Here is a 56,982-nt window from a genome sequence, read left to right as displayed (position 1 = left end):
GGGAGGGGCCGCTGACATGTCCGCAGCCGCCGCGTTTCCGCAGGTGACAGCGGTCGACCAGGCCGTGAACGTGCTCGATGCCGGCTCCCTGCTGGCCGCGTTCGGTGCGCTGGGCGTCGCCGTCGTGCTGTTCGCCGAGACCGGGCTGCTGATCGGCTTCTTCCTGCCCGGCGACTCCCTGCTGTTCACCGCCGGACTGCTGTGCGCCCCGGGCACCGGCGGCGCCGTCCACCTCGTGCTGCCCCAGGTCCTCACGGCTGCCGCCGTCGGTACGCTCGCCGGCTCCCAGACCGGCTACTGGATCGGCCGGCGCGGTGGCCGCGCCCTGCTGGCCCGCAGCCGCGCCCGCCGGCTGCACGAGGGCGCCGCCCGCGCCGAGGAGTTCCTCGCACGCTACGGCCACGGCAAGGCCATCGTCCTCGCCCGCTTCGTCCCCGTCGTCCGCACCGTGCTGAATCCGCTGGCCGGCGCCCTGGACGTGCCCGCCCGTACCTTCGCCCTCTGGCAGATCGCCGGCGGGCTGCTCTGGACGCTCGGCCTCACCCTCGCCGGATACGCCCTGGGCGCATCGGTACCGAATGTCGACCGCTATCTGCTGCCGATGGTCGCCCTGGTGGTGCTGGTATCGCTGGCCCCGCTCGCCGTCGAACTGCTCCGCTCCCGCAGACGCCCGCAAACGGCCCCCGGCCGCCCGACACCGCCCCCCGACGTCTGAAGCACCTCCCGGAGCACCGCGCCACAGAGCACCGCACCGCAGAGCGCCGAGCCGTCAAGGAGAGCCCCGTGACCCACCTCGCCTTCGGGGGAGCCTCGATCGACGGCGGCCCGTACACCCGGATCGTCTACCTCGCCCAGCACGCCCCGCACACCCTGAACACCCTCCTCTCCTACCGGGCCGACCACGGCCTCGCGCTCTTCGCCGCCCCCATGCTGATCGGCTGGTGGCGTGCCGGGAGCGGCGCCTCCGGTGCCATGGTGCCGGCGCCGGCCACCCCTCTCGTCGTGGTCGCCGCCTTCCTCGTCAACGACCTCGTCAAGATCCTCTTCGACGAACAGCGGCCCTGCCGGACAGCCCCCGCCCTCGACCGGATCCGCGCCACCCGGCCGTGCCCCCTGGCGGCCGCGCGGTGACGGCGCCGGGACGGGAACCGGGACGGGATCGGAAACCGGGACGGGATCGGAAACCGGGACGGGGGAGGGAACCCGAACCGGAACGGGCACCGGAACCAGGCCCGGGCCCGCAGCGGCCGGACCCGGACCCGGAGCCGGCCCCGAGCCCCGACCCGCACCCCGAGCCCACCCCCTGGCGCCGTCCCGCCCCCGCCCCACTCCTGACCTTCGCCGCGGTCTGCGCCGCGCTCTTCACCGCCGTGGCCCTCACCGTGTCCCTGCGCCACGGAGCACCACTCGCCCCCGAACAAGCCGCCCTCCACTGGTCCACGGCTCACCACGGCGAGCCGCAGCGCTCCCTGGCCCGCGCGCTGACCGCCACCGGCAGTGGGCCGGTTCCCTATCTGCTGGCGGTGCTCGCCGGCCTGCTGGCCGGCCGCGGTGCGGTGGGCCGGCTGCGCGCGGTGATCTGCGCCGCAGCCGTCCTCGCCGTCGGCCAGGCGATCCGTTACGGCCTGATGGAACTGCTCGCCCGCCCCCGCCCGCCGGCCGAGGACTGGGCCGCGCACGCCTCCGGCTACGCGTTGCCCTCCGGCCACGCCACCACCTCGGCGCTCGCGGCCGGAATCCTGGCCTGGGGCATCGCCCGGCGCGCCCGCCCCGCCGTGGCCCGCACCTGGTGCGTGGTACTGGCCCTCTGGGCTGCCGGAGTCGGCCTCACCCGCGTCTATCTGGGCGTCCACTGGCCGGGCGATGTCCTGGCCGGCTGGCTGCTGGCGGCCACCCTGCTCGCTCTCGCACTGCTCCTGGAGCCCTTCGCCTGCCCCGCCGGACCAGCCCGGCCCCGATCGGCGAAGGCGCCTCATGGCGCACATTCCCATGAATAGCTGACGATCGGACCAGGTCTTCCCCAAGGCGGCATGGACGTGTCCCACGCCGAGCAGCACTGTCCTGGGCGCCGGGACGACCGAACCGATTCCGCCACGGCGCACGCGCACAGCACGAACCACCGCAGCACCAGGGGGCTCACGATGCACCAGCCACTCGACGCTTCGCCGCCGCGCCGGTCAGCCGACCGGACCGCCGCGGCCGGCACCCCGCCCAGCCGCTGCCCGGCCGCCGCCGCCAAGGACCCCACCCCGTGCGAGGGCTCCCGTGACGCCGCCACCATCGTCGACCGCCAGGGCAGAGAGGTCGCCGGCTGCGTCCACCACTGCGCCCGCCTGCTGGCCGGCCTCGAAGGCGCCCGGGTCCACCCCTTCGTCCCCACCAGCCAGGCCCTGGACATCTACTCCCGAGCCCGCGAACTCCCGCCCTTCGCCTGGGAGATCGGCCGATAGCCGGACGGACGACCCGGCGGACGACCGGCCCGCCGACCAGGAAAGGGACCGGAAAAGGGAGAGGCCCTGACAGCGCCGGAAGAAACGAACGCGCTGGTCAGGGCCTCCAGGGTCGTCAATCAGCACTCGATGATGTTGACCGCGAGGCCGCCGCGTGCGGTCTCCTTGTACTTGACGCTCATGTCGGCGCCGGTGTCCTTCATGGTCTTGATGACCTTGTCGAGGGAGACGTGGTGGCGGCCGTCGCCGCGCAGGGCCATGCGGGCGGCGGTGACGGCCTTGACGGCGGCCATGCCGTTGCGCTCGATGCACGGGATCTGGACGAGGCCGCCGACGGGGTCGCAGGTCAGGCCCAGGTTGTGCTCCATGCCGATCTCGGCGGCGTTCTCGACCTGCTCGGGGGAGCCGCCCAGGACCTCGGCGAGGCCGCCGGCGGCCATCGAGCAGGCGGAGCCGACCTCGCCCTGGCAGCCGACCTCGGCGCCGGAGATGGAGGCGTTCTCCTTGAAGAGCATGCCGATCGCACTGGCGGCCAGCAGGAAGCGGACCACACCGTCCTCGTCGGCGCCGGGCACGAAGTTGAGGTAGTAGTGCAGGACCGCGGGGATGATGCCGGCGGCGCCGTTGGTGGGGGCGGTCACCACCCGGCCGCCGGCCGCGTTCTCCTCGTTGACGGCCATCGCGTAGAGGGTGGTCCACTCCATCGCGCGGGCGGCCGCGTCGCCCTCGGAACGCAGGGCGCGGGCGGCATTGGCGGCCCGCCTGCGCACCTTGAGCCCACCGGGCAGGATCCCCTCACGGGACATGCCACGGGTGACGCACGCCTGCATGACCTGCCAGATCTCCAGCAGCCCGGCCCGGATCTCCTCCTCGGTGCGCCAGGCCTTCTCGTTCTCCAGCATCAGGGCGGAGATGGACAGGCCGGTGTCCTGGGACAGCCGCAGCAGTTCGTCGCCGGTGCGGAAGGGGTACTTCAGCACGGTGTCGTCGGGCACGATCGGGTTTTCGCCGGCGACCGCGTCCTCGTCGACGACGAAACCGCCGCCGACCGAGTAGTAGGTCTTCTCCAGCAGGGGTGCGCCCGCGGCGTCGTACGCGCACAGCGTCATGCCGTTGGCGTGGTAGGGCAGGGCCCGGCGCCGGTGCAGGATCAGCTCGGCCGACTCGTCGAAGTCGATCTCGTGCGCGGCGCCTATCTCCGCGCCCATCAGCCGCAGCCGCTTGGTCTCCCGGATGCGCTCGACCTCGGCGTCGGCGGACTCGACGTCGACGGTGCGGGGGGAGTGGCCTTCCAGGCCGAGGAGGACGGCCTTGGGGGTGCCGTGGCCGTGGCCGGTGGCGCCCAGCGAGCCGAACAGCTCGGCGCGCACGGTGGCCGTCTGGGCGAGCAGACCGTCCTTCTTGAGGCGTCCCGCGAACATCCGGGCGGCGCGCATCGGGCCGACGGTGTGGGAACTGGAGGGGCCGATGCCGATGGAGAAGAGGTCGAAGACGGAGATGGCCACGGGGGCGGACTCCCTTGTCTGCTCGTGGTGGACGGTGGAGCGATGGAGCGGTCTGGCGATGGAGCAATGGGGCAGAGGGGACGTTTCTGCGCCGCTGGTCGAGGGTAACGCGGACCCGGGGCGGTGCCGCAGGACGGGACATGTCGGACTCCCGTCGCCGGGGGCAACGGTCGGTGGCGTCGTGGAAACGCAGCTCGGGGGATGCCGGGCGGGGCACGGGCCGCGGCCCGCCGGGCAGGCTGTCCGGCTCTGGTGTTGTGGGCACGGGCCCGGCCGCGATCCCGCGGCCCGTGGAAGGCTGCTGCCCTTTGCCGCCGCGGTCATGCATGCGCGGAAGCGCGGGAGGGCACCGGGGGGCGGGGAAGAGGAGGAGCGGGTGTACGGGCCGTGGGCCCGGGACGGTCCGCCCCGGGTCCACCGCCCGGGCACCCGCTGCCCGCCGGCCGACGGGCAGCGGGCTCAGCGCAGCCGACGCGTCACAGGGACGGGTACAGCGGGAACTTCTCCGCGAGCGCGGTGACGCGGGCCTTGAGGGCTTCGGCGTCGTAGGCGGGCTTGAGGGCTTCGGCGATGATGTCGGCGACCTCGCGGAAGTCGTCGGCCTGGAAGCCGCGGGTGGCCAGCGCCGGGGTGCCGATGCGCAGGCCGGAGGTGACCATCGGGGGCCGCGGGTCGTTGGGGATCGCGTTGCGGTTGACGGTGATACCGACCTCGTGGAGGCGGTCCTCGGCCTGCTGGCCGTCGAGCTCGCTGTCGCGCAGATCGACGAGGACGAGGTGGACGTCGGTGCCGCCGGACAGGACGGAGACGCCGTGCTGCTTGACGTCGTCCTGGACCAGGCGCTCGGCGAGGATCCGGGCGCCGTCGAGGGTGCGCTGCTGGCGCTCCTTGAAGTCGTCGGAGGCGGCGACCTTGAAGGAGACGGCCTTGGCGGCGATGACGTGCTCCAGGGGCCCGCCCTGCTGGCCGGGGAAGACCGCGGAGTTGATCTTCTTGGCCAGCTCCTGGGTGGAGAGGATCACACCGCCGCGGGGGCCACCGAGGGTCTTGTGGGTGGTGGTGGTCACGACGTGGGCGTGCGGCACCGGGTTGGGGTGCAGACCGGCGGCGACCAGGCCGGCGAAGTGCGCCATGTCGACCATGAGGTAGGCGCCGATCTCGTCGGCGATGCGCCGGAACGCGGCGAAGTCGAGCTGGCGCGGGTAGGCGGACCAGCCGGCGACGATCAGCTTGGGGCGGTGCTCCTTGGCCAGGCGCTCGACCTCTTCCATGTCGACGAGGTTGGTCTTCTCGTCGACGTGGTAGGGCACCACGTTGTAGAGCTTGCCGCTGAAGTTGATCTTCATGCCGTGGGTCAGGTGCCCGCCGTGGGCGAGGTTGAGGCCCAGGATGGTGTCGCCCGGCTTGATGAGGGCGAACATGGCGGCGGCGTTGGCCTGGGCGCCGGAGTGCGGCTGGACGTTCGCGGCCTCGGCGCCGAAGAGGGCCTTGATGCGGTCGATGGCGATCTGCTCGACGACATCGACGTGCTCGCAGCCGCCGTAGTAGCGGCGGCCGGGGTAGCCCTCGGCGTACTTGTTGGTGAGGACCGAGCCCTGGGCCTCCATGACGGCGACGGGGGCGAAGTTCTCCGACGCGATCATTTCGAGGGTGGACTGCTGGCGGTGGAGTTCGGCGTCGACGGCGGCGGCGACATCGGGGTCGAGCTCGTGGAGGGAGCTGTTCAGAAGCGACATGAGTCTTCCTGGGGGAGTCAGGGGCGCGAGGGGGTCCCCCGGACGGAACCCGGGGGAGCTTCCGCGGGGGCGGTGGCGGAGGGGAGCCGGCGGCTCAGCTCTGGATGAAGGCGGCGTACTCGTCGGCCGAGAGCAGTTCGCCCGGCTCGCCGCTGATCTTCACCTTGAACAGCCAACCACCCTCGAACGGGGCGGTGTTCACCAGCGAGGGGTCGTTGACGACATCCTCGTTGATCTCGGTGATCTCACCGTCGACGGGCGAGTAGAGATCGCTGACCGACTTGGTCGACTCCAGCTCGCCGCAGGTCTCGCCCGCCGCGACCGTGGCACCGACCTCGGGGAGCTGCACGTAGACGACGTCGCCGAGCGCGTTGGCCGCGTGCTCGGTGATGCCGACCGTCGAGACGCCTTCCTCGGCGCCCGACAGCCACTCGTGCTCCTTGCTGTAGCGCAGCTGCTGGGGGTTGCTCATGGCTCGATTCTCCTGTACGCGAGGGTGTGGTCGTGAAGGGGGTCGCCCCTGGGGACGCCGAGGGGGAGGGGCTTGCACAGTGAAACGCACGGGTGCGCACCGCTGCCGGGTCCGCCGCGGGTGAGCTACTGCTTCTGCCGCTTGTAGAACGGCAGAGCGGTGACCTCGTACGGCTCATGGCTTCCACGGATGTCCACGCACACACCCTCGGTGCCCGGTGTGGCGTAGGCGGCGTCGACGTAGGCGATGGCGACCGGCTTGCCGAGGGTGGGGGAGGGGGCCCCGGAGGTGACCTCACCGATGACCGTGCCGTCGGCCGTGACGACCGGGTAGCCGGCGCGCGGGACCCGGCGGCCCGTGGCGATCAGGCCGACCAGCTTGCGCGGCGGGTTCGTCCCGGCGCGCTCGGCGGCCTCCGCCAGCGCGGTACGGCCGACGAAGTCGCCGTTGTTGGTCGTCTTCTCGAACTTCACGACCCGGCCCAGGCCCGCGTCGAACGGGGTGGTCGCGCTCGTCAGCTCGTGCCCGTACAGCGGCATGCCCGCTTCCAGACGCAGGGTGTCCCGGCAGGACAGGCCGCAGGGCACCAGACCGGCGTCCTTGCCGGCCTCGGTCAGCGCCTCCCAGAGGGCGACCGCGTCGGCCGGCCGGACGAACAGCTCGAAGCCGTCCTCGCCGGTGTAGCCGGTACGGGCGATCAGCGCCTCGACGCCGGCGACGGTGCCGGGCAGGCCCGCGTAGTACTTCAGGCCGTCCAGGTCGGCGTCGGTGACCTTCTTGAGGATGCCGGGCGACTTTGGGCCCTGCACCGCGAGCAGCGCGTAGGCGTCCCGGTCGTCGCGGATCGCGGCGTCGAAGCCGCCCGCCCGCGCGGTCAGCGCGTCCAGCACCACCTGGGCGTTGGAGGCGTTGGCGACGACCATGTACTCCTGGTCGGCCAGGCGGTAGACGATCAGGTCGTCGAGGATGCCGCCCCCGGCCTCGCAGATCATGGTGTAGCGGGCGCGGCCGGTCTTGACGCCCCCGATGTTGCCGACCAGCGCATAGTCGAGGAGGTCGGCGGCCTGCGGGCCGGTGACGGTGATCTCGCCCATGTGGGAGAGGTCGAACAGGCCGGCGCGGGTACGGACGGCGACGTGTTCGTCACGCTCGCTGCTGTAGCGCAGCGGCATGTCCCAGCCGGCGAAGTCGGTCATGGTGGCGCCGAGCGCGCGATGGGTGGCGTCCAGCGCGGTACGGCGGGGGGCATCAGTCATGGTTCTGGGCTCCCAGGCAGGGGTGACAAGACGTTCTCCCCATCTGTCATCGGAACCTGAGAGGTTCACCGGGATCCCGCGAACGGACCCGGTTTGCACCTTGGGTGGAGCCGCCCCGTGGTCCGGGCTGCGGCTCGCTTTTCAGATCTGCCTCGCCTGCGCGGTATAGGGGCCTGAGAGATTCAAGGGAGGACTTGCTCCTTCGGCGCCCCGCCATGGCGGCCGGGGACTCTCCCGCGCGGGTTCAAGCGGCCGGTATGGAATTGGCGGTGCACGGGTGAGACGAGATGTGCACGTGGCGGCCACATCATTGCACGGGATCGCCCGATAGAGGAGCCCCCACCGTGGCCCCGTCCATGACGTGGGCAGATCGGACAATAGCCTTGATGGGCATTACCTTTTCTTGACACTCTGCGGGTAGGGGACGGACTCGAACCGGAGCAGAACCGGACGGGGAGGACATCGCGTGCACAGTGAAGCGGCATCCGGAGCCACTTCAGGCGTCGTGCCTCCGGCCGCCGCGCCCGGGGTCACTGCGCCCGGGGTGCCGCCCGCCGCCGGGCCCCGGGCCGACCGGGCGCCGCGGCCCGTCGTCCGGCCGGGGCGTGGTGCCGAAATCGTGGACCTGAGGGGCCGCGGACGGGCGAGGGGCGCCGCCGAGCTGCGCTTCCCGGCCGGTGACCTGGTGGTGGTCTCCGGTCTGCCGGGCAGCGGCAAGAGCACCCTGATGCACCGGGTCGTACCGCCGCTGGACGCCCACGGCGCCGTGGTGCACCGCATCGACTCGCAGGACGCCCGCGAGCGCTGGGAACACGGCAGGCTGCGCCGGCTGCCGTACGCCCTCTACCGTCCGCTGGTCCGGGCCGCCCACTACCTGACGCTGGGCCGTGCGCTGCGCTCGGGGGAGAGCGTGGTGGTGCACGACTGCGGCACCCTGGCGTGGGTGCGTGGCTGGCTCGCGCGCTCGGCGGTGCGCGGCGGCCGCGGGCTGCATCTGGTGCTGCTCGATGTGCCGCCCGAGGTGGCACTGTCCGGCCAGGAGTCGCGGGGGCGCGGGGTGTCGGGGTACGCCTTCGCGCGGCACCGCGGGGCGGTGGGCCGGCTGGTCGGCGCGGCGGAGTCGGCCCGGCTGCCGAAGGGCTGCGACTCGGCCGTCCTGCTCGACCGCCGGGCGGCGAGCGCCCTGGAGACGGTCAGCTTCTGCTGACAGCCGCGACCGGGTGCGCGGCCTCCGTGCCCCGAGGGTCCCTCCGCACGCCTTCTCGTCTAGGGTCTTTGGCCAGATGGCGCGGTTTGGAACGGGTGGATACACATGACATTGCCGGAGCAGGGGATACCGCAGCTGGCGTGGCCGGCGAACGAGCTCGAAGAGGTGCTGGCCGCGTCGGTCGGGCACCCGGGCGCCGGGGGCCGGATCGTCGAGGTGCTGGGCCGCAGCAGGGTCTGGGTGCCGCTGCCCAACGGCGGCGGACCGGAGAGCGCGGGTCCCGGTACCCGCGGCCTCGATCTGCCGACCGTCGAGCTCGACGGCGCGGCCTATGTCCCGGTCTACAGCTCCGAGCAGGAGTTCTTGCGAGTGGTCGGCTCGCACATGCCCTTCACCGTCGCCCCGGCCCGGGAGTTCGCCCGCGGGCTGCCCCCGCACATCGGCATCGCGGTCAACCCGGACGGTGCGGTCGGCGTCCCGCTGCCGCCTCCCGCGGTGGCCGAATTGTGCCGGGAGGGGCGTCAGGGGCCGGACGGTCTGCCCAGCGGCGGCCGGGTGCGGCTCTTCGAGCCGGACTGGCAGGACGAACCGGTGGACTTCCTGGCCGCCGCCGGACTGGAGTTCTCCGGCGCCCGGATTGTCCTGACTGCCCGGCGTGCCCTGGCAAGTGTCGAGGGCGACACGCCCGCGCTGTTCGTCGGTGTACAGATCGCCGCCGACCCCGCGGCACTGCACGACGGCACCGCCCGCGAAGCGGTACTGTCAGCCCTCGGACGTGCGCTCGGTGCCGTACCGGTGCCCTGGCCCGTACAGCTCGTCATGCTCGACCTCGCCCAGGGTGACCCGGTCGCCGACTGGATGCTGGAGCGTGTGCGGCCCTTCTACTCTCGGGACCACTCGTAAGCTGGACGGATGACGGGCGGGCGCACCCATGACGTGCCCTGCGGACAGAAGGGACGGACCACGTGAGCGCGGGTGCGCATCAGGGGCCGGCGGCGGCCGGAGCGCTGGAGCAGCTGCTCCAGCAGGTCTCGCCCGGCCGTTACGACGCCTATGAGGCGCTGCTGCACGCGCTCGCCGCGGGCCAGGTCTGGATGCTGCTGTGGCACGGCCGGGCCGGTTCGCCCGATGCGCAGTACGGAAACATGGAGGTCGACGGTCTCGGCTATGCGCCGTGTGTGACCTCGGCGCCCGAACTCGCCGCCTCCGGCTGGAACCGTGACCACGAGGTCGTCACCGGCCTGGAGATCGCCGCCGCGCTCTTCCCCGACCGCTGGGGTCTGTGGCTGAATCCGCACGCCCCCGGCGGGGGCATCGGCATCCCGTGGCTGGATCTGCGCCGCATCGCCGGTGGTCTGGACCGGCTGCCGGCCGGTCCGTTGCGGATCTCGGAACCGGTCATCGACATCCCGCAGTTCTACGCGCTGCTCGCCCAGAACGCGCACCGGACGCCCGCCGTACGGTCGCTGCGCCGGGCCTGGGTGCAGCCGGCGCTCGGCGCCCCCTATCTGGCGATCGGTCTGGATCTGTACGACACCGGCCAACAAGCGGTGGATTCGGTGCGGTTGATGATCCAGCAGTCGATCGGCGCGGTGCCGGACGGCCTGCCGGTCTCCACCGTCGCGATGAACGACGAGTTCGACCCGGTCGGCATGTGGATGCGGGCCTCCACGCGCCCCTTCTTCGACCGTGACGGCTACGCCCAGCCGCCGGGTCAGCCGGCCCCCGCGCCGTCGTACGGCTACGGCTACCCGCGCCCTTACTGACAGCCCGTCTCTGGTGTCCCGGGCGTACCGTCCGGGCGCCGGTTCTGTGGCGAATTCTCCTTGTATGCCCCGCGGTTGAGGACCGCTCCCGCGGGCGATCGTCCCGCTCAGCCCGAACTGTTGTCCGTATAACGGAAAGCGGTGAAGGACATCACAGTTGCGCATCCTTTCCCTGTCAGGACTGGTGACTGATCGAGAAAGGGATGAAGACTCCGGAAACAACGGACCTCGGTCCTTTGTACGAGCGTCATCCCACGGCGTCGCGTGAGCCCGAGAACTTCCATCGTGCGAACTTCCGCGATGTCCGCAGGACTTGCTGCACCGGAATTGCTGCACCGAACTTGCACCAGTGATGAGAACCAGGCCGCAACCCGCGGCGGGCAGGGGCCGGCCACCGTCGGCCGAGAGGGGTCAAAGGCACTGTGACCGCACCGATCGAGACCACCGGGGCGGCTGCTGAGGCGCAGCCGGAAGCGGTGCTGAAGGGCGTCGAGGGAAAGCGGATCGAGGGGCGTTCGCTCGGCCAGATCGCATGGCTGCGCTTTCGGCGGGACAAGGTCGCGGTGGCCGGTGCCATCGTTGTCATCCTGCTCATCGCCGTCGCCGCGCTCTCCCGTCCGATCCAGGCCCTGCTGGGGCTGGACCCGAACAATCCCAACCAGGCGCTGATCGACCCCAACACCACGCTCCCCAAGGGCGAACTCGGCGGCATGAGCGGCGACCACCCCCTGGGCGTGGACCCGAAGTTCGGCCGCGATCTGCTCGCCCGGATCCTGGAGGGCTCCTGGGTGTCGCTGATCGTGGCGTTCGGCGCGACGCTGCTGTCGGTCGCCATCGGCACCGTGCTCGGCGTGGTCGCCGGCTTCTACCGCGGGCGGGTGGACGCCTTCATCAGCCGGATGATGGACGTGTTCCTGGCCTTCCCGCTGCTGCTGTTCGCCATCGCGATCTCCGCCTCGCTGCAGGGCGGTGCCTTCGGCCTGGACGGCCTGCCGCTGCACATCTCCGTGCTGATCTTCGTCATCGGCTTCTTCAACTGGCCGTACATGGGACGGATCGTGCGCGCGCAGACCCTGTCGCTGCGCGAGCGGGAGTTCGTGGACGCCGCCCGCGGCATGGGTGCGCGCGGGCCGTTCATCCTCTTCCGGGAACTGCTGCCCAACCTGGTGGGGCCGATCATCGTCTACTCGACGCTGCTGATCCCCTCCAACATCCTCTTCGAAGCGGCCCTGAGCTTCCTGGGCGTCGGCATCCAGCCGCCCCAGGCGTCCTGGGGCGGCATGCTCAACCAGGCGGTCAAGTACTACGAGGTCGACCCCCAGTACATGATCGTCCCCGGCCTCGCGATCTTCGTCACCGTGCTCGCGTTCAACCTGCTCGGTGACGGACTGAGGGACGCGCTGGACCCGCGCAGCCGCTGACGGCCGCACCGGGCACCCGCTCCGACGCCCCTGACTGCATCACTGCGTTTCCGCGTTACTGCGTTACCGAATCACTGCGTTTTGAGGTTTGACCTTTCTCGACGAACGAAGGGGACACCGACCATCATGCGAAGGTCAGTTCCGGTCGCGGCTGTCGCGGCCATCACCAGTGCGGGCCTTTTGCTGGCCGGCTGCAGCGGGGGCAAGGGCTCCTCGGAAGGCTCGGGCGAGGCGAACGCCGCCACCAAGGGCATCGTCAACGCCTCGGACGCGAAGGGCGGCACGGTCACCTACGCGATGAGCGACGCCCCCGAGTCGTTCGACCCGGGCAACACCTACTACGCCTTCATCTACAACTTCAGCCGGCTCTACGCGCGCCCGCTGACCACCTTCAAGCCGGGCCCCGGCGCCAAGGGCAACGAGCTGACCCCGGACCTTGCCGAGTCGATGGGCAAGCCCAGTGACGGCGGCAAGACCTGGACGTACAAGCTCCGCAAGGGCGTCAAGTACGACGACGGCTCCACGGTCACCTCGCAGGACGTCAAGTACGCCGTCGAGCGGAGCAACTTCGCGCGCGACACCCTCTCGCTGGGCCCGAACTACTTCCAGCAGTTCCTCAAGGACAACGACGGCGGCTACAAGGGTCCCTACAAGGACAAGAGCAAGGCCGGCCTGAAGTCCATCGAGACCCCGGACGACCAGACCATCGTCTTCCACCTCAAGCGGCCGTTCGCCGAGTTCGACTACTTGGTGAGCGCCCCGCAGACCGCCCCGGTCCCGCAGGCCAAGGACAAGGGTGCGGACTACACCAAGTCCGTGCTGTCCACCGGCTCGTACAAGTTCGAGAGCTACCAGGAGGGCAAGAAGCTCACCCTGGTCCGCAACCCGCAGTGGTCCGCGAAGACGGACCCGCTGCGCAAGCAGCTGCCGGACAAGATCGTGCTGAACCTGAAGGTCGCCCAGTCGACCATCGACAAGGACCTCCAGTCCGGTAACACCCTGGTGGACCTGGCCGGCCGTGGCGTCGACGGGCAGACCCAGGCCCAGCTCCTCACGGACCCCAAGGAGAAGGGCAACACCGACAACACTCTCGGCCAGCGCCTCGTCTACACGGCGCTGAACACCAAGGTGAAGCCGTTCGACAACATCGAGTGCCGCAAGGCCGTCGAGTACGCCATCGACAAGAAGGCCGTACAGACCTCCCTCGGCGGCCCGATCCGCGGTGAGCTGGCCTCCACGGTCCTGCCGACCGACATCGACGGCTACCAGAAGTACGACCTGTACCCGCAGAAGTACGACGGCGACAAGCTGGACCTCGCCGAGGCCAAGAAGCACTGGGCGAAGTGCGGTGCCGGCAAGACCACGACCACGATCCTGGCCCGCAACGACCGCCAGGACGAGGTCGACGCGGCCACCTCGGTCATCGACTCGCTGAAGAAGATCGGCGTCACCGCCAAGATCCAGTCGTACCCGACCAGCAAGTACTTCTCGGACTACGCCGGTGTGCCGAAGTTCAACAAGAAGAACAACGTCGGCATGATCATGATGCAGTGGGGCTCGGACTTCCCGACCGGCTACGGCTACCTCCAGCAGATCCTGAACGGCAAGGCGATCAGCCAGTCCGGTAACACCAACCTCTCGGAGCTGGACGACCCGGAGATCAACAAGCTGCTCGACTCCGCCATCGCCAACACCGACAAGGCGGCCCGCGAGAAGGCGTACGCCGAGATCGACAAGAAGACGATGGAGCAGGCGGCGATCGTTCCGCTCACCTACTTCAAGGTCCTGATGTACCGCTCGCCCAAGGCCACCAACCTGGTGTCCACCTCGGCCTTCAGCGGTCAGTACGACTACCTCAACGTCGGCGTCAAGAAGTAGCAGCCCTGGAAGGCAGGTGAAGGCATTGGTGTCCGCGGGCCGGTGGTGAACCGGCCCGCGGCGCCGACGCCGCATCCCCGTGTTCTCGTACATCATCCGCAGGTTGATCAGCGCAGTGGTCCTGCTGCTGATCGTCAGCGCGGTCACTTTCGGCATCTTCTTCCTGCTGCCGAAACTGGCCGGGCAGAGCACCGACCAGCTTGCCCAGCAGTACATCGGAAAGGCCCCCACGCCCGCGGACATCGCCGCGGTCAAGAAGAATCTCGGCCTGGACAAGCCCGTGTACGAGCAGTACTGGGATTTCCTCAAGGGCATTTTCGTCGGCGTCGACTACAAATTCGGTCCGGAAGCGGCCAAGTGCCATGTGCCGTGCTTCGGTTACTCCTTCAAAACCCATATCGAGGTCTGGCCGGAGATCCAGAACCGGCTTCCGGTGACGCTCTCGCTGGCCGCCGGCGCGGCCGTGCTGTGGGTCGTCTCCGGTGTCGCCACCGGTGTGCTCTCCGCGCTGCGCCCCGGCTCGTTCTTCGACCGGATGGCCATGGGCGTCGCGCTGGCCGGCGTCTCCCTCCCGATGTTCTTCACGGGAGCTCTGGCCCTGGCCCTGTTCACCTACCAGTGGCCGATCTTCGAGCGCAGCGACTACATCTATCTCACGGAAGATCCGTTCGGATGGGCCCGGACCCTGGTCCTGCCCTGGGTCACCCTGGCCTTCCTCTACTCCGCGCTCTACGCCCGGCTCACCCGGGCGGGCATGCTGGAGACGCTGAGCGAGGACTACATCCGTACGGCCCGCGCCAAGGGCCTGCGCGAGCGCAAGGTGGTCGTCCGGCACGGCCTGCGGGCCGCGCTCACCCCGATCATCACGGTCTTCGGCATGGACCTGGGCCTGCTGCTCGGCGGTGCGCTGATCACCGAACAGGTCTTCTCGCTCAAGGGGGTCGGCGCCTTCGCCGTCGAGGCGATCAACGCCAACGACCTCCCGAACATCCTCGGCGTCACCCTGCTCGCCGCGTTCTTCATCGTCATTTGCAACCTGGTGGTGGACGTTCTGTACGCCGCCGTCGACCCGCGGGTGAGGCTCTCGTGACCGACTCCTCCGAGGACAAGACCGAGGCCGCCGTGGGCGAACCCACCGCGGCCGGCTCCCGGCCCCCCTCCGCCTTCCTCGAAGTGCGGGACCTGAAGGTGCACTTCAACACCGACGACGGCATCGTGAAGTCCGTCGACGGCCTGAACTTCACCCTGGAGAAGGGCAAGACGCTCGGCATCGTCGGCGAGTCCGGCTCCGGCAAGTCCGTGACCTCGCTCGCCGTCATGGGCCTGCACCGCGCCTCGCGCCAGCAGCGCAGCAAGGTGAACATGTCCGGCGAGATCTGGCTGGACGGCAAGGAACTGGTCGGTGCCGAGCCGGACGAGGTGCGCCGGCTGCGCGGCCGCGAGATGGCGATGATCTTCCAGGACCCGCTGTCCGCGCTGCACCCCTTCTACTCGGTCGGCAGCCAGATCGTGGAGGCCTACCGCGTCCACAACGACGTGGACAAGAAGACCGCGCGCAAGCGGGCGATCGAGATGCTGGACCGGGTCGGCATCCCGCAGCCCGACAAGCGGGTGGACGACCATCCGCACCAGTTCTCCGGCGGTATGCGCCAGCGCGCCATGATCGCGATGGCGCTGGTCAACAACCCGGAGCTGCTGATCGCGGACGAGCCCACCACCGCCCTGGACGTCACCGTCCAGGCGCAGATCCTGGACCTGATCCGCGATCTGCAGAAGGAGTTCGGCTCGGCGGTCATCATCATCACCCACGACCTCGGGGTGGTCGCCGAACTCGCCGACGACCTGCTGGTGATGTACGGCGGACGGTGCGTCGAGCGCGGCCCGGCCGAGAAGGTCTTCTACGAGCCCCAGCACCCCTACACCTGGGGACTGCTCGGCTCCATGCCGCGCATCGACCGTGACCAGACGGACCGGCTGATCCCGGTGAAGGGCTCCCCGCCCAGCCTGATCAACGTCCCGTCCGGCTGCGCCTTCAACCCCCGTTGCCCGTACGCGGACGTGCCCAAGGACAACCTCACCCGCACGGTCCGCCCCGAACTGCGCGAGGCCGGCAGTGGGGGCACCCCCGCCAATGGGGGCGTAGCCGACGGGGGAGGGCACTTCTCCGCCTGCCACATGTCGCAGGAGGAGCGGGAGCGTATCTGGACCGAAGAGATTGCGCCGAAGCTGTGACCGAGACGACTGACGACCAGAACAAGAAGATTCCGCTCCAGAAGACGGCGGACACCCCCGCGGAGCCTGCCGCAAAGACCGCCTCCGACGACGGGCCGCTGCTGCGGGTCCGGGGTCTGGTCCGGCACTTCCCGATCACCAAGGGCCTGCTCAAGCGGCAGGTCGGGGCGGTGCAGGCGGTCGACGGCATCGACTTCGACGTCCGTCCCGGGGAGACCCTGGGCGTCGTCGGCGAGTCCGGCTGCGGCAAGTCGACGATGGGCCGGCTGATCACCCGGCTCGACGAGCCGACCGGCGGCTCCATCGAGTTCCAGGGCCAGGACATCACCCACCTGTCCCCGGGCCGGCTGCGGCCGATGCGCCGGGACGTCCAGATGATCTTCCAGGACCCGTACGGTTCGCTGAACCCGCGGCACACCATCGGCGGGATCGTCTCCACCCCCTTCCGCCTCCAGGGCGTCGAGCCCGAGGGCGGGGTGAAGAAGGAGGTGCAGCGGCTGCTGGAGCTGGTGGGCCTGAGCCCGGAGCACTACAACCGCTACCCGCACGAATTCTCCGGCGGCCAGCGGCAGCGCATCGGTATCGCCCGCGCGCTGGCCCTCAAGCCCAAGCTGGTGGTCGCCGACGAGCCGGTCTCCGCGCTCGACGTGTCGATCCAGGCGCAGGTCGTCAACCTCATGGACGACCTGCAGGAGGAGCTGGGCCTGACGTACGTCATCATCGCCCACGACCTCTCGGTCATCCGGCACGTGTCGGACCGGATCGCGGTGATGTACCTCGGCAAGATCGTGGAGCTGGCGGACCGCAAGGGGCTCTACGAGTCGCCGATGCACCCGTACACCAAGGCCCTGCTGTCCGCGGTGCCGGTGCCCGACCCCAAGCGGCGCACCCAGCGCGACCGGATCCTGCTCAAGGGCGATGTGCCCTCGCCGATCAACCCGCCCTCCGGCTGCCGGTTCCGCACCCGCTGCTGGAAGGCGACCGAGGTGTGCGCCACCACCGAGCCGCCGCTGGTCGCGCTGCGCACGGGGCACCAGGTGGCCTGCCACCACCCGGAAACCGCAGAGAACGCAGCGGACGCAGCGGTCGCAGCGGACACAGCAGGCTCCAAGGACACCGGACCGGCGGGCGGTCAGGCCGTAACCGGCAAGTAACACTTGGGACTTGGCAAAGTCCTGGGCGCAAAGCGGCGGGAGAGTGCAGAGTCAGCACGGTTGTTCGATCTTGAGGCGAACTTCATCCGTGTGTCCGAAGGGATGGCTCATGGCACTCTCCCGTTCCGCACGTCGCACCTCCCGCTGGCTCGCACTGGCCACCGCGGTGGCCTCGGCCGCCACTCTCGCCGCCGCACCCGCCGCGTCCCCCGGCGCCCCCGGCGTCGGCGACCCGTACTTCCCCGAGCTGGGCAACGGCGGCTTCGACGCCCTGCATTACGACCTCGGGGTCAGCTACCACCCCGACAGCGGCCGCCTCGACGGCCGCACCACGCTCACCGCCAGGGCCACCCAGAACCTCTCCGCCTTCGACCTGGACCTGCAGAAGCTGACGGTCGACTCGGTCCGGGTGAACGGCCGGCGGGCGCACTTCACCAGATCCGGCGACGAGATATCCGTACGCCCCGACTTCCCGCTGCGCCACGGCAGGAAGTTCACCGTCACCCTCGCCTACCACGGTGTCCCCAAGTCGCTGAGCGGCCCGATCGTCTTCGGCTCCGACTACGGCTGGATGAAGACCAAGGACGGCGTCTTCGTCGCCTGTGAGCCGAACGCCGCCTCGACGTGGTTCCCCTCCAGCGACCACCCCGGCGACAAGGCCACCTACGACATCCGCATCGACGCCCCCAAGGGCCTGACCGGTGTCTCCAACGGGCGCCTGGTCAGCTCCGGCCAGGCGCACGGCCGCTCTTACGCCCACTGGCGCGAGAGCCGCCCGATGGCGACGTACCTGGCCACCGCCACCATCGGAAAGTTCGATGTCCGCACCGGCACCACCCCCGGCGGCACGCCCGTCTACGTCGCCACCGATCCGGCCCTGCCCACCGGGACCGTCGATGTCTACGGCCTCACCTCCGAGGTCACCGACTACTGGTCGAAGGTCTTCGGCCCGTACCCCTTCGAGGAGACCGGGGCGATCGTCGACGACATGCCGCAGGCCGGCTTCTCGCTGGAGGTGCAGTCCAAGCCCGCCTACTCGGCCGTGCGCAGCGAGGGGACCATCGTTCACGAGGTGGCGCACCAGTGGTTCGGTGACTCGGTCTCCGTCAAGCAGTGGAAGGACATCTGGCTCAACGAGGGCTTCGCCAGCTACGCACAGTGGCTGTGGAACGAGCACCGCGGCACCCTGAGCGCCCATGACGCCTTCCGCAGGGCGTACGACGCCCGGCCGGCGAGCGACGCCTTCTGGAAGGTGAAGGTCGCCGATCCGCAGCGGGACACCATGTTCGCCCAGGCGGTCTACTCCCGGGGAGCGATGACGCTGCAGGCGCTGCGCGAGCGGATCGGGGACCGGGCGTTCTTCACGCTGCTGCCGGCCTGGACCTCCGCGCACCGTTACGGCAACGCCGACACCGCCCAGTTCATCGCGCTCGCCGAGAAGATCTCCGGGCAGCAGCTCGACGACCTCTTCACCACGTGGCTGAAGACGGACAGCAAGCCGGCGCCGCCGGCGAACTGAGCACCGGCCGCCGCGGTCAGCCGGGCTCCTGCTGCCCGCGGCGGTCGCGGAGCTGCTGCGACCGCGGCAGGTGCAGTCCGAGGTAGACCGCGCTCATCCGCAGTGCGAACACCACCCCCGCCGAGATCGCCGCGGCGGGGGTGGCCCCGACGCCGAGCCGGTACAGCAGGAGGTAGCAGCAGCCGCCGGCCAGCGCGGCGATCGCATAGACGTCCTCCCGCAGCAGCAGCGGCGGGAACTCCCCGCACAGCACATCGCGGATGACCTCGCCGGCGACCCCGGTCAGCACCGCCAGGATGATCACGGCGAGCGGGGTGGCGCCCGCTTCGATCGCGGCGCGGGCGCCGATCACCGTGACCACGGACAGCCCGATCGCGTCGACCACCAGCAGGGATTTGTGCGGCAGCTGCCAGAACCGCAGATAGATCATGGTGCCGACGCCCACGCAGATGATCAGGGTCAGCAGCACCCAGTCGTGCGTCCAGTACAGCGGCCGCCGGTCGAGGATGACATCGCGCAGCGTGCCGCCGGAGATCGACGCGGCGAAGGCGAGCACCAGACCGCCGAAGGGGTCCATATTGGCGCGATAGGCGGCCAGCACCCCGCTCGCGGCGAAGGCGGCCACACCGACCAGGTAGAGGACGTGAAGCATGGCGCTCATCATCGCAGGCGCGGAAGGAATGCCTCCGTTCGAGGCCGTTAAAACTGACACTACCGGTCGGTAACTATCCGGTGTAGCGTGCAACCCATGGCTCTGGTGAACCGAGGCAACAGCGAGTTCGACCGCGATACGGCGGTCACCCGCCGCGCCCCCGGCGTCTATGACGCCCACCTCTCCGCCGGCTGGACGATCATCCAGGCGGTCAACGGCGGCTACCTCCTCGCCCTCATGGGCCGCGCCCTGGGCGACGCCCTCCAGCACCCCGACCCGCTCTCCGTCACCGCGCACTACCTGACGGCCTCGGTCCCCGGCCCCGCCGTGATCCGTACCGAGGTGGTCCGCAGCGGCCGCACGATGTCGACCGGCACCGCCAGTCTCGTCCAGTTCGCGGAGGACGGCAGCGAGGTCGAGCGGCTGCGGGTGCTCGCCGCGTACGGCGACCTCGACGCGCTGCCCGACGACGTCCGCACCACCGCCAAGCCGCCGGCCATCCCGCCGTACGAGCACTGCCTGGCGGCCGACAGTGCCCCCGGGGGCCGCCCCGCCATCTCCGGCAGCACCGCCATCACCGAACGGCTCGCGCTCCGCCTGGACCCGGCGACGGCGGGCTGGGCCGTCGGTGCCCCCTCCGGCAAGGGCGAGATGCGCGCCTGGTTCGGCCTCGCCGACGGCCGCGAGCCCGACCCGCTCTCCCTCCTGCTGACCGTCGACGCCCTGCCGCCCACCGCCTTCGAGATGGGGCTGTCCGGCTGGGTGCCCACCGTCGAGCTGACCGCCCACATCCGCCGGCGCCCGGCGCCCGGTCCGCTGCGGGTCGCCATCACCACCCGCAATCTGGCGGGCGGTTTCCTGGAGGAGGACGCCGAGGTCTGGGACTTCGAGGACCGACTGGTCGCCCAGTCACGGCAGTTGGCGCGGGCGGTGCTGCAGGAGTAGCGGGGCGGGCGGGCCCGCCGCCCGCCCGCAGGCAGGGCCGTGGCGAACGGCGCCGGCAAACGGGAGCCGCCGGTCCCGCGCACCGCTCGCACAAGGCCGGTACCGGACGTCCGGCGGCGCCCCGCCGCTCCCGCGCGCTGCGCATGCGCCCCCGGAGCCCGCCGGGACGGCTCGTAGAATCGTGCGCACCATGGTTTACCTCGACCACGCCGCCACCACCCCGATGCTTCCCGAGGCGGTGCAGGCGATGACCGCCCAGCTGACCGTCACCGGCAATGCGTCCTCGCTGCACGCCGACGGCCGGCGGGCCCGGCGTACCGTCGAGGAGGCGCGCGAGTCCCTTGCCGTCTCGCTCGGCGCGCGCCCCAGCGAGATCGTCTTCACCGCCGGCGGCACCGAGGCCGACAACCTCGCGGTCAAGGGCCTGTACTGGGCGCGCCGGGCCGCCGATCCGGCCCGTACCCGCGTCCTCGCCAGCCCCGTCGAGCACCATGCGGTCCTCGACGCCGTGGAATGGCTCGCCGAGCACGAAGGCGCCCGCGTCGAATGGCTGCCGGTCGACACCTACGGGCGGGTGCACGCCGGGGCGCTGCGCGAGGCCATCGCCCGCAACCCCGCAGACGTCGCCCTCGCCACGGTCATGTGGGCCAACAACGAGATCGGCACCCTCCAGCCGGTCCGCGAACTGGCCGAGACCGCCGCGGAGTTCGAGATCCCGCTGCATGCGGACGCGGTGCAGGCGTTCGGCCAGCTGGAGGTCGACTTCGCCGCCTCCGGGCTCGCCGCGATGACGGTCTCCGGCCACAAGATCGGCGGACCGTACGGCATCGGCGCGCTGCTGCTCGGCCGGGAGTACGCCCCGGTGCCGGTGCTGCACGGCGGCGGCCAGGAGCGGCACGTACGCTCCGGCACCCTCGACACCCCCGCCATCGCCGCCTTCGCCGCGGCCGGCCGGTACGCCGTCGCCCACCGCGAAGACTTCGCCCGCGACATCGGGGCGCTGCGCGACGACCTGATCAAGGCCGTACGCGCCGCCGCCCCCGACGCCGTCCTCGGCGGCGACCCGGACCCCGCGGGCCGCCTCCCGGCCAATGCCCACTTCTCCTTCCCCGGCTGCGAGGGCGACTCCCTGCTGCTCCTCCTGGACGCCCAGGGCATTGCCTGCTCCACGGGCTCCGCCTGCACCGCGGGCGTCGCCCAGCCCAGCCACGTCCTGCTGGCCACCGGCATGTCCCCGGAGCTCGCCCGCGGCACCCTGCGGTTCTCGCTGGGCCACACCTCCACCGCACAGGACGTGGCGGCGCTGGCGGAGGCCATCGGCCCGGTCGTGGAACGGGCGCGGAGCGCGGGGCTGAGTTAGGGGGTCTGTGCGGGCCGGCCCGAGCCAGGGGCCTGTGCGGGCGGGGCCGAGCCGGCGGGCTTGGGACGGCGGTGCAGCTCGGCCCGTACGAGCCCCAGATACCGGTCCCAGTCCCAGTGCTTTCCCGGATCGGTGTGGTCGGTCCCCGGTACCTCCCCGTGCCCCACGATGTGCTCCCGGTCGGCCGGGAAGCCGTAGCGCCGGCATATCCCGGCCGTCAGCCGCGCCGACGACGCGTACATGGCAGCCGTGAACGACTCCGGCCGGTCCACGTACCCCTCGTGCTCGATCCCGACGCTCCGCTCGTTGTAGCCGCGGTTCCCCGCATGGAACGCCACGTCCAGCTCGCGGACCGTCTGCGCGACGTGCCCGTCCTTCCGGACCACGTAATGGGCGGCGGCCTCGTGAAACGGGTTCCGGAAGACATCCAGCGCGGTCGCATAGCTGCCCTGGACGACATGGATGACCACCCGGTCGATCCCGTAGTCCGCCGGCCGGTCGGCCCGCCGGTAGTTCTCCGGGGACGCCGCGACCCACTGCGCGCCCCGGAAGTCCACCGCGCCCGCCGTGCGCGGCTTCTCGTTCCACGGCAGCCGCCACCACCAGCGCGCCGGCTCACCGCCCGCCACGAGCGCCGCGACCCCGGCGGCCACCGCCCCGCCGCCCCCGATCCACAATGCCCGCCGACGGGTGAGGCCGGGCCCGGCCCCCTGGCCTTCGCGCTGCTCACCGCCGCTTTCGCCGGTGCTTTCCCCGCCGCTGTCCCCGTCCCTTTTCCCCATGCGCTCCATAACGCTTTCGGGCCGGTCGGCGGTTCCGTCTACCCTGGACACGCTATGACTGATGACGCACCCCGCCGCCTCCGCGTACTCGCCGCCATGTCCGGCGGTGTCGACTCCGCCGTTGCCGCGGCCCGCGCCGCCGAGGCAGGCCATGACGTGACGGGCGTGCACCTCGCGCTCTCCGAGAACCCGAAATCGTTCCGCACCGGCGCCCGGGGCTGTTGCACGATCGAGGATTCGCACGATGCCCGCCGCGCCGCCGACGTCATCGGCATCCCCTTCTACGTCTGGGACCTCGCCGAACGCTTCCGTGCGGACGTCGTCGACGACTTCATCGCCGAGTACGAGGCCGGGCGCACCCCGAACCCCTGCCTGCGCTGCAACGAGAAGATCAAGTTCGCCGCGCTCCTGGACAAGGCCCTGGCGCTGGGCTTCGACGCCGTCTGCACCGGCCACTACGCCACGGTCGTCCTGCGCGAGGACGGCACCCGCGAGCTGCACCGCGCCTCCGACATGGCCAAGGACCAGTCCTACGTCCTCGGCGTCCTCGACGACCGTCAGCTGGCGCACGCCATGTTCCCGCTCGGCGACACCCTCACCACCAAGGCCGAGATCCGTGAAGAGGCCGCCCGCCGCGGCCTGTTCGTCGCCAAGAAGCCGGACAGCCACGACATCTGCTTCATCGCCGACGGCGACACCCAGGGCTTCCTCGCCAAGCGGCTCGGCACGGCTCCCGGCGACATCGTCGACGAGGCCGGTGCGGTCCTGGGCACCCACGAGGGTGCGTACGGCTTCACGATCGGCCAGCGCAAGGGCCTGCGCATCGGCCACCCGGCCCCCGACGGCAAGCCGCGCTACGTCCTCGACATCTCCCCGGTCGACAACACCGTCACGGTCGGCCCGGCCGGCTCCCTCGACGTCACGGCCCTGACCGCGATCCGCCCCCGCTGGTGCGGCCGCCCCCCGACGGCCGGCCCCGCCCCGTACACCGCCCAGCTCCGTGCCCACGGCGGCGAGAGCGAGGTCACGGCGGAGGTGGTGGACGGCACCGAACTCCGGGTGACCTTCGCGGAGCCCGTCCGCGGCGTGGCCCCCGGCCAGGCGATCGTCCTCTACGACGGCAGCCGGGTGGTCGGCTCGGCCACCATCGCCACTACGGAGCGACGGGTGCGGGCCGGGGCCTGAGGGCTCTCCCGTCATCCCCGGCGTCAATCCCCGGCCAATCCCCGGTGCCGACGCGGAAAGTCCGCTGTCCGGGTGCATGTGCACCGGGACAGCGGACTTTCCCGGCTCCGTGCCGGCGGGGGGTCTCGCCGGGCGGAGAGCGGTGAGAGGCGGTGCCGAGGGGGTCAGCCGATGGGGTTGACGAAGGTGCCCGGGTGGGTGGCGCTCCGCTGGTCGACGAGGGTGCCCCAGGGCCACTTCACGGTCAGCGAGGTGGTCTCGTTGGGCGGGGTGACGTCGGCGAAGGCGGGCTGGTAGAAGCCGGTCTCTTCCTTGGTCATGGCGACGTTGAGCGTGAAGTCGGTGCTGTCCCCGGGCTGCAGGGTGATCGAGCTGAACTTCTTCGACGAGCGGGCCAGCGACCAGCGCTCGCCGCCGTTCTCGGACTTGAGGTCCACGCCGGGGAAGCCGCCGATCTTGCAGGCGCTGCTGCCCTTGTTGGTCAGGACGATGCTGGTGGTCGTGCCGCCGCTCGCGTCCGGGTCCGGGGCCGCGTCTTCGCCCGTGGCGAATGCGGCCGTCAGGCCGGAGGTGTGGCAGCGCTGGACGCCCGAAACCGCCCCACCGCCGCCCGCGGCGTGCGCGCCGCCCGGCTGCTTGGCCGCGGCGTCGGCCTTGGTGCCGGAGCCGGCCTGGGCGCCGGAGCCCGCCTGAGCACCGGAGCCCTGAGCACCGGCGCCCTGGGCATCGGAGTCCTGCGCTCCGGTGGAGGAGCCCGCGCCGCCGGCGGCGGAGACCGCGCCCGCGTCGGTGCGGCCGGCGGGCTTCGCGGCGGAGGCGTCCGCGCCGGAGCAGGCGGTCAGGGTGAGGCCGGCGGCCGCGGTCAGGGCCGCGGCGGCAAGGCGCAGGGTGCGGCGGCGGCGAGCGGTGCGGACAGTGGCGCTGGAGCTCATGACGGGTCCCCCGGGGCAGTCGGTGTCGTTGTTCCTCGGTACGTCACCCACTCTGCTCGGGGCCGCTATCGCCGGCCTGCCGCGGCGCTAACGTCCGGCTAACACCGGTGTGCGCAGCGGAAAGACGCTCAGGAGAATCCGAAGAACCGGGCGCGACCGGCTGGTTCGCCGCCCACATCTGACAAATGTCATGCAGAAGTGAGGACAGTCGAAACTGTTGCGGTGCCCGGCGCTGCCCGAAGCTGAAGACGTCGAAGAAAGTCGCCGTTCAGAGAGCAATGTGGGGGAGTCCGCCGTGCACCGGAGCCAGAGCGAGAGCGAGAGCCGGCGCCCGAGCCGGGACCAGGCCCGGGAGCAGATCCGGGCGCAGGGGCAGGTCGCGGACGGTGTGCCGCCGAATCCGCTCGTGCAGAGCCTGTTGCCGCTGGTCCTGGACGTGGGGATTCCGCTGGCGTCGTACTACGTCCTGCGCAACGGTTTCGGGCTCGGTGAGGTCGCGGCGCTGGGCTGGAGCAGCGTGGTGCCGGCATTGCGTACGGTCTGGGGCCTGATACGGGGCACCGGCGTCAACGGCCTTGCGCTGCTGATCCTTGTCGTCAACGTCGTGGGCCTGGCGCTGAGCACGATGACCGGCGATCCGCGGCTGATGCTTGCCAAGGACGGCGGGGTGAGCAGCGTCGTCGGCATAGCCATGATCGTCTCCGTGTTCCTGGGGAAGCCCCTGATGACCGCCGGCCTCAAGCCGTTCGTGACGAAGGGGAGCGCGGCGAAGAACGCGGCCTGGGACCGGCTGTTGGCCGGGTCCGCGCGCTTCCGGCGGGCGGAGCGAAGGTTCTCGCTGATATGGGGGACCACGCTGCTGACCGAATGTGTGGCGCGGGTGATCGGCGCCTACACCGTCCCGGTGCACACGATGGTCTGGCTGGGGACGGTGCTGACGGTGGTCGCCATCCTGCTGGCGATGGTCGTCGCTGGGGGCAGCTGCGCCGAGCCGATGGAGAAGATGGTCCGGGCGGAAGCGGAGCGCGTCGGCGGCCACCAGGACGGTCAGACGCCGGCGGACGGGGCGGGCGTGGCTGCCGCTGTGCCGGTGGTCACCGTGCCGTCCGGCGCCGGAAGCTGAAGCGCACAGGGGCCCCGCGGCCGGGCCGGCCGGGACCAGCCGCATCACGGGGGTGGGCTGGACCCGGCCGGCCGATGAGTCGGCCGACGCTTTCGGGGGCGGTGAGGGGCGTGACGGAAATGACGGGCATTGTCCGGTCCGTCGGGGTCCGTGGAGGGGTGGGTGGGGTCCCCGGGGCTGGTGAGCCGCGAGGAGACGGTCCGGCGGTCAACTGTGAGGTGTTGCACAGCGCCCGCCGCAGCGGGGGCGCGCGGGGCGGGGAGTGCTGCCGGCTGGGCTGTTCCTGGTGCTCTGACCTGCGGGGATGAGGCGGGGGAGAGGCGCGCCCGGGGCGTCAGCGGGTTGGCGGGATTGCGTAAGGGAACGGCGTGTCGCGCATCCCACAGTCGATCGACGGGGTGCCGCCCATAAAGTCGGCAACGCGACGGGACGTCAAAGGTTGCCGGGTCGAGGAGTGGTGACGATAAGGACTCACAAGGAGTTGTTGCACTTGTGAGGGCTCGTCAGGGTCCGGACCGCAGACGGCCACTCCGCGGCCACGAAGGGAACGGAAGTCAATGTCGACTGTTCAATCTGAGGTCAATCCCGGTATTCATCGGACCGGGCCGGCATCTCTGTACGCCGAGCTGGTCCGGCGAAATCCCGGGGAGCCCGAGTTCCACCAGGCGGCTCTTGAGGTGCTGGAGACGCTGGCCCCCGTGCTGACGGCCCGCCCGGAGTTCGCCGAGGCGAAGATCCTGGAGCGGATCTGCGAGCCGGAGCGGCAGGTCATGTTCCGGGTCCCCTGGCAGGACGATTCCGGAGCGATTCACGTCAACCGGGGATTCCGGGTGGAATTCAACAGCGCGCTCGGCCCGTACAAGGGCGGTCTGCGCTTTCATTCGTCCGTGAATCTGGGAATCGTGAAGTTTCTCGGCTTCGAGCAGATCTTCAAGAATTCCCTGACCGGGTTGAACATCGGCGGCGGCAAGGGCGGCAGCGACTTCGATCCGCACGGCAAGTCGGACGCCGAGGTCATGCGCTTCTGCCAGTCGTTCATGACGGAGCTGCACCGTCATCTCGGCGAGCACACGGACGTACCGGCGGGCGACATCGGCGTCGGCGGCCGGGAGATCGGCTACCTCTTCGGCCAGTACCGGCGGATCACCAACCGCTGGGAGCCCGGTGTGCTGACCGGCAAGGGGCTGGCCTGGGGCGGTTCCAAGGCCCGCACGGAGGCCACCGGCTACGGCAATGTGCTGTTCACCGAGCAGATGCTCAAGCAGCGCGGCGAGGAGCTGGACGGGCAGCAGGTGGTGGTCTCCGGGTCCGGCAATGTCGCGATCTACACCATCGAGAAGGCGCAGGCGCTCGGCGCCAACGTGCTGACCTGCTCGGACTCCGGCGGCTATGTCGTCGACGAGAAGGGCGTCGACCTGGCGCTGCTGCGGCAGATCAAGGAGGTCGAGCGCGGCCGGATCAGCGAGTACGCCGAGCGGCGCGGGGTGTCCGCCAAGTATGTGCCCGGGGGGCGGGTGTGGGACGTCGCGTGTGACGTCGCGCTGCCGTCGGCGACCCAGAACGAGCTGGACGAGGACGCCGCCCGGATTCTGGTCCGTAACGGCGTCAAGGCGGTCTCCGAGGGCGCCAACATGCCGACCACCCCGGCGGCGGTGACGCTGCTCAAGGAGGCCGGAGTGGCCTTCGGGCCCGGAAAGGCCGCCAATGCGGGCGGTGTGGCGACCAGTGCGCTGGAGATGCGGCAGAACTCCTCGCGCGAGGCATGGTCCTTCGAGCGCACGGAGGGGGAACTCGCGACGATCATGCGCTCGATCCACCACCGCTGCTACGAGACCGCGGAGCGGTTCGGGCTGCCCGGTGACTACGTCGCCGGCGCCAATATCGCCGGCTTCGAGCGGGTCGCCGACGCGATGCTGGACCAGGGGCTGATCTAGCGGGAGGACACGGGCGGCGGGGCGGGACGCACGGGCACCGCCCCGCCACCGGGCCGGGCCGGGAACGATCCTGCGGCCGGCTCGCCCCGTACGGGCACCGCCCCGCCGCCCGGCCCGTCCCCTGCGGGCCGCCCGCCCCGGCCGGCCCGGCACCGTCCCGCGGCCCCGCTCGTAAGGTGACCGCATGAATATCTGCGTCTTCTGCTCCGCCGCCGACCTCGACGACCGTTATGTCACCCCGTCCCGCCAGTTCGCCGAGCTGATCGGCAAGGGCGGGCACGCGCTGGTCTGGGGCGGTTCGGACACCGGCCTGATGAAGGTCATGGCCGACGGGGTGCAGGACGCCGGGGGCAAGCTGATCGGCGTCTCCGTGGAGTTCCTGGCGCACAAGGCCCGTGAGGGCGCCGATGAGATGGTCGTCACCAAGGACCTCGCCGAGCGCAAGGCGCAGATGCTGGCGCGCGCCGACGCCGTCGTCGTGATGGTCGGTGGCACGGGCACGCTGGACGAGGCCACCGAGATCCTGGAGCTGCGCAAGCACGGGATGCACACCAAGCCGGTGGTGCTGCTGAACACCGCCGGTTTCTATGACGGGTTGAAGGAACAGTTCCAGCGGATGGAGGCGGAGGGGTTCCTGCCGGTCCCGCTCACCGACCTGGTCTTCTTCGCGGCGGACGGCGTCGGCGCGCTGGCCTACCTGGAGGAGAAGGCGGGCCTGGTCGCCTGACCGGCGCGCTCCGCGCCCCCGTCGCCGCTCGTTAGGATCGGCCCCATGGGTACGCACTTGATCACGGGCGCAGGGTCGGGCATCGGAGCGGCGGTCGCACGGCGGCTCGCAGCGCGCGGGGAGGACCTGTGGCTGCTGGCGCGCAACGCGGTGCGGGCCAAGGAGCTGGCCGCGCAGTTCCCCGGCGCCCGGACGCTCGTCGGTGACCTCGCCGTGCCCGAGAAGCTGTCCTGGGCGTTCGGACAGCAGCCGCTGCCGGACCGGATCGACTCCCTGGTGCACAGCGCGGGCGTCATCGAACTGGGCGCGGTCGGCGATCTGCCGGCCAAGGCCTGGCAGCGGCAGCTCGCCGCCAACCTGGTCGCGCCCGCCGAGCTCACCCGGCTGCTGCTGCCGCTGGTACGGGTCGCCCAGGGGCACGTCGTCTTCGTCAACTCCGGCGCCGGGCTCCACGCGAACCCCCAGTGGGGCGCGTACGCGGCGAGCAAGCACGGCCTGAAGGCGCTGGCGGACTCGCTGCGGGCGGAGGAGCACGGCAACGGCGTCCGGGTCACCTCGGTCTACCCGGGGCGGACGGCCACGCCGATGCAGGAGAGCACCCACCAGCAGGAGGGCAAGGAGTACGACGCGTCCCGCTGGATCGACCCGGAGTCGGTCGCCACGGCCATCCTCACGGCCGTCGATCTGCCGCGGGACGCGGAGATCAACGACGTGTCGGTGCGGCCCGGCCGGTAACGGCGTGCGCGCGGGCTTCGCCCGGCCGCCCGCCGCGCGGGAGCCGGGCCGCGCGGCGCCCGGGCCCGTACTGCCGTCCGCTGCGCACACCTGGCGCACCCGGCCCGCCCGGCCGCCGCATACCCTGCCTGGGTGAGCGAGAACAGCACGCAGAAGTGGGCCGCGGGCGCGGCGACCGGGATCGGCTCGATGCCGGGTGGTGACGCGCGGGAAGCGGCGAAGACGGTCACCGGATCGCTGGAGGCCTTCCCGTACCTGCCGGAGCTCCCGGCCCGGGGGCCCGGCGCCGACATGATCGGGCGGACCCTGGGGATGCTCGTCGAGGTCTACGGCCATGTGGAGCCCAGCGGCTGGCGGATCAGCGACCGGCCGGGCCGCGACACCCGGCGCGCCCACTCCTGGCTCGGGGAAGACCTCGACGCCCTGGAGGAGTTCACCCAGGGCTACGAGGGCCCGCTGAAGGTCTCCGCGGTCGGCCCGTGGACCCTGGCCACCGCCCTGGAAACACGCAACGGCGAGGCGGCCCTCGGCGATCCCGGGGCCTGCCGGGACCTTGCGGCGTCCCTGGCGGAGGGGCTGCGCGGCCATCTCGCGGACGTCCGGCGGCGGGTGCCGGGCGCCGACGTCGTGCTGCAGCTCGACGAGCCCTCGCTGACGGCGGTGCTCCGGGGACGGGTGAAGACCGCGAGCGGCTACCGCACCCACCGTGCCGTGGACCGGGCGGTGGTCGAGGGCGCGCTGCGTGATCTTGTCGCGGTGGCGGAGGGCGGCCCCGTGGTCGTCCACTCGTGCGCCCCCGAGGTGCCGTTCGGGCTGCTGCGGCGGGCCGGTGTCACGGGCATCTCGTTCGATTTCTCCCTGCTCACCGAGCGTGAGGAAGAAGCGATCGGCGAGGCCGTCGAGGGCGGTACGGCGCTGTTCGCTGGCGTGGTGCCGGGCGTGGACAGCCGATTGTCAGACCCTGCCGGTAGCGTCATGGGTGTCAGGACGCTGTGGCGCAGGCTGGGGCTGACGCCGGGGACTCTGAGCGAGTCCGTGGTGATCACTCCCACGTGCGGGCTCGCGGGCGCTTCGCCCGCTTATGCCCGCTCGGCCCTCGCCCACTGCGCCCGGGCGGCGAGATCACTCGCAGACAACCCTGAGTGACCGCACTCAAGGACCACGGGAGGACAAGACGGTGGCTGGCGAACAGCACGCAGCTCAATCCGACGTGCCCGCGGCGGCGCGGGAGAAGCACGCGCAGCTCGCTGAGCAGATCGAGGAGCACCGCTTCCGGTATTACGTGAAGGACGCCCCGGTCGTCAGCGACGCGGAGTTCGACAGGCTGCTGCGCTCCCTGGAGGCGCTGGAGGACGAGCACCCCGAGCTGCGCACCCCCGATTCACCGACCCAGAAGGTCGCCGGGGCGTACGCCACGGAGTTCACCGAGGTCGAACACCGCGAACGGATGCTGTCGCTCGACAACGCTTTCGACAGCGAGGAGTTGGCGGGCTGGGCCGAGCGGATCGCCGGTGAGCTGGGCGGCGATCCCCGGAGCGCCGGATACCACTTCCTGTGCGAGCTGAAGGTCGACGGCCTCGCGGTCAACCTCACCTACGAACACGGCCGGCTGACCCGCGCCGCCACCCGCGGCGACGGCCGTACGGGCGAGGACATCACGCCCAACGTCCGGACCATCGCCGAGATCCCGCACCGTCTCAAGGGCGACCGGATCCCGGATCTGGTCGAGGTGCGCGGGGAGGTCTACTTCCCGATGGAGAAGTTCCTGGAGCTCAACGAGCGGCTGGTGGCCGAGGGCAAGCCGCCGTTCGCCAACCCCCGTAACGCCGCGGCCGGTTCGCTGCGCCAGAAGGACCCCAAGGTCACGGCCCTGCGCCCGCTGCACATGGTCGTCCACGGCATCGGCGCCCGCGAAGGCCTGGAGATCGACCGCCAGTCGGAGGCCTACGACCTGCTCAAGGGCTGGGGCCTGCCGACGGCCACGCACAACAAGGTCGTCGACTCCCTGGCGGCGGTACGCGAGTTCATCGCCCACTACGGGGACGCCGAGACCCGCCGTACGGCCGTCGAGCACGAGATCGACGGTGTGGTGGTCAAGCTGGACGAGATCCGGCTGCAGGGGCGGCTGGGGTCGACCTCGCGGGCGCCGCGCTGGGCGATCGCCTGGAAGTACCCGCCGGAGGAGGTCAACACCAAGCTCGTCGACATCCGCGTCGGCGTCGGCCGTACGGGGCGGGTCACCCCGTATGCCGTGGTCGAGCCGGTGACGGTGGCCGGCTCGGAGGTGGAGTTCGCCACCCTGCACAACCAGGACGTGGTCAAGGCCAAGGGCGTGTTCATCGGGGACACCGTCGTGATCCGCAAGGCCGGCGATGTCATTCCGGAGATCCTGGGCCCGGTCGTCGATCTGCGGGACGGCAGCGAGCGGGAGTTCGTGATGCCCGCCGAGTGCCCCGAGTGCGGGACGGCGCTGCAGCCCGCCAAGGAAGGCGATATCGACCTGCGGTGCCCCAACGCCCGTGCCTGCCCCGCCCAGATCCGTGAGCGGCTGTTCTATCTGGCCGGCCGCAAATGCCTGGACATCGAGAACTTCGGCTATGTCGCGGCGACGGCGCTCAGTCAGCCGCTGGAGCCCGCCGAGCCCCCGCTCAGGGACGAGGGCGATCTTTTCGGCCTCTCCATCGAGCAGCTGCTGCCCATCAAGTCCTACGTCCTCGACCCCGACTCCGGCCTGCCCAAGCGCGATCCGAAGACCGGCGAGGAGAAGGTCGTCACCTTCTTCGCCAACCAGAAGGGCGAGCCGAAGAAGAACGCCCTGGCCATGCTGGAGAACATCCAGGCGGCCAAGGAGCGCCCGCTGGCCCGGATCATCACGGGCCTGTCGATCCGGCATGTGGGCCCGGTGGCGGCCGAGGCGCTGGCGCGGGAGTTCCGCTCGATCGACCGCATCCGGGACGCGGACGAGACGGAGCTGGCCGCCGTCGACGGTGTCGGAGCGACCATCGCCGCCTCGCTGAAGCAGTGGTTCGCCGTGGACTGGCACCAGCAGATCATCGAGAGCTGGCGGGCCGCCGGCGTCCGGATGGAGGAGGAGCAGACGGGTGAGGAGGGCCCGCGCCCCCTCGAAGGCGTCACCGTCGTCGTAACGGGCACACTTCAGTCACACACCAGAGATGGCGCGAAAGAGGCCCTACAGAACCTCGGAGCGAAGGTGACCGGTTCCGTTTCGAAGAAGACCGGATTCGTAGTGGTGGGCGACAACCCTGGTTCGAAGTACGACAAGGCCATGCAGTTGAAGGTCCCCGTGCTGGACGATGATGGCTTCGCGGTGCTGCTGGAGCAGGGTCCTGACGCAGCGCGAGCGGTAGCTGTCACTCCGCCTGAGGAGGAGTGAGGTGTCACCCCATCGGCGCATACCAGATTGATCCGCGACGCCGGGTCGCATTCGGGCAACCGTCGTCGATCGCTGCCCGTGGCGGCCCTCCGCGGCCTACTGTTGAGGAGTGCGCCTGCCGTGGCGCGGGCACAGCCGGCTGTGAGAGGGATCGGAATGAAACCGACCGACAGCGCCGCTCCGGCGTCGCGGCTCCGGCGGCTCGTCGTGCCCGCGCTGCCCGCGACCATCGTCCTCGTGGCGGGCCTCGCGCTCGCCACGGGCGTCATCGTCACCCTCGGCAAAGGTGACGCGCTGTTCCCCGGCGCCTCCATAGGCTGGTCGCTGGCGATCCTCACCGGCGTCATCGTCGGCCATCTGGTCGCCCTCGGCCGGGACCGCTGGTGGGGCGGCACGGGCTCCGGCGCCGCCCTGTCCCTGGCCGTCCTGCTGCTCTACGGCTGGGTGCCCGCCACCCTCGTCAGCCTCTCCGTCGTCGTCCTGGTCGGCGCCGCCCGGCGCCACCGCTGGCGACAGGCCGTGGTGCACGGTGCCGTGGACATCCTCGGCATCGGCGCCGCGGCGCTCGGCCTCGCCGCGTTCGGCGTGGTCTCCAGCGTCCGCCACCCCTGGGCCCCGCCGGCCTGGAACCTCGCCGTCCTCCCCGAAGTCGTCGTCACCGCCGCCGGCTACCTCTTCGTCAGCCGCGGCCTCCTGTGGGTCAGCCTCGCCCCGCGCACCGGCCAGCTGCCCGCCATCCCCCGAACGGCCGTACTGCGCCAGGCACTCGTCGGCATCGCCCTGCTCGGCATCTCCCCGCTGATCGCCGTCTGCGCCCTCTACGCCCCGCTGCTGCTGCCGCTGTTCGCGGTCCCGCTCATCGCGCTGGACTCCACCCTCTGGATAGCCCGCGCCCGCGCCGAGGAGCAGCTGCGCGACCCGCTCACCGGCCTGCCCAACCGCCAGTGGCTGCTGGAGCGCACCTGGACCGCGCTGGACGACGCCGAGCGCGTCGGCTCCCGCTCGGCGCTGGTCCTCATCGACCTGGACCGCTTCCGCTCCGTCAACGACACCCTCGGCCACCTGGCCGGTGACCGCCTGCTGCTGCAGATCGCCGACCGCCTGCGGCACGCCCTGCCGCGCGGCGCCGAGGCGGCCCGGCTCGGCGGCGACGAGTTCGCCGTCCTGCTGCCCACCACCGACTCCCTCACCAGCTCCCAGCGGGTGGCCCGCTCCCTCGTCGCCGCCCTCGGCTCCCCGCTGGACCTCGACGGCCTGACCCTCGTGCTCGAAGCCAGCGCGGGGGTCGCCGTCTTCCCCGACCACGCCCTCGACGCCGAAGGGCTGCTGCGCCGCGCCGACGTGGCCATGTACCAGGCCAAGCGCGACCGCAGCGGGGTCGAGCTCTACGAGGCCAAACGGGACGGCAACACCCCCGACCGCCTCGGCCTGTTGGGCGATCTGCGCCGCGCCCTGGACGCCGGCGACGTCGAGCTGCACTACCAGCCCAAGGTCGGCTTCGACGGACATGTCGCCGGGCTGGAGGCACTGGTCCGCTGGGTGCATCCGGACCGCGGCCGGGTGCCACCCGACGAATTCATCGCCATCGCCGAGTCCTCCGGGCTGATGCCCCGGCTGACGGAGTACGTCCTCGAAACGGCGCTCGCCCAGGTGGCGCGCTGGCGCGCGATGGGCCTGGAGGTGCCGGTCGCCGTCAATGTCTCCCCGCGCGATGTGCACTCCCCGGGCTTCGCCGGAGCGGTCGCCGCCCGGCTCGCCCGGCATCGCGTCCCACCCGGCGCCCTCCAACTGGAGATCACCGAACACGTCCTGCTGGAGGACCCGCAGCGGGCCGCCGACACCCTCGCCGGCCTCACCGCGCACGGCGTGAAGATGTCGCTCGACGACTTCGGCACCGGCTACTCCTCCCTCGTCCATCTGCGGCGGCTCCCGGTGAGCGAGCTGAAGATCGACCGCTCCTTCGTGGCCCGGCTCGCCGTCGACACCGAGGACGCCGAGATCGTCCGCTGCACCCTCGACCTCGCCCACTCCCTCGGCCTCCTGGTCGTCGCCGAGGGAGTCGAGGACGACGAGACCTGGGAGCGGCTGCGCGACCTCGGCTGTGATGCCGTACAGGGCTGGCTGGTGGCCGCCGCGATGCCACCGGACGAGACCACGGCATGGCTGAGAGCCCGCGGCGAGCGCGGCTGGCAGCGTGCATCGGAGAAGGCCGCCCTGGCGGCGGAGAAGGCCGCCGAGCGCCCTTCGGGACAGGTCCTGAACTGACCCGGCCACCGGCCGTCCCATGTCCCCGTTCCGAAGCAGCTGTACAGACGCCCTCAGCAGTGGTCCGGCCCGAGGAACACGGGCCGTCGGACAGCGGCGAGGCCGGCGTGTCCGGCGGGTCCGGCATGTCCGGCGGGTCCGGCATGTCCGCCGACAGCGATGCGCCGGGCGACGGTGACGTGTCCGCCGGCAGTGATGCCTCCGGCGCGGACGACGCCTCCGCCCCACACCTTCCCCCTGATGAGGCCGAGGTGACGGAGGACGCGGACGAGCCGTCCGGGCCGCAGGCTCCCTAAATGGCCCAGGTGCCCCAGGTGTCTCTGGCGCCCCCAGCGCCCCAGGCGGGCGGTCCCCGCGCGAGAGCGACAACTCCCCTCGCACAGCGGTTCGGTCATGGCATGATCGGCGCATGGGCCAGGGCAACGAGTACCTTCTGGACAACCGGCAGGCCGAGGCGGGCACCCGCTTCGACGCGCTGGCCGCGCTCTTCGACGCCTCGACGTTCCGGCACTTCGAGAAGGCCGGGATCGACGAGGGGTGGCGGTGCTGGGAGGTCGGTGCCGGCGGGCCGACCGTCGCCGCGTGGCTCGCCGGGCGCACCGGGCCCCGCGGGCACGTGCTCGCCACCGACATCGACGTGTCCTGGGCCGGCACGGCCGCCGCCGGGGGAGTCGAAGTGCTCCGCCACGACGTCGCCCGTGACGAGCCCCCAGCGGGCCTCTTCGACCTGATCCACGCCCGCCTCGTCCTCACCCACGTCACCGACCGCGATGCCGCGCTGCGCACCATGGTCCGGGCGCTGCGCCCCGGCGGCCGGCTGCTGATCGAGGACGCCGACCCCGGCCTGCAGCCGCTGAGCTGCCCCGACGAGTACGGCCCCGAGCAGGAGCTCGCCAACCGGCTGCGCGGCGGCTTCCGTCAGCTGCTGCGGCAGCGCGGCGCCGACCTCGCCTACGGGCGCAAGCTGCCGCGGCTGCTGCGTGAGGCCGGCCTCACGGACGTCGAGGCCGACGCCTACTTCCCGATCGCCTCGCCCGCGTGCGACGCCCTGGAAGCGGCCACGGTCCACCAGGTGCGCGACAAACTCCTCGCCGCGGGTCTCGCCACCGACGACGAGATCGAGCAGCACCTCGCCAACATCGCGGCCGGGCGTCTCGACCTCGCCACCGCACCGATGATCTCGGCCTGGGGCCGCCGGCCCGTGGAAGACAGCCCCGGCCGTGCCTAGCCACACCGCGCCGCCCCTCCTCCCCGGCCCCTCCCGCCCGGACCCCTGCCCGGGTGTGCCGCCCCGGCGCGCCCAGGGCCGCGTCGCCCTCCGCGGAGGGTGAAACCGGCCCCGGTCCGGCGCTCACCGCCGCCCCCGGCGAAACGGTTTCGCGGCAGCTCTTGCGTACGCCATAGGATTGGCCCGGAAAAGTTCACAGGAGCATTCGACGAGAAGACTCCGCCTGGACTCTCCGCCCGGAACACTCCGCCCAGAACACCAGAGGATCGCTGCATGCCTGGCATCACGCGCGAGGAGGTCGCCCACCTCGCCCGGCTGGCACGTCTGGAGCTGAAGGCAGAAGAGCTCGACCACTTCGCCGGACAGCTCGACGACATCATCGGCGCGGTCGCCCGCGTCTCCGAGGTCGCCGACCAAGACGTACCGCCGACCTCCCACCCGCTGCCCCTGACCAACGTCATGCGGCCGGACGAGGTCCGTCCGTCGCTGACCCCCGAGCAGGCGCTCTCCGGCGCCCCGGCCCAGGAGCAGCAGCGTTTCAAGGTGCCGCAGATCCTGGGTGAGGAGTGACCGACATGGACCTGATCAAGCTCACCGCCGCCGAGATCGCGGCGAAGATCGCCGCCGGCGAGGTCACCGCCGTCGAGGTGACCGAGGCCCACCTGGCGCGCATCGAGGCCGTCGACGAGAAGGTGCACGCCTTCCTGCACGTCGACCGCGAGGGCGCGCTCGCCCAGGCCCGCGCCGTCGACGAGAAGCGCACCCGCGGCGAAAAGCTCGGCCCGCTGGCCGGCGTCCCGCTCGCGCTCAAGGACATCTTCACGACGGAGGGGGTCCCCACCACCGTCGGCTCGAAGATCCTCGAAGGCTGGCTCCCGCCGTACGACGCGACGCTGACCAAGAAGCTCAAGGCCGCCGACGTCGTCATCCTCGGCAAGACCAACATGGACGAGTTCGCCATGGGGTCGTCGACGGAGAACAGCGCCTACGGCCCGACCGGCAACCCCTGGGACCTCACCAAGATCCCCGGCGGCTCCGGCGGCGGCTCCAGCGCCGCCCTCGCCTCCTACGAGGCCCCGCTCGCCATCGGCACGGACACCGGCGGCTCCATCCGCCAGCCCGCGTCCGTCACCGGCACGGTCGGCGTCAAGCCCACCTACGGCGGCGTCTCCCGCTACGGCATGGTGGCCTTCTCCAGCTCCCTGGACCAGGGCGGCCCCTGCGCCCGTACGGTCCTGGACGCGGCGCTGCTCCACGAGGTCATCGCCGGCCACGACCCGCTGGACTCCACCTCCATCGACGCGCCGGTCCCGCCGGTCGTCGAGGCGGCCCGCAACGGCAGCGTCGAGGGCATGCGCGTCGGCGTCGTCAAGCAGTTCCGCGGCGAGGGCTACCAGGCCGGTGTCATCCAGCGCTTCGACGAGTCCGTCGAGCTGCTGAAGGAGCTGGGCGCCGAGATCGTCGAGCTGGACTGCCCGTCCTTCGACCTGGCGCTGTCCGCGTACTACCTGATCGCGCCGTCGGAGTGCTCCTCCAACCTGGCCCGCTTCGACGCCATGCGCTACGGCCTGCGGGTCGGCGACGACGGCACCAAGTCCGCCGAGGACGTCACGGCCCTGACCCGCGAGGCCGGCTTCGGCCCCGAGGTCAAGCGCCGGATCATGCTCGGCACGTACGCGCTCAGCTCCGGCTACTACGACGCGTACTACGGCTCCGCCCAGAAGGTGCGGACGCTGATCACCCGCGACTTCGAGAAGGCCTTCGAACGGGTCGACGTGATCGTTTCGCCGACCACGCCGACCACCGCCTTCCCGATCGGCGAGCGCGCCGACGACCCGATGGCGATGTACCTCGCCGACCTGTGCACGATCCCCACCAACCTGGCAGGCAACGCGGCGATGTCGCTGCCCTGCGGCCTGGCGCCCGAGGACGGGATGCCGGTGGGCCTGCAGATCATCGCTCCTGCCATGGCCGACGACCGGCTCTACAAGGTCGGTGCCGCGGTCGAGACCGCGTTCACCGCCAAGTGGGGTCACCCGCTGCTCGAGGAGGCACCTGCACTGTGAGCGCCATGACCAAGAAGGCCAAGAACTTCAAGAAGTCCAAGGGCGGCCTGTACCTGTCGATCGGCAGCACCGCGTTCGGCGCCCTCAGCGTCGCGAAGCAGGCCAAGCTGGCCCGTCAGGAGAACGACACGCTCCGCCTGATCGACGCCGCCGTCTCGGCCGCGGCGATCGTCACCGGCCTGGCGATCCTCTACCGCGAACTGAAGCGCCTGGGCGACGACGACGTCCTGCTGGGCTGAGAGGGAAAGTTTCACCGTGACTGTCACTGACCTGGTGTCGTACGAGGACGCCCTCGCGGCGTACGACCCCGTCATGGGCCTGGAGGTCCATGTCGAGCTCGGCACCAAGACCAAGATGTTCTGCGGGTGTTCCACCACCCTGGGCGCGGACGCCAATGCGCAGACCTGCCCCACCTGCCTCGGCCTGCCCGGCTCGCTGCCGGTCGTCAACGCGATCGGCGTCGAGTCCGCGATCAAGATCGGCCTGGCGCTGAACTGCTCCATCGCCGAATGGTGCCGTTTCGCCCGGAAGAACTACTTCTATCCGGACATGCCGAAGAACTTCCAGACCTCCCAGTACGACGAGCCGATCGCCTTCGACGGCTACCTCGACGTACAGCTGGAGGACGGGGAGACCTTCCGGGTGCACATCGAGCGCGCCCACATGGAGGAGGACACCGGCAAGTCCACCCACATCGGCGGTGCCACCGGCCGTATCCACGGCGCCCGGCACTCCCTCCTGGACTACAACCGCGCCGGTATCCCGCTCATCGAGATCGTCACCAAGCCCATCGAGGGCGCGGGCGAGCGGGCCCCCGAGGTCGCCAAGGCGTACGTCGCCGAGCTGCGCGAGCTCATCAAGGCGCTGGGCGTCTCCGAGGCCCGGATGGAGCAGGGCCAGATGCGCTGCGACGTGAACCTGTCGCTGCGTCCGCAGGGCACCGAGACGTTCGGTACCCGGTCGGAGACCAAGAACGTCAACTCCCTGCGCTCCGTCGAGCGGGCGGCCCGGTTCGAGATCCAGCGGCACGCCGCGGTGCTCTCCTCCGGCGGCACGGTCGTCCAGGAGACCCGGCACTTCCACGAGGAGGACGGCTCGACCACGGCCGGCCGCATCAAGGACAACGCCGAGGACTACCGCTACTTCCCCGAGCCGGACCTGGTGCCGGTGGCCCCCTCCCGCGAGTGGGTCGAGGAACTGCGGGCGGCCCTGCCCGAGCTGCCGCGGGTGCGCCGCAACCGGCTGCGCGAGGAGTGGGGCATCTCCGAGCACGACATGCAGTCGATCCTCAACGCGGGCGCGGTCGACCTGATCACCGCCACCGTCGACGCCGGTGCGGACTCCGCCGCGGCCCGTAAGTGGTGGATGGGCGAGCTGGCCCGCCGCGCCAACGAGGACGGCGTGGACCTGGCCGTCCTGCCGATCACCCCCGAGCAGGTCGCCCGGGTCACCGCGCTGGTGGCCGACGGCTCGCTCAACGACAAGCTGGCCCGCCAGACCATCGAGGGCGTGCTGGCCGGCGAGGGTGACCCGGACACCGTCGTCGAGAAGCGCGGCCTGAAGGTCGTCTCCGACGAGGGCGCCCTCGGCACCGCCGTCGACGAGGCCATCGCCGCCAACGCCGCCATCGCCGACAAGATCCGCGGCGGCAAGGTGGCCGCGGCCGGCGCCCTGGTCGGCGCGGTCATGAAGGCCACCCGGGGCCAGGCGGACGCGGCCCGCGTCCGCGAGCTGATCCTGGAGAAGCTGGGCGTCGAGGGCTGACGCACCCGCCCGTCCGGCAGCGCTGAGCGGCCGCCCTTCCGAGAACGACTTCTCGGGAGGGCGGCCGCTTCGTCATACGGCCTGGCCCGGCCCACGCCATTCGGCGCTGCTCACCCGATCGGCCCCTCCCGGCCCGACCGGGGAATGCCGGAGCCTGCCGCCATGCTGTGATCAAGGAGAGGCCCCTCCGCCGTCCGGGGAAGAGGACGAGGACGGGGCATCACCCTTGGGCCAGTTGGAGGAACGGTGCAGCACGAATCCCTCGCCGCGCGGATCGGCCGGGTCGGCGTCTGGCACGGCGGGCTCGGCGGCGTGCCGGCCGCCGCCGCGCGCCGGGCGGCGGCCGAGATCGAGGAACTGGGGTACGGCGCCCTGTGGTTCGGCGAGACACCGGCGAGCGAGTCGGTGAGCCTGGCCGGTCTGCTGCTGGCCGCCACCGAACGGATCACGGTCGCCACCGGCATCGCCAACATCTGGGTCAGGGACGCGTCCGCCGCGCACGCCGCCGCCCAGACCCTGGCCGAGGCGTACGACGGACGCTTCGTGCTCGGCCTGGGCGCGAGCCACGCCCCGCTGGTGGATGCGCGCGGCCACAACTACACCAAGCCGCTCGCGGCGATGCGGGCCTACCTCGACGCGATGGACGAGGCCCCGTACGACGGCCCGGCGGCCGATCCGGCACCGGGCCGGGTGCTGGCGGCGCTCGGCCCCAAGATGCTGGAGCTGGCACGCGACCGGACGGACGGCGCCCACCCGTACTTCGTCACCCCCGAACACACCGCCCGCGCCCGCGAAATCCTCGGTACAGGACCGCTGCTCGCACCGGAACAGGCCGTGCTGCTGGAATCCGACCCCACGACGGCCCGCGCCCTGGCCCGTGAACACCACACCCGCCTCTACCTCCAGCTGCCGAACTACACCGGCAATCTGCGACGGCTCGGCTTCGGGGACGAGGACTTCCTCGGCGGCGGCAGCGACCGGCTGGTGGACGCGATCGTGGCATGGGGCGACGTGGACACCATCCGCCGCCGGATCGCCGAACACCACGAGGCCGGAGCGGACCATGTCGCCCTCCAGCCCGTGGCGGCGGACCGGGGTCTGGGGGTCGACCAACTACGGGAACTGGCACCGGCCTTGACCGAATCCTGAGGCGGCTGCGGCTGCGGCTGCGGCTGCGGTTGCGGCTGCGGCGCGCGGTGGGTGGGGGCTTCCTCGCCGGGGCCTCCTCCCCTCACTCGCCGGCACCCGTGGCCGGTTACCCGGTCGGGGTGTCCTTGTGGCTGATCGCCAGGTAGCCCACGAGCAGCACGATCGGGACGATGAGCGCCAGGGTGACGGGTCCCGTTCCCCACCCGAGGCCGCCGCGGGCGGTGGAGACGCCCATCCAGTCGGCGAAGGAGGCGCCGAGCGGGCGGGTCAGTACGTACGCCCACCAGAAGGCGGCGACGGCGTTGAGGCCGAGGAAGCGTCCGGACAGAGCGGGCACCGCGATCAGGGCGGCGAACAGGATGCCGGAGGGGAGGTATCCCCAGTGCAGGGTGCCCGCGGTGAGGTCGCCGACCGCGGTGCCGAGGGCGAAGGTGGCCAGCACCGTCGCCCAGTAGAACGTCTCGCGGCGGCGGGTGCGGATGCTGTGGATCGAGAGCGTTCCCTCGGACACGTACCAGGCCGTCAGGAGTGCGGCGAGTCCGGCCGAGAAGGCGATGACCGAGACCGTGTAGGGGATGCCGGCCATGACGTGGACGACATCGGCGGCCATGGTGCCGAAGACGCTGACCATGACGATGGCGGACCAGTAGATCCAGGGCCGGTAGCGGGTGGTCCGGAACTGGAGGACGAGCAGGGCCACCAGCCCGGCGAGTCCCAGGCTGCCGGCCGGTATCGGGCCGAGCGTCCGGCCGAGGTAGTCCGAGGCCGTCTCTCCCATGCCGGTGGTGAGCACCTTCACCCCCCAGAACACGGCCGTGACCTGCGGCACCTTGCTCCAGCCCGGCCCGTGTCCGGCGTGGGGCACGGGGATGCCGGCCCGCCCCTCGCCCACGGGTCGTGCTGGTGCCTCGCTGTTCGACTGTGCCATCGTCATGTCCGCCCTCCCGGCGCGGTGCGCCGTGTTCGCGACCTGCTCGATTCCGGGCGTCGTTGAGCCGCTCACGCGTGTCCGGTGAGCGGCGCCCAGCTTTCGTCTACATGACTGTAGACGATCGGGTGAGGTGTGCCGTGCCCGCCCTCGGTCCGTGGTGCCGGGGCCGCCGTACCCGCATTCGGGCCCGCTGAGGTCGTCCGGTGGCGCGGAGCGCCGGATGATCGTCCTGACAGCTCGGCGGAAGGGTGCGTACGGGAGCAGCGAAATGGGTGAGGACCCACGGCATGGCGACCGGCCCGGCAGCGGGCCCGCGGAATACGGCGCCGCGGAACACGGCGGGGCCGCGGAATACGGCGGGGCCGCGGAACACGGCGGGGAACCTGCCGGGGCGGGCGGCTCGGGGGGCCTGGACCGCAGGCGGTTCCTCGGGGCCGCCGCCGTGGGGGCCGCCGGTCTCGCCGTGGGAGTGGCCGCCGGCTGCGGCTCCACGTCTGGCGGGGGCCCCGGCGCCGGTCCCACGGGTGGCGACGACCCGGACCTCGCCGCGGAGCGGGAGCGGCCGGGGCACCCCGACTGGCGGATCCGCTCCACCGGTCCGCCCGACGCGGTCCAGGGCTACACCGACAAGGTGAGCGTCCTGCCGGGCGAGGAGTTCGGGCTGTACGTCTCGACCACCGCGCCCGGCTTCCGGGTCGCGGCCTACCGGGTGGGCTGGTACCGCGGGGCCCAGGCCCGGCGGGTCTGGCGCTCGGACCGGGTGGCCGGCCGGCGCCAGCGCCACCCGAGGCTGCTGCCCGGGACCCGCGGCGTACGGGCGGACTGGGAGCGCAGCCTCCGGGTGCGTACGGACGGCTGGCCGCCGGGCGCCTATCTGCTCCGGCTGGACGCGGAGCACGGGCACCAGCGGTACGTCCCGATGATCGTCCGGTCGGCCCGCACCACCGGCCGGACGGTGCTGATGCACGCGGTGGCGACCTGGCAGGCGTACAACGCGTGGGGCGGCTACAGCCTCTACCGGGGCGCGGACGGCGGGTACGCGTCGCGCTCGCTGGCCGTCAGCTTCGACCGGCCCTACGACTCCAACGGTGCCGGGAAGTTCCTGGTCTACGAGCGCGCACTCGTGGTCCTCGCGGAACGGCTCGGCCTTCCGCTGGCCTACACCACCGGGGTGGACGTCCACCGCGACCCGTCGGCGCTGCGGGGCGCCACGGCGGCGCTCTCGCTCGGCCACGACGAGTACTGGACCCCGCAGCAGCGCGAGCACGTCACCCGGGCCCGCGACGCCGGCACCAACCTGGCCTTCCTCGGGGCCAATGCCTGCTTCCGCCGGGTCAGGCTGGAGCCGGGGCGGGGGCTGGAGCCGGAGCCGGAGCCGGAGCCGGAGCCGGGTTCGGAGCCGGGGCAGGGGGCGGATTCGTCCGGTGCCCTGCGCACCGTGGTCTGTTACAAGACCTCCTACCGGGACGATCCACGCTTCGCCGGTCCGCACCGGGCCCTGCCGACCCACGACTTCCGCCAACCACCCGCCGCCGACCCGGAGTCCGCCCTGACCGGCGTCTTCTACGAGGGCTATCCGACCGACGCGCCCTACGTCGTGCACCACGCGGACCACTGGCTCTTCGCGGGGACGGGCGCGAAGCGGGGCGACGCCTTCGACCACCTGGTCGGGGTGGAGTACGACCGGGTGACCCCACAGGCGCCCACGCCGGAGCGGCTGGAGATCCTTGCCCACTCACCGCTGGTCTGCAACGGCCGGAGCAGTCACGCGGACTCCGCCTACTACACCGTGCCGAGCGGCGCCGGAGTCTTCTCCTCCGGAACGATGCGGTGGGTGGAGGCCCTGATGGCCGGAACGCACGACGACGGCCGGGATCACGGCATGGACGACCGGACGCGGGCCTTCGTCACCCGCACCACCGAGAACCTGCTCCGCGCCTTCGCCGTGGCACCCGCGGCGAAGATCCGGCCGGCCCCGCGGAACAACGTGGCGAGCGCGTACGGGACATGAGCCCGGGGGGGGACGGGGCATGAGCCCCGGCGCCGCGCTCAGTGGCCCAGGCGCTCCAAGGCGGCGAGCGGGTAGCGTTCCCCGGCCACCGCGCCGTCGGGCACGGCCGCCCGCAGCCGGGCCGTCTGCTCCGGGGTCAGCGCGATACCGGCCGCCGCGGTGTTCTCGTCCAGATACGTCCGGCGTTTGATGCCGGGGATCGGGACGATGTCCTCGCCCTGGGCGAGCAGCCAGGCGAGGACGGCCTGCGCCGGGGTGCAGCCGAGGGCTCCGGCGGCCGCGCGAACGGCCTGGACCAGGCGCAGATTGCGGTCGATGTTCGCCTCGGAGAACCGCGGCCAGCGTCGCCGGGCGTCCTCGGCGGTGAGGTCGTCGCGGGACGCCAGCGCACCCGTCAGCATGCCGCGCCCGAGCGGTGAGTAGGCGACGACGCCGATGCCGAGCTCCCGGCAGGTCGCCAGCATCTCGCCCTCCACGACCTCGCGGGTGAAGAGGGAGTACTCCAGTTGTACGGCGCTGATGGGGTGGACGGCGTGCGCCCGGCGCAGCGTCTGCGGACTCACCTCGCTGAGGCCGAGATACCGCACGGCGCCGGCGGCGACCAGCTCGGCCAGGGCACCCACCGTCTCCTCGATGGGGACGGCCGGGTCGCGGCGGTGCAGGTAGTAGAGGTCGATGCGGTCCGTACCGAGACGGCGCAGCGAGGCGTGGCACGCCTCGCGCACCCAGGCGGCGGAGGTGTCGACCTCGTTCACCCGCCCGGTGGCGGCGTCGTGCCGCAGCCCGAACTTGGTCGCGACGACCAGCCCGTCCCGCTGCGTCGCCGTACGGCCGCGCAGCCAGCGGCCAAGGAACTCCTCGTTGGCGCCCCGCCCGTAGGCGTCCGCGGTGTCGAGCAGGGTGACGCCGAGCTCGGCCGCGCGGTCGAGGGTCCGCACGGACTCCGCGTCGTCCGGGACGCCGTACGCGGTCGACATCCCCATACAGCCGAGCCCGAGCGCAGAGACGCCCGGCCCGTGCGTACCCAGCCGACGCTGCTGCATCGTTGTCCCCGTCCCTGCCCTTGTCCCGGTCAGGCGGAGATGCCGGCGAGGAAGGCGGCCCAGGCGGGGGCGCTCAACGTGAGCGCCGGACCGTCCGGGTCCTTGGAGTCGCGGACGTGGATCGCGTGGGGGCAGGAGGCGACCTCTACGCAGTCGCCGCCCTCGCTGCCGCTGTAGCTGGACTTGTGCCAGTCGTAGGCGACTTCGATGCAGTCGCCCCCCTGGCTGCCGCTGTAACTCGATTTGAACCAGGCAAGGTCACCAGACTGATGCGGGTTCGCTGCGCTGCTCATGCCTCTCCTGCCAAGTCGTCCAGCAGGCTCATGCTTTCCTCAGGAGTGAGGGCCTGCGAGCGCAGCATCCCATATTTCTGCTGATACGCACTGACCTCATCTGGGTCATCGACAAGGAAGCTGATTCGCTGGCCCTCGATGTACGTCACGTGATCGTGTTCTGGCGTCTCCAGCAGGATGAGCGGGCCGTCGAGTGCAGCATGCTTGGAACGGCCGGTGCACATGATCTGGATCCCGATGAAGGGGAGTTCGGCGCACCTGCGCAAGTGGTGAATCTGCTCGCGGAGGATCTCACGACTGCCAAGCGGGCGGTTAAGGATCACCTCCTCCAGGATGAAGTTCATCATCGGCGGTGGTGTGCGTTGCAGTACGTTCTGCCGGGCTAGTCGTGCCGAGATCCATTCCTCTGCCGTCTCCTCGTGAATCGGCGGGTACAGCGAGGAGAACACCGCCCGCACGTAAGCCTCGGTCTGCAACAGACCGGGCACCACCTGGTTCTGGTACGACAGCAGGGTCAGTGCCTCCTCCTCGTGTTCCACCAGGTCCTGGACGAAGGCGGGCAGCTTCTCCCGCTCCGGGACCTTCGCCACCGCGACCGCTAACGCCCCCTTGGTGCCCAGGACTTCGTCCATCGTCTCGGCCAGGTCGAGCTTCAGCGGTCTGCGGCCCTGCTCGACCGAGCCGATGGTGTCCTCGTGCACTCCCACCCGCTCGGCCAGCATGGGCTGGGTCATGCGGGCGGCCTTCCGGAAGTGACTCAGCTGGGCGCCGATCACATGCCAGGAAGTGATCCTCTTCGGTTTGTTCGCCGGGTGCATGCGCTCTGCCTTCCCCTCCCCACGACGGCATGACACCGCCAGAAGTCGTACATCGCATCCGTATGACCTGACGCTGTGGACCAGCATAGTCACGCACTGTGACAGTGGCGGTTATGCACAAGGAGATCCGGGCGCTCTGCGCTCGTACGGCGTTCTACCGGCGCGAGCGCCGATCCGTCCTGCGGGCGCGGGAGTTCGCCCGTACCGCCCTCACCGACTGGGACCTGGACCACCTCGCGGACGACGTCCTGTTGTGCGTGAGCGAGCTGGCCACCAACGCCCTGCTGCACGGCGTTCCGCCCGGCCGTGGGTACCGGTTGTGCCTGTCGCTGGACGAGAGCGGGCTGCTGCGTGTCGAGGTGCACGACAGCGGTGCCGGGGAGCCGCGGCTGCCCGTGTCGCTGCCGTGCGACGGTGACGAGGGCGAGTGCGAGTCCGGGCGGGGGCTGTTGCTGGTGTCCGCGCTCGCCGACGCGTGGGGCATCGGCGAGCGCGTGCCGGGGAAGATCGTGTGGTGCGAGTTCCGCTGCTACGGCAAGGGCTACGGCAAGGGTTGCAGCGAGGGCTGTGGCACGAACTACGGCACGAACTACGGCAAGTCGTGAACGTGCGGGGCGACCGCGTTCGACCAGGCGTTGCCGCTCGCCGCGTCCCAGTTGGTCGACCAGGTCATGGCGCCGCGGATGCCGGGGTAGGTCCTGGCGGGTTTGAAGGAGCCGCAGGAGGTGCCCCGGGCGAGGCAGTCCAGGGCGGCGTTGACGACGGACGGGGCGACATAGCCGCTGCCCGCGCCCCGGGCGGAGGCGGGCAGGCCCAGGCCCACCTGGGAGGGGGCGAGGCCGCCTTCGAGCTGGATGCAGGCCAGGGCGGTGAGGAAGTCGACGGTGCCCTGGGAGTAGACCTTGCCGTCGCAGCCGAGCATGGAACCACTGTTGTAGTACTGCATGTTCACGACGGTGAGGATGTCCTTGACGTTCAGCGCCGTTTGGAAGTAGCCGCCCGAGGTGGACTGCATGTCGAGGGTCTGGGGAGCCATGGTGAGGACGAGCCTGCCGCCCGCCTTCTGGGAGAGCGAGCGCAGCGCCTGGCTCATGTAGGTGGGGCTGAGGCCGTTTTCGAGGTCGATGTCGACGCCGTCGAAGCCGTACTGCTGCATGAGGGTGTAGAGACTGGTGGCGAAGTTGGCGGCCGAGACGGCGTCGTTGACGGAGACGGTGCCCTTCTCGCCGCCGACCGAGAGGACCACCGCGGTGCCGGCCGCCTGCTTGGCCTTGATGTCGGCCTTGAACTGGTCGACGGTGTAGCCGCCGAGGCCGGCCGAGTCGAGGGTGAAGGTGACGGCGCCGGGTGTGGTGGTGGCGTCGGCGAAGGCGACCGCGATGATGTCGTACTGGCCGGGCACGTCACTGATCTTCTGGACGGTGGCGCCGTTGTTGAAGTTCTGCCAGTAGCCGGTGACCGCGTGCTTGCGGACCGTGGGGGTGCCGCCGCTTCCGGAGGGGGCGGTGGTGGCCGTGATCTCGGCCGAGCGGGCCGATTCGCCGGCCGCGTTGGTGGCCGTGACCTGGAAGCGGTAGGCGGTGGCGGGGGTCAGGCCCGTGACGGTCGCCGAAGTTCCGGTCGCCGTGCCGTACTTGGTGCCGTCGCGGTAGACGGTGTAGCCGGTGGCGCCGGAGACCGGGGTCCAGGACAGCGCCACGGAGGACGGGGTCACCGCGTTGGCCGTGAGTCCGCCGGGGGTGGCCGGGGCCTGTGGTCCGGGGTCGGTGCCGCCCCCGCCGTCGGGGCCGAGGACGCTGAAGTCGTCGGCGAGGTAGGCGGGTTGGCCGTACCAGCCGTGGGTGTAGACGGTGACGGAGGTCGTCGTGGGGCCCGTGGTGAAGGAGGTGCTGAGCTGCTGCCAGTCGGTGGCGGACGGGGTCCAGGTGGAGACGTCCGTGGTGCCGGTGCCGGAGGCGCCCAGGTAGACGTAGGAGCCCAGGACGTACGCGCTGAGCCGGTAGGCCGAGCCGGGCTTGACGGCGACGGTCTGGGAGCAGGCGGCGTTGTCGGAGGGGGTGGGGGCCGCCTTGAGGGCGCCGGTGCCGCTGTGGACGGGGGAGCCGACGGTGCTGCCGCTGCCTGCCGAACAGGTCCAGTTGCTCAGGCCGGACTCGAAGCCGGCGTTCCTGGCGGCGTTGACATCGGCCGCGGCGGCCGGGGCGGAGCCGGAGAGGGTGGCCGCCACGGCGGCGAGGGCCGTCAGTGCCGCGGCGAGGAGGCGTCTGTGGCGGGCAGGGCGAGTAGGGCGGGTGCGGCCGGTGGGGCGAGTAGGTGCGGTACGAGGCATGGCTGTCTCCGGTGCCGAGGGGGGAACACGGGGAGAACTGCAGCAAGACGGTGGCCACCGCTTCTGGGCTCAGAATGGTTCAGACCAATAGGGCGGTCAAGAGGTCTGACGCGGTGGGGACTTGGGAAACGTTTGTGGCGGCCAGGGGTACCCGGTCACAGGGGCGGTGTCCCCTGCGCTGCCGCCCCCGCCGGTTGCGAGGCCGGGGTGGCCTCCGGGGACCCGCCCTCCGGGGCCCCGCATTCCGAAGACCCGCCCTCCGGTCGCTCCGGCCCGCCCTCCGCCGTGGCCGCCGGTGCCGCCGCCTGCCTGCCCCAGGCCGTACCGACGAGGATCAGGACCGCCCCGGCCGCGCCGAGCAGGCCGGGCCGGTCCCCGCCGGCGACGACGCCGATCACGGCCGCCCAGAGCGGTTCGGTGCCCAGCAGCAGGCTCACGCGGGAGGGCGAGGTGCGGCGCACCGCCCACATCTGCACGAAGAAGGCGAAGAGGGTGCACATCAGCGCCAGGTGGAGGAGCGCGGCCCACTGCTGCGGGGAGTAGGCGGCCGCGACCTCCACCGGTGAGACGCCGGCGAAGGGCGACGCGAGTGCGAAGACGGCGATGGCGCCGGTGAACTGGACCACCGTCAGCGCCCCGGAGTCGGTCGAACGGACCGTCTTCATACGGCCCGTGGCCATCACGTACACGGTGCGGGCGACGGCCGCGAGCAGCATCAGGAGATCGCCGGACGACGGCGTGGTGAACCCCGGCCCCTGGGTCAGCAGGGTCACACCGGTCACGGACAGTGCCGCCGCGCCGAGGAACGCCCCGGTGGGGCGGGTGCGGGTCGCCACGGCCTCCGCGAGCGGGGTGAAGATCATGGTCAGGCTGATGATGAGGCCCGCGTTGGTCGCCGAGGTGTGCACCACTCCGAACGTCTCCAGCAGCAGGACGCCGGACAGGAGCATGCCGAGAAGCACCCCCGCGCCGGTCTCCCGGGCGCTGAGCCGGCCGATCGCGCGGCCCGCGACCACCGCCATCACCGGCGCGGCCACCACGAACCGCAGCAGGAGCAGGGCGATGACGGTGGCTGTGGTGGCCAGCTCCTTGGCGGCCAGGTAGCTGGAGCCCCAGACGACGGCTACCAGGACGACCGGCAGATCGATGAGCCAGAGGGGCCGGTTGCCGGGGCGGGCGGTGCCGGAGGTCAGGGGGGTCATGGTGCGCGGGGTCCTTGTCCGACGAGTGCGGTCGTACGGGGGTGCGGTCGTACGGCGGGTGCGGCTCTGCGGGTGCGGCTTGGCGAGTGGGGCTTGGTGAGTGGGGCTTGGTGAGTGCGGCCGTTCGGCAGGGGAGGCCGCCGAGGCCCGGGGGAGGGGGGCCGCCGGGCCCCGGGGGAGGCCTAGACGATCTTCCCAGGGCGGTGCGCCCGCTGGGAACGGCCGGCGTGCGCCGGAACCGGTCACGTCCGCTCCCGGCCGGTGCCGCAATCCTTCCCCGGGCGGGCGGCTCGCTCTCTGTCGCCCGTCACGGCACTCCACTAAGGTCCCCGTCGCTCCTCATCGTCCCCGTCGCGTCTCGCCCCGGTCCGGCGGACCGCGGGCCGGCCGGCGGGCTGACGGCACGGCAACCGGAACGGCACCTCGTACGCCAACGGAAACGCCAACGGAAGCTCCAACCGAAACGGCAACCGGTGCATCCACCGGAACGTACAACTGGGAGGCCGGGCATGGCACCTGAGATATCTCGCAGACGTGTACTGGGAATGGGGGCGGCAGCGGCGGGCGCGGCGACGGCCGGATCGCTGCTGCCGCCGTCGTTGCAGCAGGCGCTGGCGGCCGGTGCGGCGACGCCCTCGGCGCGCGCCGGGGGCGGGCTCGCGGACCTGAGGCATGTGGTCGTGCTGATGCAGGAGAACCGCTCGTTCGACCACTACTTCGGGATGCTGCGCGGCGTACGCGGCTACGGCGACCGCAACGCCGTCGAACTGCCCGGCGGCCGGAGCGTCTTCGAGCAGCCCGGGTGGCTGGGCCTCGGAACCGTGCTGCCGTTCCCGGTGCGCGGGGCGGCCGCCGCACAGCGCAAGGACCTGCAGTACATCGGCGCGCTCGACCACGGCTGGGACGGCGGGGCCGGTGCGTGGAACGGCGGCTGGATGAATAACTGGGTCACCGCCAAGTCCCCCGCCACGATGGCGCACTACGACCGGCAGGACGTCCCGCTGCACTACGAACTCGCGGACACCTTCACCGTCTGCGACGCCTACCACTCCTCGATCCACTCCTCCACCAGCCCCAACCGCAACCACCTGGTGAGCGGCTGGACCGGCTATGAGCCGGACGGCAAGCGGGCGGTGGGCAACGACGCCTACGCGGAGGACACCCACACCGGCTACACCTGGACCACCTATGCCGAGCGGCTGGAGAAGGCCGGCCGCAGCTGGCGGGTCTACCAGGAGTGGGACAACTTCACCGACAACAACCTGGAGTTCTACGCGACCTTCAAGGCGGTGGCGGAGCAGGCCCTGGTGAAGGTCGGCGGAGTGCGGAACATGACCGGCTACTACGGGAAGCTGGCGGGTGCCGACGAGGCCGGGCGCCGGCGGCTGCACGGGCTGCTGGAGGAAGGCGTGGGCGGCCTCGGCCGCGCCGGGCGCAGCCTGTTCGAGCGGGCGCTGCGCCGCGGTGAGCCGGGCAGCACGGCGGCCGCGTTCGCCGCCGATGTGGCGAGCGGCGCACTGCCCGAGGTGTCGTACCTCGTGCCGTCCGCCGCGGACTCCGAGCACCCCGGCTCGTCCTCGCCCGCCCAGAGCGCCACCCTCGTCTACCGGGTGCTGGACGCGCTCGGCCGGAACCCGGAGGTCTGGCGGCACACCGCGCTCTTCCTGACGTACGACGAGAACGACGGGTTCTTCGATCATGTGCCGCCGCCGGTGCCGCCCGCCGGGACGGACGGGGAGTTCTGGGACGGCCGGCCGACCGGTCTGGGCATGCGGGTGCCGATGCTGGTCATCTCGCCGTGGACGGTCGGCGGCTACGCCTGCTCGCAGGTCTTCGACCACACCTCGATCACCCGGTTCCTGGAGCGCTGGACGGGCATCGAGGAGCCCAACATCAGCGCCTGGCGGCGCACCGTGTGCGGCGATCTGACCGCCGCCTTCGACTTCTCCCGCGCGCGCCGGCAGCCGCCGGTGCCGCAGCCCGGCGCGATCCCGCCGTTCAGCGGGCGCTGGCTGCCGTGGCCGCCGGTCCGGCAGGCGCTGCCGCGGCAGGAGGGCGGCAGCCGCCCGGCCAGGGCGCTGCCGTACCAGCCGGATGCCGACGGCGGCTTCGACCCGGGCGCCGCGGTCTTCCGGATGGCCGTACGCAATGACGGCGAGGCCTCCGTACACCTGGCGCTCTACCCGTACGCGAAGGAGTTCGCCGCCCCGCAGCACCGCGACGTGCGGGGGGAGGGGGTGTGGGAGGTGCCGGTCAGGGACGGGGCGTACCGCTTCACGGTGACCGGGCCGAACGGCTTCCGGCGGGAGTTCGCCGGGACGGGGCGGGGCGCCGCCGCGGCCGTCCTGACCGGGACGCGGATCGACGCCGGGCGGCAGGAGCTCCACCTGACCCTCACCAACCCCGGCCGCACCGACCTGACCTTCACCCTGCGGCCGCTGGCGTACGCGGACACCGCGCCGCGCACGGTGCGGGTGAAGGCCGGCCGCAGCCGCACCGTCGCCCATCCGGCGAAGGACGCACACGGCTGGTACGACCTTTGTCTCTCGGCCGCCGAGGACCCGTCCTTCCACCGCCGGCTGATGGGACACGTGGAGAACGGCAAGGAGTCGGTCACCGGCTGAGGCACGGCATACGGGCCGGGCCGGGGCCGGGCAGGAGGCGGCGCCGGGGCGCCAGGCGGGGACCTGGCCGGGACGGGAGCCCGGTCCCCCTCCCGGCGAGAGTTCCCCATTTCCGGCTCTTTGTGGGGAAGTCCACAAACACCTCAAAGGATCTCCCCGGGCTGACACCCTGCACGGAAGAAGGGATTCCGCCGCTCCCTCACGGGCTGGCGGCGGGCCCGCCCGTCCCCCCGTACATCCGCGCTCGGCACTACCCGCTACCGGGAGATATCGACGCACTACCCCGGGAAGCAGACGAGGTCCGTGACCGCTCTGGCTCGGTGGTGTCTCAGGCGCCGCATCGTGGTGATCGTGCTCTGGCTGGCCGCGTTCGCGGGGGTCGCGGCCGCCGCGGCGGCGGTGGGATCCGCGTACTCGAACGACTACGAGGTGCCCGGCACCGAATCCGGGCGGGCCTCGGCCCTGCTGGAGAGGGCCTTCCCGGGGCAGTCCGGGGACAGCGACACCCTCGTGTGGCACACGGACTCCACCACGGTGCGGGCCGCCGCGGTCCGCACGACGATGACGCAGACCCTGGAGAAGGTCGCCGGGCTGCCCGGCGTCGCCGAGGTGCACGGCCCCTACGGCGGGCCCGGCGCGGGCCCGTCCGGTGGCCAGGGTGCGCAGCAGATCAGCAGGGACGGGCACACCGCCTACGCCTCCGTGGTCTTCGACCGCGCCACCGACGACCTGGACCCCGCCCAGGTCCGCAAGGTCGTCGACACCGCGCGGGCCGCGTCCGGCAACGGCCTCCAGGTCGAGCTGGGCGGTGCGGGGATCGCGCTGACCGAGGCGCCGCGGGCCCAGCTCGCGGAGTTCATCGGGCTCGGCGCCGCGGCCGTGGTGCTCTTCCTCGCCTTCGGGTCGCTCGCCGCGACCTTCCTGCCGATCGTCACCGCGCTGGCCGCCGTCGGCACCGCCTCGGCCGGCATCACCCTGCTCAGCCATGCGATGACCGTCGCCGACTTCGCCCCGATGCTCGGCATGCTGATCGGCCTCGGCGTCGGGATCGACTACGCGCTGTTCATCGTCACCCGGCACCGCAGGGGCCTGCGCGAGGGCCTGCCGGTCGGCGAGGCCGCCGTCCGGGCCGTCTCGGTGTCCGGGCGCGCGGTCGTCTTCGCCGGGGCCACCGTCTGTATCGCGCTGCTGGGCATGCTGATCCTGCGGCTGAGCTTCCTCAACGGGGTCGCCCTCGCCGCCTCGCTCACCGTCGTCCTGACCGTGGCCGCGTCCGTCACCCTGCTGCCCGCGCTGCTCGGACTGATCGGGATGCGGGCGCTCAGCCGCCGCGAGCGCCGGCGGCTGGCCGAGCGGGGGCCCACGCCCGAGCGGCCCGCCGGTGTCGCGGCCCGCTGGTCCGGGTTCGTCGAGCGGCACCCCAAGCTGCTGGGGATGACCGCGGCGGCCCTCATGGCCGTCCTCGCCCTGCCGGCCCTCGGACTGCATCTGGGCACCTCCGACCAGGGCAACAACCCGGCCACCTCGACCACCCGCAAGGCCTACGACCTGCTGGCGGGCGGCGGGCCCGGCGACGCCCGCGGGAGCGGCTTCGGGCCCGGGTTCAACGGGCCGCTGACGCTGGTCGGCACCCTGGACGGCGCGGGGGACCGGGTCGCCTTCGACAAGCTGCCGCAGCGGCTGCGGGACACACCCGGTATCGCCCGGGTCAGCGCTCCCGAGTTCGACGGCAGCCACAGCACCGGCGTGATCACCGTCGTCCCCACCACCTCACCGCAGTCCCGGCAGACCTCCGACCTGGTGGAACACCTGCGCAGCGAGGTGCTGCCCGCGGCCGAGGGCGCCAGCACGCTGCGGGTGCGGGTCGGCGGCATCACCGCGAGTTACGACGACTTCGCCGCCGTCATCGTCGGCAAGCTGCCGCTCTTCATCGGCGTGGTCATCGCGCTCGGCTCACTCCTGCTGCTGCTCGCCTTCCGCAGCATCGGCATCCCGCTCAAGGCCGCGCTGATGAATCTCGCGGCCGTCGCCTCGTCCTTCGGGATCGTCGTCGCGGTCTTCCAGTGGGGCTGGGGCAGCGAGCTGCTGGGACTGGGCAGCGCCGGCCCGATAGAACCGTTCCTGCCGGTCATCATGGTGTCGGTGCTCTTCGGCCTGTCCATGGACTACCAGGTGTTCCTGGTCTCCCGGATGTACGAGGAGTGGCAGCTGACCCGGAACAACTGCCGGGCGGTACGGGTCGGCCTCGCCGAGACCAGCCGGGTGATCAACTCGGCGGCGGTCATCATGATCGCGGTGTTCGCGGCCTTCATCCTCAGCGGCGACCGGACCATCGCGATGTTCGGCATCGGCCTGGCCTGCGCCGTCGCCCTGGACGCCTTCGTGCTCCGTACGCTGCTGGTGCCCGCCCTGATGCACCTGCTGGGCGGCGCCAACTGGTGGCTGCCGTCCTGGCTCGACCGGTGGCTGCCCCGGATCAGCATCGAACCGCCGCCGGAGCCGGACGCGGCGGGGCTCCCCGGGCCGCAGGGCGGGGAGAAACCGCTGGTGGGGGTGTAGGAACCGGCGCCGGACGCCCCTTCTCGGCGTCCCGCGGACGGCGTGTCGCCGTCCGCCGCCCGCCGTCCGCCGCCATTCTCATCTCACTCTCAGACACGGCACCTACGGTCGCGCCCATGGGAACGACCAGGACGACCGAGAACCGAACCGACGACGAGAAGACCGTGCCGGCGCAGGGGGCCAAGGAGACTGCTGCGATCCCGGAGACCACCGAGGCGGAGGCGGCCGGAAAGGCCGCCGCCAAGGCCGATGAGCAGGCCGACGACAACGCCGCCCTCGCCGCGCAGGACGAGGCCGGTGACCTGGAAGCGGACGACGCCCTCGACGCCCCCGACAGCGAGCCGCACACCGCCGGGTCCACCAGCGGGATCGCCGCCGGTGCCGGTGCCGTCGTCGCCGCGGGGCTGGGCCTCGCGTCCGTCACCGGCACCTGGCTCGGCACCACGCTGGCCGAGCGCGCGAACCTGATGGGCCAGATCAAGGTCCAGTCGGGCAAGGCCCAGGCCGCCGACCAGATCTCCGCCGTCTACGGCGCCTCCTGGCACACCAACGCCCTGGTCAACGGCTTCTTCGCGCTGCTCGCCGTGATCGCCGCGACGGTCGTGGTGACCACCACCCGAAACCGCCCCACCTGGGTGCGGGCCGTCGCCTGGGGCGGGCTGGCGCTCGGCGTGCTGGGGATCGTGATCTCCGCGGGCATGTACCTCGACCTGTTCGGGAACATGCCGACCGTCCCGAAGGCCCCCGCGGGCGGCGCCGGACCCGCGGCTCCGTAAGCCCGCGACCGGGCAACCCGTCACTCCGTAAGGACATCCGGGCCGCTTTCTGAGCCCCGTACGGGTGCCGCGGGCGGTGCCTAAGGAGCCCCCGGGCGACACCGCGGGTTTCTGGGCACCGCCCGGGGCCGAAGATCGGGAACTCTCCCGATGTGGCGGACCCCCCTCGGCGACGAGGCTGGAGCACATCGACAAGCCGTCGAGTGACCACTCACCGCCGTCAGGGGAGAACCCGCATGTACCGCTCCGAGCTGGAGATCCGGATCCGCCACGAAGAGCTGCGCCGCGAGGCCGACCGGCAGCGCCTGGTGCACGAGGCGACCGCGGCGGCCGAGGCCCCGCACAACGGGCCCCGTGGCGCCGCCCGTTCCGGGACGGACGAACCCGGAGGGCGGGTGCGTACACGGGGCAGGTGGCTGCGGATCCGCCGCGCCGCCGCCTGACCGCGTCGCTCCTGTGACGCCTCAGGTGCCGGCCCCGCCGTCCGGCCACCGGGCCTTTGCCCCGCCGTCCGGCCACCGGCCGTCCGCCCGGCCCCAGGTGCCTTCCGCACCGGGCCGGGCGCTTCGCATACCGGAGCCCCCTGCCGGAATGTCAGACCCCTGTGCGATGCTCACCGGCGTGGAGACCAGGTCCGTCAGCCCCGTGTTCATCGGCCGAGCGGCCGAACTCGCCGCGCTGGGCGACGCGCTCGCCCGCGGCACGGCGTCCGGCGAGCCCCAGGCCCTGCTGATCGGCGGGGAGGCCGGGGTCGGCAAGACCCGTCTCATCGAGGAGTTCTGCGAGTCGGCCCGGGCCGCCGGCGCGCTCGTCGCCTGCGGCGGCTGCATCGAGATCGGCTCCGAAGGCCTGCCCTTCGCGCCGTTCTCCTCGATCCTGCACACCCTCAACTGGCATCTGCGCGACGAGCTCGCCGCCGCCGTCGCCGGCCAGGAGGGCGAACTCTCCCGCATCCTGCCCGAATTGGGGGAGACCCCCGGCGAGGCACACGACGAGGAGATCGGCCGCGCCCGCCTCTTCGAGCTCACCGCCCGCCTCCTGGAGCGGCTTGCCGCCCACCGCACCCTCGTCATCGTCGTCGAGGACCTTCACTGGGCCGACCGCTCCACCCGCGAACTCCTCGCCTACCTCCTGCGCTCCCTGCACGACGCGAGCGTCCTCCTGGTGGCGACGTACCGCTCGGACGACATCCACCGCCGCCACCCCCTGCGCCCCTTCCTCGCCGAGATCGACCGGATGCGCACGGTCCGCCGCGTCGAACTCGCCCGCTTCAACCGCGAGGAGGTCCGCTCCCAGATCGCCGGGATCCACGGCACCGCCCCCGAGGAGGACACCGTCGACCGGGTCTTCCGGCGCTCCGAGGGCAACGCCTTCTTCGTCGAGGAGCTGGCCCGCTCGCTCGCCGACGGCGCGCTGCACGGCCTCAGCGACCCCCTGCGCGATCTGCTGCTGGTACGCGTCGAGGCGCTTCCCGAGGACGCCCAGCGGGTGGTGCGCACGGCCGCCGAGGCCGGCTCCACGGTCGAGCACGAACTCCTCTCCGCCGTCTGCCGGATGCC

At 71.7% G+C, this 56,982-nt stretch carries 50 protein-coding genes and 1 riboswitch (1 of these 51 only partly in view); of the genes, 37 read left to right on the top strand and 13 right to left on the bottom strand.

Annotated elements, in window-relative coordinates; genetic code table 11:
- Positions 1 to 16: 16 nt before the first annotated feature.
- The 4 genes from ABZ851_RS19280 (at position 17) to ABZ851_RS19265 (ending at position 2,450) form a co-directional block, all read left to right on the top strand.
- Positions 17 to 715, top strand: a complete 699-nt coding sequence (locus ABZ851_RS19280; protein ID WP_361128768.1) for a DedA family protein — start codon at positions 17 to 19, stop codon at positions 713 to 715.
- Between the two features lie 68 nt (positions 716 to 783).
- On the top strand, positions 784 to 1,131 hold the full coding sequence (locus ABZ851_RS19275) for a hypothetical protein (RefSeq protein ID WP_361128765.1): 348 nt from the start codon (positions 784 to 786) through the stop codon (positions 1,129 to 1,131).
- 239 nt (positions 1,132 to 1,370) lie between these two features.
- Positions 1,371 to 1,997, top strand: coding sequence for a phosphatase PAP2 family protein (locus ABZ851_RS19270; protein ID WP_361128762.1), 627 nt, complete (start codon positions 1,371 to 1,373; stop codon positions 1,995 to 1,997).
- A gap of 144 nt (positions 1,998 to 2,141) precedes the next feature.
- Positions 2,142 to 2,450: a hypothetical protein gene (locus ABZ851_RS19265; RefSeq protein WP_361128760.1), complete on the top strand. Its 309-nt coding sequence runs from the start codon at positions 2,142 to 2,144 to the stop codon at positions 2,448 to 2,450.
- Between the two features lie 119 nt (positions 2,451 to 2,569).
- Here the strand turns inward: ABZ851_RS19265 and ABZ851_RS19260 are convergent, their stop codons facing one another.
- From ABZ851_RS19260 to gcvT, 4 genes are all read right to left on the bottom strand, one after another.
- Positions 2,570 to 3,955, bottom strand: a complete 1,386-nt coding sequence (locus tag ABZ851_RS19260) for an L-serine ammonia-lyase (protein ID WP_361128758.1) — start codon at positions 3,953 to 3,955, stop codon at positions 2,570 to 2,572.
- A gap of 476 nt (positions 3,956 to 4,431) precedes the next feature.
- Positions 4,432 to 5,691 (bottom strand): serine hydroxymethyltransferase, encoded by a 1,260-nt coding sequence (gene glyA, locus ABZ851_RS19255; protein WP_336054596.1) that lies wholly within the window; start codon positions 5,689 to 5,691, stop codon positions 4,432 to 4,434.
- A gap of 94 nt (positions 5,692 to 5,785) precedes the next feature.
- A complete protein-coding gene (gcvH, locus tag ABZ851_RS19250; protein WP_088800172.1) occupies positions 5,786 to 6,163 on the bottom strand; it encodes a glycine cleavage system protein GcvH in 378 nt (125 codons plus the stop codon).
- A gap of 125 nt (positions 6,164 to 6,288) precedes the next feature.
- On the bottom strand, positions 6,289 to 7,419 hold the full coding sequence (gcvT, locus tag ABZ851_RS19245) for a glycine cleavage system aminomethyltransferase GcvT (protein WP_361128754.1): 1,131 nt from the start codon (positions 7,417 to 7,419) through the stop codon (positions 6,289 to 6,291).
- 151 nt (positions 7,420 to 7,570) lie between these two features.
- A riboswitch (glycine riboswitch) is annotated at positions 7,571 to 7,666 on the bottom strand.
- A 297-nt stretch (positions 7,667 to 7,963) separates the two neighbouring features.
- On the opposite strand from gcvT, the gene ABZ851_RS19240 reads away from it, so the two are divergent.
- From ABZ851_RS19240 to ABZ851_RS19200, 9 genes are all read left to right on the top strand, one after another.
- Positions 7,964 to 8,626, top strand: a complete 663-nt coding sequence (locus tag ABZ851_RS19240) for an AAA family ATPase (RefSeq protein WP_361128945.1) — start codon at positions 7,964 to 7,966, stop codon at positions 8,624 to 8,626.
- 105 nt (positions 8,627 to 8,731) lie between these two features.
- Positions 8,732 to 9,529, top strand: coding sequence for an enhanced serine sensitivity protein SseB (locus ABZ851_RS19235; protein WP_361128751.1), 798 nt, complete (start codon positions 8,732 to 8,734; stop codon positions 9,527 to 9,529).
- A gap of 62 nt (positions 9,530 to 9,591) precedes the next feature.
- On the top strand, positions 9,592 to 10,392 hold the full coding sequence (locus ABZ851_RS19230) for an enhanced serine sensitivity protein SseB C-terminal domain-containing protein (RefSeq protein WP_361128748.1): 801 nt from the start codon (positions 9,592 to 9,594) through the stop codon (positions 10,390 to 10,392).
- A 422-nt stretch (positions 10,393 to 10,814) separates the two neighbouring features.
- Positions 10,815 to 11,813, top strand: a complete 999-nt coding sequence (locus ABZ851_RS19225; RefSeq protein WP_336054600.1) for an ABC transporter permease — start codon at positions 10,815 to 10,817, stop codon at positions 11,811 to 11,813.
- Between the two features lie 126 nt (positions 11,814 to 11,939).
- Positions 11,940 to 13,691 carry an ABC transporter substrate-binding protein gene (locus ABZ851_RS19220; RefSeq protein WP_361128744.1) on the top strand — a complete coding sequence of 584 codons (1,752 nt, stop codon included), beginning with the start codon at positions 11,940 to 11,942 and terminating at the stop codon, positions 13,689 to 13,691.
- 79 nt (positions 13,692 to 13,770) lie between these two features.
- Positions 13,771 to 14,781, top strand: a complete 1,011-nt coding sequence (locus ABZ851_RS19215) for an ABC transporter permease (RefSeq protein ID WP_336054602.1) — start codon at positions 13,771 to 13,773, stop codon at positions 14,779 to 14,781.
- On the top strand, positions 14,778 to 15,923 hold the full coding sequence (locus tag ABZ851_RS19210) for an ABC transporter ATP-binding protein (protein ID WP_361128740.1): 1,146 nt from the start codon (positions 14,778 to 14,780) through the stop codon (positions 15,921 to 15,923). Before ABZ851_RS19215 ends, ABZ851_RS19210 begins: the two co-directional genes overlap by 4 nt.
- Positions 15,920 to 17,077, top strand: coding sequence for a dipeptide ABC transporter ATP-binding protein (locus ABZ851_RS19205; RefSeq protein WP_361128737.1), 1,158 nt, complete (start codon positions 15,920 to 15,922; stop codon positions 17,075 to 17,077). The genes ABZ851_RS19210 and ABZ851_RS19205 overlap by 4 nt, the downstream gene beginning before the upstream one ends.
- A 109-nt stretch (positions 17,078 to 17,186) precedes the next feature.
- Entirely contained in the window at positions 17,187 to 18,596 is a 1,410-nt protein-coding gene (locus ABZ851_RS19200; RefSeq protein WP_361128733.1) for a M1 family metallopeptidase, read from the top strand.
- A 16-nt stretch (positions 18,597 to 18,612) separates the two neighbouring features.
- Here the strand turns inward: ABZ851_RS19200 and ABZ851_RS19195 are convergent, their stop codons facing one another.
- A complete protein-coding gene (locus ABZ851_RS19195; protein WP_361128730.1) occupies positions 18,613 to 19,248 on the bottom strand; it encodes a trimeric intracellular cation channel family protein in 636 nt (211 codons plus the stop codon).
- Between the two features lie 96 nt (positions 19,249 to 19,344).
- On the opposite strand from ABZ851_RS19195, the gene ABZ851_RS19190 reads away from it, so the two are divergent.
- Together ABZ851_RS19190 and ABZ851_RS19185 are read left to right on the top strand one after the other, a co-directional pair.
- Positions 19,345 to 20,193: a thioesterase family protein gene (locus ABZ851_RS19190; protein ID WP_361128727.1), complete on the top strand. Its 849-nt coding sequence runs from the start codon at positions 19,345 to 19,347 to the stop codon at positions 20,191 to 20,193.
- Positions 20,194 to 20,383: 190 nt separating this feature from the next.
- Entirely contained in the window at positions 20,384 to 21,553 is a 1,170-nt protein-coding gene (locus ABZ851_RS19185) for a cysteine desulfurase family protein (RefSeq protein ID WP_361128724.1), read from the top strand.
- On the opposite strand, the gene ABZ851_RS19180 is transcribed toward ABZ851_RS19185, so the two are convergent.
- Positions 21,550 to 22,344 (bottom strand): N-acetylmuramoyl-L-alanine amidase, encoded by a 795-nt coding sequence (locus ABZ851_RS19180; RefSeq protein WP_361128942.1) that lies wholly within the window; start codon positions 22,342 to 22,344, stop codon positions 21,550 to 21,552. The two genes, ABZ851_RS19185 and ABZ851_RS19180, sit on opposite strands and share 4 nt — an antisense overlap.
- A 45-nt stretch (positions 22,345 to 22,389) precedes the next feature.
- Here ABZ851_RS19180 and mnmA point away from each other — a divergent pair, with 45 nt between their 5' ends.
- Positions 22,390 to 23,520: a tRNA 2-thiouridine(34) synthase MnmA gene (mnmA, locus tag ABZ851_RS19175; protein ID WP_361128721.1), complete on the top strand. Its 1,131-nt coding sequence runs from the start codon at positions 22,390 to 22,392 to the stop codon at positions 23,518 to 23,520.
- Between the two features lie 164 nt (positions 23,521 to 23,684).
- Here the strand turns inward: mnmA and ABZ851_RS19170 are convergent, their stop codons facing one another.
- A complete protein-coding gene (locus ABZ851_RS19170; protein ID WP_361128718.1) occupies positions 23,685 to 24,452 on the bottom strand; it encodes a DUF4232 domain-containing protein in 768 nt (255 codons plus the stop codon).
- A 406-nt stretch (positions 24,453 to 24,858) separates the two neighbouring features.
- Between ABZ851_RS19170 and ABZ851_RS19165 the strand changes: the two genes are divergently transcribed.
- The 14 genes from ABZ851_RS19165 (at position 24,859) to ABZ851_RS19100 (ending at position 40,837) form a co-directional block, all read left to right on the top strand.
- On the top strand, positions 24,859 to 25,575 hold the full coding sequence (locus ABZ851_RS19165; protein WP_361128939.1) for a VC0807 family protein: 717 nt from the start codon (positions 24,859 to 24,861) through the stop codon (positions 25,573 to 25,575).
- A gap of 557 nt (positions 25,576 to 26,132) precedes the next feature.
- The gene (gene gdhA, locus ABZ851_RS19160; RefSeq protein ID WP_361128715.1) at positions 26,133 to 27,509 is read left to right on the top strand and encodes an NADP-specific glutamate dehydrogenase; all 1,377 of its coding nucleotides are present in this window, start codon (positions 26,133 to 26,135) and stop codon (positions 27,507 to 27,509) included.
- 184 nt (positions 27,510 to 27,693) lie between these two features.
- Positions 27,694 to 28,236, top strand: a complete 543-nt coding sequence (locus tag ABZ851_RS19155) for a TIGR00730 family Rossman fold protein (protein WP_361128712.1) — start codon at positions 27,694 to 27,696, stop codon at positions 28,234 to 28,236.
- 45 nt (positions 28,237 to 28,281) lie between these two features.
- Positions 28,282 to 28,971 carry an SDR family oxidoreductase gene (locus ABZ851_RS19150; RefSeq protein WP_361128709.1) on the top strand — a complete coding sequence of 230 codons (690 nt, stop codon included), beginning with the start codon at positions 28,282 to 28,284 and terminating at the stop codon, positions 28,969 to 28,971.
- 132 nt (positions 28,972 to 29,103) lie between these two features.
- Complete coding sequence (locus tag ABZ851_RS19145) at positions 29,104 to 30,117, top strand: methionine synthase (RefSeq protein WP_361128707.1); 1,014 nt, start codon at positions 29,104 to 29,106, stop codon at positions 30,115 to 30,117.
- A gap of 31 nt (positions 30,118 to 30,148) precedes the next feature.
- Positions 30,149 to 32,365: an NAD-dependent DNA ligase LigA gene (gene ligA / locus ABZ851_RS19140; RefSeq protein ID WP_336050119.1), complete on the top strand. Its 2,217-nt coding sequence runs from the start codon at positions 30,149 to 30,151 to the stop codon at positions 32,363 to 32,365.
- A 156-nt stretch (positions 32,366 to 32,521) separates the two neighbouring features.
- Complete coding sequence (locus ABZ851_RS19135; RefSeq protein ID WP_311622812.1) at positions 32,522 to 34,630, top strand: bifunctional diguanylate cyclase/phosphodiesterase; 2,109 nt, start codon at positions 32,522 to 32,524, stop codon at positions 34,628 to 34,630.
- A 143-nt stretch (positions 34,631 to 34,773) separates the two neighbouring features.
- Entirely contained in the window at positions 34,774 to 34,926 is a 153-nt protein-coding gene (locus ABZ851_RS19130; RefSeq protein ID WP_361128703.1) for a hypothetical protein, read from the top strand.
- Positions 34,927 to 35,039: 113 nt separating this feature from the next.
- On the top strand, positions 35,040 to 35,858 hold the full coding sequence (locus ABZ851_RS19125) for a methyltransferase domain-containing protein (RefSeq protein WP_361128700.1): 819 nt from the start codon (positions 35,040 to 35,042) through the stop codon (positions 35,856 to 35,858).
- Positions 35,859 to 36,131: 273 nt separating this feature from the next.
- Positions 36,132 to 36,428 (top strand): Asp-tRNA(Asn)/Glu-tRNA(Gln) amidotransferase subunit GatC, encoded by a 297-nt coding sequence (gene gatC / locus ABZ851_RS19120; RefSeq protein ID WP_006602950.1) that lies wholly within the window; start codon positions 36,132 to 36,134, stop codon positions 36,426 to 36,428.
- Entirely contained in the window at positions 36,425 to 37,924 is a 1,500-nt protein-coding gene (gatA, locus tag ABZ851_RS19115; RefSeq protein ID WP_361128697.1) for an Asp-tRNA(Asn)/Glu-tRNA(Gln) amidotransferase subunit GatA, read from the top strand. The genes gatC and gatA overlap by 4 nt, the downstream gene beginning before the upstream one ends.
- 5 nt (positions 37,925 to 37,929) lie before the next feature.
- The gene (locus ABZ851_RS19110; protein WP_030087700.1) at positions 37,930 to 38,163 is read left to right on the top strand and encodes a hypothetical protein; all 234 of its coding nucleotides are present in this window, start codon (positions 37,930 to 37,932) and stop codon (positions 38,161 to 38,163) included.
- A gap of 16 nt (positions 38,164 to 38,179) precedes the next feature.
- Positions 38,180 to 39,688, top strand: coding sequence for an Asp-tRNA(Asn)/Glu-tRNA(Gln) amidotransferase subunit GatB (gatB, locus tag ABZ851_RS19105; protein ID WP_336050112.1), 1,509 nt, complete (start codon positions 38,180 to 38,182; stop codon positions 39,686 to 39,688).
- Positions 39,689 to 39,934: 246 nt separating this feature from the next.
- Positions 39,935 to 40,837 carry an LLM class F420-dependent oxidoreductase gene (locus ABZ851_RS19100; protein ID WP_361128693.1) on the top strand — a complete coding sequence of 301 codons (903 nt, stop codon included), beginning with the start codon at positions 39,935 to 39,937 and terminating at the stop codon, positions 40,835 to 40,837.
- Between the two features lie 106 nt (positions 40,838 to 40,943).
- On the opposite strand, the gene ABZ851_RS19095 is transcribed toward ABZ851_RS19100, so the two are convergent.
- Positions 40,944 to 41,765 (bottom strand): hypothetical protein, encoded by an 822-nt coding sequence (locus tag ABZ851_RS19095; RefSeq protein WP_361128936.1) that lies wholly within the window; start codon positions 41,763 to 41,765, stop codon positions 40,944 to 40,946.
- 271 nt (positions 41,766 to 42,036) lie between these two features.
- Between ABZ851_RS19095 and ABZ851_RS19090 the strand changes: the two genes are divergently transcribed.
- Entirely contained in the window at positions 42,037 to 43,779 is a 1,743-nt protein-coding gene (locus tag ABZ851_RS19090) for a N,N-dimethylformamidase beta subunit family domain-containing protein (RefSeq protein WP_361128690.1), read from the top strand.
- 38 nt (positions 43,780 to 43,817) lie between these two features.
- On the opposite strand, the gene ABZ851_RS19085 is transcribed toward ABZ851_RS19090, so the two are convergent.
- From ABZ851_RS19085 to ABZ851_RS19075, 3 genes are read right to left on the bottom strand one after another with little or no spacing between them, the layout of a single operon-like run.
- Positions 43,818 to 44,822, bottom strand: coding sequence for an aldo/keto reductase (locus ABZ851_RS19085; protein ID WP_361128687.1), 1,005 nt, complete (start codon positions 44,820 to 44,822; stop codon positions 43,818 to 43,820).
- Positions 44,823 to 44,851: 29 nt separating this feature from the next.
- On the bottom strand, positions 44,852 to 45,115 hold the full coding sequence (locus ABZ851_RS19080; RefSeq protein WP_361128684.1) for a DUF397 domain-containing protein: 264 nt from the start codon (positions 45,113 to 45,115) through the stop codon (positions 44,852 to 44,854).
- A complete protein-coding gene (locus ABZ851_RS19075; protein WP_361128681.1) occupies positions 45,112 to 45,933 on the bottom strand; it encodes a helix-turn-helix transcriptional regulator in 822 nt (273 codons plus the stop codon). The genes ABZ851_RS19080 and ABZ851_RS19075 overlap by 4 nt, the downstream gene beginning before the upstream one ends.
- 113 nt (positions 45,934 to 46,046) lie before the next feature.
- Between ABZ851_RS19075 and ABZ851_RS19070 the strand changes: the two genes are divergently transcribed.
- Positions 46,047 to 46,538 (top strand): ATP-binding protein, encoded by a 492-nt coding sequence (locus tag ABZ851_RS19070; protein ID WP_361128678.1) that lies wholly within the window; start codon positions 46,047 to 46,049, stop codon positions 46,536 to 46,538.
- Here the strand turns inward: ABZ851_RS19070 and ABZ851_RS19065 are convergent.
- A complete protein-coding gene (locus ABZ851_RS19065) occupies positions 46,523 to 48,262 on the bottom strand; it encodes a glycosyl hydrolase family 18 protein (RefSeq protein WP_361128675.1) in 1,740 nt (579 codons plus the stop codon). The genes ABZ851_RS19070 and ABZ851_RS19065 overlap by 16 nt on opposite strands.
- Positions 48,263 to 48,417: 155 nt before the next feature.
- On the bottom strand, positions 48,418 to 49,464 hold the full coding sequence (locus ABZ851_RS19060; RefSeq protein ID WP_361128671.1) for a DMT family transporter: 1,047 nt from the start codon (positions 49,462 to 49,464) through the stop codon (positions 48,418 to 48,420).
- Positions 49,465 to 49,973: 509 nt separating this feature from the next.
- On the opposite strand from ABZ851_RS19060, the gene ABZ851_RS19055 reads away from it, so the two are divergent.
- The 5 genes from ABZ851_RS19055 to ABZ851_RS19035 all read left to right on the top strand — a co-directional run.
- Complete coding sequence (locus ABZ851_RS19055; RefSeq protein WP_361128668.1) at positions 49,974 to 52,088, top strand: phosphocholine-specific phospholipase C; 2,115 nt, start codon at positions 49,974 to 49,976, stop codon at positions 52,086 to 52,088.
- A gap of 303 nt (positions 52,089 to 52,391) precedes the next feature.
- A complete protein-coding gene (locus ABZ851_RS19050) occupies positions 52,392 to 54,647 on the top strand; it encodes an MMPL family transporter (RefSeq protein ID WP_361128665.1) in 2,256 nt (751 codons plus the stop codon).
- Positions 54,648 to 54,763: 116 nt separating this feature from the next.
- Positions 54,764 to 55,423, top strand: coding sequence for a hypothetical protein (locus ABZ851_RS19045; RefSeq protein ID WP_361128662.1), 660 nt, complete (start codon positions 54,764 to 54,766; stop codon positions 55,421 to 55,423).
- Between the two features lie 236 nt (positions 55,424 to 55,659).
- Entirely contained in the window at positions 55,660 to 55,866 is a 207-nt protein-coding gene (locus ABZ851_RS19040) for a hypothetical protein (protein ID WP_361128659.1), read from the top strand.
- Positions 55,867 to 56,032: 166 nt separating this feature from the next.
- On the top strand, positions 56,033 to 56,982 hold the beginning of the coding sequence (locus ABZ851_RS19035) for an AAA family ATPase (protein WP_361128933.1). It continues 2,179 nt past the right edge of the window; the window shows 950 of its 3,129 coding nt (coding positions 1–950); its start codon is at positions 56,033 to 56,035; the stop codon falls past the right edge of the window.

Origin of the sequence: Streptomyces sp. NPDC047049 (assembly GCF_040643995.1) — a bacterium.
GTDB lineage: Bacteria > Actinomycetota > Actinomycetes > Streptomycetales > Streptomycetaceae > Streptomyces > Streptomyces mooreae.
This window is presented reverse-complemented; position numbering and strand designations above follow the sequence as displayed.

What these genes read in the sequence shown, in the direction of transcription:
- ABZ851_RS19280 (WP_361128768.1), top strand. Translation starts at nt 17, where the DNA reads ATGTCCGCAGCCGCCGCGTTTCCGCAGGTGACAGCGGTCGACCAGGCC.
- ABZ851_RS19265 (WP_361128760.1), top strand. Translation starts at nt 2,142, where the DNA reads ATGCACCAGCCACTCGACGCTTCGCCGCCGCGCCGGTCAGCCGACCGG.
- glyA (WP_336054596.1), bottom strand. Translation starts at nt 5,691, where the DNA reads ATGTCGCTTCTGAACAGCTCCCTCCACGAGCTCGACCCCGATGTCGCC.
- gcvH (WP_088800172.1), bottom strand. Translation starts at nt 6,163, where the DNA reads ATGAGCAACCCCCAGCAGCTGCGCTACAGCAAGGAGCACGAGTGGCTG.
- gcvT (WP_361128754.1), bottom strand. Translation starts at nt 7,419, where the DNA reads ATGACTGATGCCCCCCGCCGTACCGCGCTGGACGCCACCCATCGCGCG.
- ABZ851_RS19235 (WP_361128751.1), top strand. Translation starts at nt 8,732, where the DNA reads ATGACATTGCCGGAGCAGGGGATACCGCAGCTGGCGTGGCCGGCGAAC.
- ABZ851_RS19220 (WP_361128744.1), top strand. Translation starts at nt 11,940, where the DNA reads ATGCGAAGGTCAGTTCCGGTCGCGGCTGTCGCGGCCATCACCAGTGCG.
- ABZ851_RS19200 (WP_361128733.1), top strand. Translation starts at nt 17,187, where the DNA reads ATGGCACTCTCCCGTTCCGCACGTCGCACCTCCCGCTGGCTCGCACTG.
- ABZ851_RS19195 (WP_361128730.1), bottom strand. Translation starts at nt 19,248, where the DNA reads ATGCTTCACGTCCTCTACCTGGTCGGTGTGGCCGCCTTCGCCGCGAGC.
- ABZ851_RS19190 (WP_361128727.1), top strand. Translation starts at nt 19,345, where the DNA reads ATGGCTCTGGTGAACCGAGGCAACAGCGAGTTCGACCGCGATACGGCG.
- ABZ851_RS19185 (WP_361128724.1), top strand. Translation starts at nt 20,384, where the DNA reads ATGGTTTACCTCGACCACGCCGCCACCACCCCGATGCTTCCCGAGGCG.
- ABZ851_RS19180 (WP_361128942.1), bottom strand. Translation starts at nt 22,344, where the DNA reads ATGGAGCGCATGGGGAAAAGGGACGGGGACAGCGGCGGGGAAAGCACC.
- mnmA (WP_361128721.1), top strand. Translation starts at nt 22,390, where the DNA reads ATGACTGATGACGCACCCCGCCGCCTCCGCGTACTCGCCGCCATGTCC.
- ABZ851_RS19170 (WP_361128718.1), bottom strand. Translation starts at nt 24,452, where the DNA reads ATGAGCTCCAGCGCCACTGTCCGCACCGCTCGCCGCCGCCGCACCCTG.
- gdhA (WP_361128715.1), top strand. Translation starts at nt 26,133, where the DNA reads ATGTCGACTGTTCAATCTGAGGTCAATCCCGGTATTCATCGGACCGGG.
- ABZ851_RS19155 (WP_361128712.1), top strand. Translation starts at nt 27,694, where the DNA reads ATGAATATCTGCGTCTTCTGCTCCGCCGCCGACCTCGACGACCGTTAT.
- ABZ851_RS19150 (WP_361128709.1), top strand. Translation starts at nt 28,282, where the DNA reads ATGGGTACGCACTTGATCACGGGCGCAGGGTCGGGCATCGGAGCGGCG.
- ABZ851_RS19135 (WP_311622812.1), top strand. Translation starts at nt 32,522, where the DNA reads ATGAAACCGACCGACAGCGCCGCTCCGGCGTCGCGGCTCCGGCGGCTC.
- ABZ851_RS19130 (WP_361128703.1), top strand. Translation starts at nt 34,774, where the DNA reads ATGTCCGCCGACAGCGATGCGCCGGGCGACGGTGACGTGTCCGCCGGC.
- ABZ851_RS19125 (WP_361128700.1), top strand. Translation starts at nt 35,040, where the DNA reads ATGGGCCAGGGCAACGAGTACCTTCTGGACAACCGGCAGGCCGAGGCG.
- gatC (WP_006602950.1), top strand. Translation starts at nt 36,132, where the DNA reads ATGCCTGGCATCACGCGCGAGGAGGTCGCCCACCTCGCCCGGCTGGCA.
- ABZ851_RS19110 (WP_030087700.1), top strand. Translation starts at nt 37,930, where the DNA reads ATGACCAAGAAGGCCAAGAACTTCAAGAAGTCCAAGGGCGGCCTGTAC.
- ABZ851_RS19095 (WP_361128936.1), bottom strand. Translation starts at nt 41,765, where the DNA reads ATGGCACAGTCGAACAGCGAGGCACCAGCACGACCCGTGGGCGAGGGG.
- ABZ851_RS19090 (WP_361128690.1), top strand. Translation starts at nt 42,037, where the DNA reads ATGGGTGAGGACCCACGGCATGGCGACCGGCCCGGCAGCGGGCCCGCG.
- ABZ851_RS19085 (WP_361128687.1), bottom strand. Translation starts at nt 44,822, where the DNA reads ATGCAGCAGCGTCGGCTGGGTACGCACGGGCCGGGCGTCTCTGCGCTC.
- ABZ851_RS19080 (WP_361128684.1), bottom strand. Translation starts at nt 45,115, where the DNA reads ATGAGCAGCGCAGCGAACCCGCATCAGTCTGGTGACCTTGCCTGGTTC.
- ABZ851_RS19075 (WP_361128681.1), bottom strand. Translation starts at nt 45,933, where the DNA reads ATGCACCCGGCGAACAAACCGAAGAGGATCACTTCCTGGCATGTGATC.
- ABZ851_RS19070 (WP_361128678.1), top strand. Translation starts at nt 46,047, where the DNA reads ATGCACAAGGAGATCCGGGCGCTCTGCGCTCGTACGGCGTTCTACCGG.
- ABZ851_RS19065 (WP_361128675.1), bottom strand. Translation starts at nt 48,262, where the DNA reads ATGCCTCGTACCGCACCTACTCGCCCCACCGGCCGCACCCGCCCTACT.
- ABZ851_RS19060 (WP_361128671.1), bottom strand. Translation starts at nt 49,464, where the DNA reads ATGACCCCCCTGACCTCCGGCACCGCCCGCCCCGGCAACCGGCCCCTC.
- ABZ851_RS19055 (WP_361128668.1), top strand. Translation starts at nt 49,974, where the DNA reads ATGGCACCTGAGATATCTCGCAGACGTGTACTGGGAATGGGGGCGGCA.
- ABZ851_RS19045 (WP_361128662.1), top strand. Translation starts at nt 54,764, where the DNA reads ATGGGAACGACCAGGACGACCGAGAACCGAACCGACGACGAGAAGACC.
- ABZ851_RS19040 (WP_361128659.1), top strand. Translation starts at nt 55,660, where the DNA reads ATGTACCGCTCCGAGCTGGAGATCCGGATCCGCCACGAAGAGCTGCGC.